Here is a 42,731-nt window from a genome sequence, read left to right as displayed (position 1 = left end):
CCTCTGCGCGCAAGCGCGTGGCGATGTCTGCACGGTCAGCCCAGTCCGTCTTCTCTCGGCGAATCGAATCGAGGCGTTGTTGAAGATTGTGGGCGTGCTCGCTGTCGTGTTGTGCGGCAGCGTTTAGGCGCTTGTCCCATTCTTCTGTGTCGTCGGCGCGGTAGCAGATTTCATCCCACAGACCTGTCTCCGGCAAGCTACATCCGGCCTCTTCAATAGCTTGCTGAGCTAGGCTGCGGCGCTGTTGCGCCTGTTCAAGACGCTTATGTGCATGGTCTATGCGCTGTTGGTACGTGCCATAGCCTGCAGCGTCATGGTCGTAAGCCCGCTCGGCTACCGGGCGGGTGTAGTCCTCTTTAAGCAGGCGTTGGTGCTCAATGTCTGCCATGGCCTGCTCGTAGGCGCGAATGCGCCCAGCATCAAGGCATATCTGCTGGTAGTCGGCCTGTACCTCGTTGAGGGCTGCGTCTTTGTCCTCGTGTAGGCGAGTAGTAATACTTGCCTCCTGCCAAGTCAGCGACTCGACCTTCGAGCGGGCAAAGCGTGCGTGCTCTGCCAGCACAGTTTGGTTGAGCTGGTTGAGGTTTCCTTCCTTTCCAGTAAGGCGAGCAGTTTCCGCGCGGTCGTAAGGGTTGTGGGTGCGCAGCCACGTATCGAGTTCTATATCTGTCTGACCAGATACAGGAGGCAATTGGTTGCGCTTTCCGGTATCGCGCAGGCGGAGCTGTTCATCTAGACGGTAGCGGATAAGACGTGCCGGATCGTGGGCGTTGTCAATATTGCGGGTAGCAGCGTCCATGACGGTGCGCGGATCAATGCCCGCGTCAATGAGTTTCGCCCAACCGTGGCGGATTGGTTCTGCGCCGTCGTTACTGGTTTCAATCTTTCGGGCAAGGTCGCCGGGTAGGGTGTCGATCCAGTCGGGGAGGTAGGAGTCGATGAAGTCGTTGGTGGCTTCGTCTTTGCCCATAAGCCACAGGCCCATCATGCGATCGGGTGAGGTTTGCTCGTCTACAACTTCGGCGATGACCTCACGTGCGGCCTTCGGGGTGGTATCGCGCGAAATTGCCTTATTAAAGACGTCCCTAGTACTTGGGGTGTGGTCTATGCCTTGGTAGTGGTAGTAGCCTTCCTCAGCAAGTTCATCTAGCTGATGTTCGGTGACAGCATAGATGTGGTTGGCGATTTTACCGCGTGTCAGCGCCACATACAGCCCGGCCCCATCGACGTGGTGGTCGATAACGGCGCGGGTACAGTCCACGGTGCTGCGCTGGGCGCGGTGGACGGTAGCAGCGTAACCCCATTAAGAAATTAACAATATCGGACAGTTAAGATATTCCTTCCAGCGCTCGACATGCGAGGCTGCGAGAGTTGTGTCTAATTTTTCCCAAAACGCTACGGTTGAGCAGTGCCGCCCCCGAGGAGCATGGACAGATTGGTTGCCAGCTCTCGCAGCACTCCCTCGTAGAAGCGCTTCACAGACAGCTACTGTAGCCAGGTGATCTTCACACGGTACGGGTCGAATTTCTTAGCGCCAGGCTTGCCAGGCAGGATGTGAATTTCCATTAGCAGCCGAGTCAGCCGTCGCTTATCCTCAACAGAGGCACCGCCCCACCATTTGGCAAAGTCCGGCACGTCGGCAAGTTCTACAGCAAGGGGGTCAGCAGCATGACTGGTCGTTAGTTCACGCATTTTTCCATCAAGACCTGCAATCTGAGCTTCAATTTTCTTTGACATTCGCACGAATGTTGGCATGTCAATCTCTTCATCGATAGCAGAATTTTCAATCTGCTCACGCTTGGCCAACAACGCGTTTCGCCGTCCTGAAAGTTCTAGGAGTCGTTCGGTAAGGGTGTTGTTCTCTGGCGCCAAGGCCTTACGCAAGGCATCCACGGCGTCAGGTTGCTCCATGCGTTTAAGAATGACAGCTTCGATAAGATCATCAACCTCAGCACCGATAGAGACATGGGTACCGCCCGGCTCAGAGCGCTTGCAGGTATAGAAACGACGAGGTTTACCATCCTTGTTCCGCCGACTACGCGAATACATCGGTTCTCCGCAGGTGCAGGTCAGGACAGAAGCGAGGAAATAGCGCGGTGCGTTACCGCTATGTGAGAGCCGCCGCGACGGGTCGCGCAAGATTGCATCGAGCTTTTCACCTGTAACCTCGTCGATAATCGCAGACCAGTTGCCTTTACCAATGATTTTGCGATCTTTAACAAGACGTTTCCCCGTATCCGGGTCAGTTGGGTTGAACGTACTCAAGCCGCGCACGCGTGGGTTGAGTAAAATGTCTCGCAGCGTTGGCGCCGACATAGGCCTGCCTGAAGTCGCAGTAAGACTGCGTGCATGAAAGACCTCGCGCACGGTTTCGCGCAGAGTCTTTCCAGCAATGACCATCGCGGCGGCGTCGAGAATAGCCTTGGCCTCTTCGTCGATGATGGTCTCAGCGTCAGCCTCGTAGCCGAACATACGCCGCCCGCCTGTCTTAGGCCGCCCTGTCCGGGCCCGGTCTTCGTAGGCAGCTCGGATACGTGCAGCACGATCAATAGACTCCTGCTCAGCAATCAGACCAAGAATCACGATAGTGAGCCGCGATGCAGGGTCTGAAGGGTCAATGTTGTAGCCACGGTTCGCTTTGACGGTGACGTTGTGCTTCTCGCACAACTCAAAGAGCGCCAGTGTGTCTTTGGTGCGACGGGTCAGCCTGTCGAGTGCGTAGACGTAAACAACGTCAATCTCGCGGTTCTCGATGGCGTGAATAAGCTTGTTGTAATCAGGGCGAGGGTCGCCAGAGAAGGCGGAGATGTTGTTGTCCACGTAGGTGGCGACCACCTTAGCCTCGTCAGCCTCAGCGTGCTTAGTGGCGAGGTGAATTTGCCGCTTCACACCGGCTTCTTCCTGCTTATCCAACGAAATACGTGCGTAAATCGCCGCACGCTGTGCTGTAGTCGCTGTCATACGCCCTATCGTACCCCAAACCCACATTCCCTATTGCCGCTGCCAGTGGCGCCGATACATAGCCCGTGTGGGCCCATTCCGCCCTGGGCGGATTCTTTCAAATCGAGAAAGACCGGCTGCCCAGCCTCGTCCAAGCCAATCGGCACTTTCAGCCGCTGCTCCCCGGCGCGGCCATGCCACATCCCGCTGGCAGCAAGCTCATCCACATCACGCACCCCGACCAGATCCAGAAGGTCATTTTTGTGCTTGCGAGTCTTAATCCCGCGATAAGAATCTGGCCTGCGAAAGCGCGCTAAATTTCGGGCAAGCAATAAAACATCGGGCGCCGAAACCGTGTCCGGCACACCGAGAACTTCCTCCCCGGCGGCGGTTACTACCTGTAGCTTTTCATCGGCCACCAAGAAGATGCCGTCTTCTTCGGCCCTTTGACCAAGCGGCGTAAAGCGTTGCACTCCTACACAGATATAGGCCGTTATTTCCTCTTTTGCCCAAAGGTCCTCATGCGGTGGGATTGCGGTGGCGTCGACAAGCACGATGCGAAAGCGCGCCTTTTTCGGTGCACGTGCATGGGGCAACCACTTCACCCATTCCCACTGCCCACTGGCTTGCGGATAAACCTCAATTCCCAGCGTTTCCGGGCCATGTGCCACAGCCAAATGCGTCACCATAGCGCGCGCTACCCCAGCGGCATTTTCTCCGCTAAGCCCCAGGTAATTGAAAGCCTGAATCTGTATGACCACCGGCATCTGCGCCAACGTGCGCAAAGCATTGACCGTATGGCGCACGCTGACCGCACAGACTGGGTCAAGGTCTTCCGTAGCTCCTGAGTCCGGCACGTTGATAAGCACGCACAACGACATCGGGCCAGTTCCTACCCGCACCTCCAATGCATCCGGGGCATCGGCATTGCGCTCCCACATCCGGTAGCTTCCCACCAACGCCGCGACCTGAGCCGGCGCTGGGTTGCGATGTTCCTCATGCGCGCGCTGCGCGGCAGAGACCTCAAGAACCTTCTCCCGCAGCGCTTTCAAATGCCGCAAGTAAGTCCGCCGCGTCTCATCCGGATCCTGGGAGCCACCCTGCGGATTTATCATCATGAACACAGAGGCCAGCATCATGAGCGGGAACATCAAGCTCATCGGGCTAATGCGGCGGCTAGGCCCTGCTCCCAACACCATGAGAGCGACCATGCCCAGCATTGCGGCCACCATGACAATCGGCATGAGCAGCCTAAGCAGCGGCATAGGCTGCGGACGTACGGCCTCCGGAACTGGCTCTGCATCAATGCCTGCCTGCGGAAGCGGCGGAGCCGGCTCGCGAAGTGCGCTGTCTAAAGGTTCGACAATTTTCTCGCGCGAAAGCCCAAGAATGAACATCATTCCCCCAATAAAATCCCTCCGATTTTTGTGCCGCGCCCACACGCTTTTCCTGCCTATCTAAACCACGAGGCAGCACCCCAGCTACCTTCGTGGCCAAACACGCAGACACCAAAATGCTGACTGCGGTGGACACGTTGCCACTAGTAAGCCACAATGTGTGCCTATAGGCAAGGGGGAGAAGGCAAAAGCCAATAATTTTGGCGCCTTCAGGATTCTCGGGGGAGGATTTTTGCACATGAGGCATGCGCCAAGCATCGCGCCCACACAATCTGTGCGGCTTACGGTTCGATTCAACATCGGTGAATTCCGCAAAGAGGCTGACGTTTGTTTGCCCTTAAACGTCAGTATCGGGGAGGCATTGGGCGAGCTTTTGCTGCTTGTCGACGCCCCTATCTTCACCGTCCCGCTCCAAGCCAGCACCGCTGGTGGAAAGGCCATTGCGCTGAGCACGGCTCTGGAGCGCACGCCACTGCACGATGGCAGTCTGCTTCTCATCGAGCAAGTCACTGACAAGCCTGCGCCCATCGTGCGCGATGCGGCAGAAGCACTTGCACACGATGCCGCCGATGCTAAACCCGCGCGCACTGCCACGCTGTGGGCAAGTTGTGGTTTGCTCGGCGCCAGCTGCATCATCGCGGCACTCGCAGGTCTCGCAGCGGCGGCAGCTGCGTGTGCCCTTGGCGCATTCGCCCTCGCGCTATGGACGCGTTCGACGCTTATAACGAGCCTTTTCATCCTCGCTGCTAGTACAGCGGGCTGGCTTTTTGTTGCGCCTGCTCAAGATGAAATGCCGTGGGGAATATGGGCCGCCTGCGCCGGCGCACTTCTAGCTTTATGCGCCTGCCATATGGCGCGACTCGGCGGAACCCGACTGGCCATGTTGACGATCTCCGCCACGATGCTTTTCGCAATTGGCGCGGCCGGCAGCTATCTACCCGGCGCGCAGTCCGCCGGACTCGCTGGTCCCACAGCCCCCGAAGTTGTACCTGCTGCCGGTGCTGCGTGTTTGTTGCTGGCCATGGTCTTTGCCTTGGCGAACGCCGCCTCACTGTCCACCCATTTAGCAGGGCTCAAGGTCCCGCAACTTCCCACCGCTGGGCAAAGCCTCAACGTCTCCGACTCGGTACAAAGCGACGTCGATGCGCGGGCACAGCGCGCCGGGCTTGCATATGAGGGCATCTGCATCGGCGCAGCTATCGCCGGCATTCCCAGCCTCATGGTTGTAGCAGGAATGCCGTTGAGCCGTTCGGACGCCATAGCCGCATTATTCGCACAGCTTTTATGCCTGGCCTTAGCCGGTGCTACGGTATTGCATTCTGTGCGGCACGCCCGGGTGGTCTCCAGTTGGGCGCTTTCCACGTGTGCGCTGACGGCTGCTACCGCCGCTGTGGTGCTAGTGGGCCGGGGTTGGCAAGAGCTTGCTCACCCAGCTCCGTGGAGCCTGTGGGTGATGAGTGTGCTTGGGTTCATCATTGTGGCGGCGATGGCCTCTACCCCACTGTGGTCGCACAAGGTTGCAGCGGCTGAGCCCACCACGATTGCCTGGTACGAACGCGCCGAAACCATCGCGGTGGCCGCGTGCTTGCCGCTCGCCGCGCATGTGGCAGGCTTGTTCTTCCTCATCCGCGGACTGGGATAGGTCCAGCATGGTGAAGTCAAAAAACGTCCAGAAAAAGCTCGCCGCACTACTGCTAGCGGGATTTCCCTCGGCAGCAGCAATTTCTGCATTTACCGCGCCGACCCTAGCGTCGGCGCGTGAACCCGACGTCGCCTGTGCACAGCCGATTGCCGCAGCGCAGTCACCGGATACCTCAGCGGAGCAAAGCGCATATCGGGCGCGGTTGCATTCCTTTGCCACGGGCGAGGGAATCAAAGTTGCCGTCATCGATACTGGTGTCAGCCCACACCCGCAGCTGCGTGCTTTGCGCGGCGTGGATGACTTTGTCACGCCCGAAGAACCAGATCCTTTGCGGGACTGCGATGTACATGGCACCGCGGTTGCGGGCGTCATCGCAGGCTATGACATCGGCATTGCGCCGCGGGCGGAGATTTTATCCATCCGGCAAACCAGCGCGCACTATCGGCACCGCGCTGCCGACTCAGAAAGTACCTCCGGCACGCTGGAGACTTTGGCCGCCGCATTAAACCGCGCCTTGGATGAACAGGCCAAGGTCATCAACATCTCGGTGGTTTCCTGCATTCCAAGCGACGCCGCGGACCGCGTCGACACTCGCGATCTCGACGCCGCGCTCCAACGCGCAGAGCACGAAGGAACGGTCATCGTTGCGGCATCGGGCAATGCTTCTTCCGATGGATGCACCAAAGAAGACACCGTCTATCCAGCACATGCGGATACCGTTCTCGCAGTGGGCGCGCTTTCTACCGCGCACGAGGTCGCGGACTATTCCATCCCTGCCCGCAATGGAGCACCAGAGCTAAGCGCCGAAGGCCACGTCCCGCTCGCCCTTGCACCGGGTAATCAGTGGGCAGAAGCCAAAAGCACCGATGGCAAGCAGACTGCCGCGTTCCACGGCACTTCTTTTGCAGCGCCAGTGGTCACGGGAACCGTGGCACTACTCGCCCAACGCTATCCGCACGATTCAGCGGCGCAGCTGCGCGAGCGTATCTATGCCGCCGCCGAGCCAGGCCACGGCTTCATCGATCCGCTGCAAGCCCTCACCATTCACCGGTCACAAGACGATGACAAAAACGCTGAGGCAGAAGACGAAGAAAAGACAGTCACCGTCTACCCAGCTGCCGTGCATCGCAGCCAGGCACCAACCCGGCTTATGACTTTGCTTGGCCTGCTCGGCCTTGCTGGCGTTATCGCCGCAACGCTGCGGCGCGCCAAGCAGCACTAGAAATTAGAAGCTGGCGCTCTACTCGGTTCCCTCATCGCCGCCCTGGCTCGCCAAGGCGCTTTCGCGGTCTAGAGGCGAGCCCTCCGGCAGCAACCGCAAGATTTCCCACGGGACTTTTGCCTGCGTGGTCGTGCCCAGTGCTTCGACCAGTGCACCTTGTGCCACGGAGTGCCTGATACCCGTCGCCGAAACCACATGGAAACCGTGGCCGCTGTCTATGCCTACACCGCCAGCTTCCAAGCCAGCGAACCGATCAGCAGTGGCCTTGCCGGCAATAGACACAGTAGCCTCAACCGCGGGGCTAAAGACCGTTCCGCCCCGCTCATCCGCGCAGAGCCAACCACGACCTGGAGACAGGAAATCATATGAATTGGCGGGCAGGTTGAAGGGTAACGCGGCGTCGGAAAGCGCGGCGACTTCGGCGCCATCGACCGATTCGCGCGAGGCGCCCATGCCTGCCAGCATCTCTGCCTGCGTGGGAGTAATCGAGGCAACACCCTGCTCATCGCCTGCGCCTACGCGCACCCACAGATCATCGCCGGTGTCTAAAATCTGCGGGGTTTGCTCAGGAAAGCGCAGCGGCGGAAGCTCCGCGTAGGCATTCAGCAGATCCTCCGGGATCTGCCACACATAGGAATCATCGCGCACGCCAATGCCGCGGCGCAGCACGCGGCCCTGTGTCGAGGCAGCAGAAGGCAGCTCTACGCGCCCTGCCGAAGTCAATAGCCATTCCTTGCCACCTGTGGAAACCAACGCCGCCTCCGCACTGCGGAGGTGCTCAACCTTGGCGTTGGCCAGTACCACAGTCTCCCCGGGCCGGCTGCCTTCCCCGTCAATCGTGGTGGGATTTTCTTTGTCCTCGTCAGCTGCGGCCGCATAACAGGCCGCCCAGCCTTGTGCCGGGGTTGCAGGATCAGCCAAGTAATCTGGGGCATCGGCAATTCCTAGCGGAGTGCCAAGCCGCGCATTGCTCAAGAACTCATTGCCCATGGCCTGGGGCGCCGCCGGCTCTCCCGCGATAAGGCGCGCGGAGGCCAAATTGCTCACCGGATGATAGGACTCATTAACCAGAACGAAAAGCTGGCCTTGCTGCGAGCGAACGATGGGTGCATCGCCCGGATTGGGATTGGGCTGGAGCCACGCGAGCATTCCCGAACCAATAGCCAGAAACGACACTGCGATGATCCCAAAGATGAGGGCGCGGCGCCGGCTCGCTAAAGGATCATGAATCATGCGAATATCGCCGAGTACCAGGCCATGCTCCACGCGGCGCTGCAAAAATTTATGCCCGGATACCTGTGCTTTCGTCGTCGGCATTGGACGTGACATGCAGAATTCCCCCTCAAACAAGGCAGCACCCCTACTGCCCTAGTTTTGTCATTCCACGCGTTAGCTTAACCCAGCGAAAGCTCATCCGCAGTGCGACGGTCACGGGTCTGCGCAGCGCGCGCCGCCAAATCAGCATCTGCCGGATAGTCCACCTGGACCAGGCTCAGCCCCTTTGCCGGCGCTAGCGGAATGTGGGAAGAACGAGAGTTCAAAGCGAGCATCTCCGCGGCAAAGTCGATTCCCCGGGAGCCCTCGCCTACCCGCAAGCAGCAACCCACGAGTGAGCGAACCATCGACCAGCAAAAGGCGTCGGCGCCCACGCGGGCTTCATAAAGCTGCGGCTCGCTCGGGGTAGATACATCGACCCACTCAAAAGACAAAAGGTCGCGAATTGTCGTGGCATGCGGCTTTGCCTTACAAAAGGCGGCGAAGTCATGCAAGCCAACCAACTGCTCCGCGGCTTGCTGCATTGCCTCGATGTCCACCGGCTTCGGCCAGACGGCGGTGTCGCGGGCGCGCGTCGGCAATGCCCCGCGCGGATGCGTGGTGATGCGGTAAACGTAGTGGCGCTCAAGGGCCGAAAAGCGCGCGTCAAAGCCCTCTGGTGCTTGCTGGCAGTCATGTACGCGAACGTCTTCCGGAAGGAGCTTCGCTAGGCGACGCACGAGCTTTACCGGGTCCCCATCAATCGATCGCTGTTCGAGTGCACTAGCTGAAATATCGAAGTGCGCGACCTGGCCTGCCGCATGCACACCGGCATCCGTGCGCCCTGCCACGGTCAGTTCGACCTCATGGCGCAGGATCATCGAAAGATTGTCTTCGAGAACCTGCTGCACCGTACGCAGCTCGCCCTTCTGGCGGGCCCAGCCATGAAAATCCGTGCCGTCGTAGGCCAGGTCTAGGCGAAGGCGAACGTTAGTCATGGATGCTGATCCTACCTAGTCGTTGGCATTCCACTCGCGATTGAGTTCCCAATCCTGGGACGCGCGCTGGCCCTTCGCGCTCTTGCTCACGCCGAGCTTGCTCAAAGCGGCATAGCCAGCCCGCTTGGGGTGCTTTAGATTCTCCTTGGCCTGGCCCGCTTTGCGCTTGGCCTTGCGGGCGCCATCCCGAACAATGCGGGCAGACAAGCGCAGGCGCGGGTCCATGGGTTGTTCGGCTCCCCGGTATTCAAACACCGGCAGCGACCATCCGAAGTAAATCGCGGCCACGCGCAGCGCCAGCGCCAGGCATACCGTCACGACGCCAGCGACCTCGGCGCTGAGCCCCAGCTCCATCAATCCCGCATAAGAAAAGGCTGCAAGAACAGAAATGGAGGCGTACAGCTCCGCGGACAAGACCAGCGGGATACGGTCAGACAACAAGTCACGCAAAATACCGCCAAAGACACCGGTCAGCACCGCAGCCACGGCAGCGATAACCAACCCATGGCCATGTTCCAAGGCCTTCTGAGCGCCAAGGACGCTGAATACCGCAAGACCTAGGGCGTCGAGAGCCAAGAATACATGCCGGAAATAGTGCATGAGGAAGGACATGTAAACCGTGGCGACGGCGGCGGCCACCACGGCCAAGAGGAACCGCGGTTCCGCCACCCACGTCAACGGGTAGGCGCCCAGCACCATGTCGCGGATCGTGCCGCCGCCCAATGCGGTGACAGCGCCCAACATGATGACGCCAAACAGATCCATCTTTTGCCGGCCAGCGGACAGCGCAGCGGTCATCGCCTCGGAGACGATGCCGATTACGTACAGCACAGTAAACAGCGGGGTCATAGAGTATACGTTCAGGTCGGGGTCATATAGCCCAGAAAGCATAACAAAAGGCCGCAGCCCCACCTAAGGTGGTACTGCGGCCTAGTTAAGGCGAGAGAAGTTTACTTCTCCTCGGACTCCTCAGCAGCGGTCTCCTCGACCTCTGCCTCGGTTGCCTCTGCCTTTGCTTCCTCAGCCTCTTCAGCCTTGGTCTCCTCGACCTTAGCCTCTTCAGCCTGCTTGGAAGCAGCTGCGCGGGTAGCGCGGGTTGCCTCGGAGGTCACCGTCTCCTCGAGAACGAGGGAGATCTGGGACATCGGGGCGTTGTCGCCGGTACGGTTCTCCAGCTTGATGGTGCGGGTGTAGCCACCCTCACGGCCTTCGAACTTCGGGCCCAGCTCGTCGAACAGGTGCGCAACAACATCCTTGTGCGGGATGAGCTTCAGCACTGCGCGGCGGTCAGCAAGGGTGCCGGACTTAGCCTTGGTGATGATCTTCTCAGCGTAAGGGCGAAGCATCTTCGCCTTCGCATCGGTGGTCTTGATTGCGCCGTGCTCGAACAGGCTAGCAGCCAGGTTGCTCAGCAGGTGAGCCTGCTGGGTAGCGGAGCCGCCGAGACGGGCACCCTTCTTAGGGGTTGGCATTATGTACTCCTCGTGTGCGGATAAAGTGAGCGCGCGGCGAGCATAAGCTCGGGCCGCAGGTCAGTGTGGTGCTTTACTCGGAATCGTCCGCAGACGGATCCTTGAAGTCACCGGTTTCTGCGTCGTAACCCTCAAGCTGGGTTGGGTCGAAGTCCTCAGGGGTGTCCTTGAGAGCCAGGCCCAGGTTAGCCAGCTTGATCTTTACCTCGTTAATCGACTTCTGACCGAAGTTGCGGATATCCAGCAGGTCCGACTCGGTGCACTCTGCGAGCTCACCAACGGTGTGGATCTCCTGACGCTTCAGGCAGTTGTAGGAACGAACGGAGAAGCTCAGGTCCTCGATAGGCATGCTGTAGGCCGCGATGTACTCCGTCTCCTGCGGGGACGGGCCAATCTCGATGCCTTCAGCAGCATTGTTCAGCTCGCGAGCCAGGCCGAAGAGCTCGACCAGGGTGCCGCCGGCGGAAGCCAGGGCGTCGCGGGCAGAAATCGAGTTCTTGGTTTCGACGTCGATGATCAGCTTGTCAAAGTCGGTGCGCTGCTCAACACGAGTTGCCTCGACCTTGTAAGAGACCTGCAGAACCGGGGAGTAAATCTGGTCAACCGGAATGCGTCCGATTTCACCAGAGGTCGGTGCTGCTGGAACGTAGCCGCGGCCACGCTCGACGACGAGCTCCATGTCCAGCTTGGCGGTGTCGTTCAGGGATGCGATGTGCAGATCCGGGTTGTGGATCTCCACGCCAGCCGGCGGCTGGATATCGCCCGCGGTAACAACACCTGGGCCTTCCTTGCTCAGGTACATAACAACCGGCTCGTCAGAGTCGGAGGACAGAACCAAGCCCTTGATGTTGAGGATGATCTCAGAGACGTCTTCCTTCACACCGTTGATGGTGGTGAACTCGTGGAGAACACCATCGATCTTGATGGAAGTTACTGCTGCACCCGGGATGGAGGACAGCAGGGTACGACGAAGGGAGTTACCGAGGGTGTAACCAAAGCCCGGCTCGAGCGGTTCGATGACGAACTTGGAACGAGACGGCTCGATGAATTCCTCGGTGAGCTGAGGACGCTGGGAAATGAGCATTGAATATCTCCTTGTCGACGCCCGCTATTTGACGTCGGTAGAAGGGGTAAAGATTGAGGTTTCGAAGATTCACTCTTCTCCGAATGCCACAAACGGGGCACTCGGTTACTAAGTTTACTTCGAGTAAAGCTCGACGATGAGCTGCTCCTGCAGCGGAACGTCGATCTGAGCGCGCTCGGGCAGCTGGTGCACGAGGATGCGCAGGGTCTCAGGAACAACCTGCAGCCATGCCGGTACGTTGGCATCGACCAGGCGGTCCTGAGCGTCTTCGAACCATTCCATCTTCTGGGAACGCTCACGAACATCGATGATGTCGTACTGCGAAACCTGGAAGGAAGGAACGTTGATCTTCTTGCCGTTCACGGTGAAGTGACCGTGGGAGACAAGCTGGCGAGCCTGGCGACGGGTGTTTGCCAGGCCAGCGCGGTAGACGACGTTGTCGAGGCGGGACTCGAGCAGAACGACCAGGTTGTCACCGGTCTTGCCCGGGCGGCGGTTAGCCTCGGCGTAGTAACGACGGAACTGACGCTCAAGAACACCGTAGGTGTACTTAGCCTTCTGCTTCTCCTGCAGCTGCAGCAAGTACTCGGATTCCTTGATGCGGTTGCGGCCAGCCTGTCCCGGTGGGTACGGGCGGCGCTCGAATGCCATGTCGCCGCCGACCAAGTCGACGCGCAGACGGCGGGATACGCGGGTAGCGGGGCCAGTGTAACGAGCCATTTTCTTACCTCTTCCTTTCCCTTAAACCTTGCGGCGCTTGGTTGGACGGCAGCCGTTGTGCGGCTGTGGGGTTGCATCCGTGATCGAGGAAACCTCGAGGCCTGCAGCCTGCAGGGAACGGATGGCGGTCTCGCGGCCGGAGCCCGGACCCTTAACGAATACGTCGACCTTCTTCATGCCGTGCTCCATTGCCTTACGAGCAGCGTTCTCAGCAGCCATCTGTGCAGCGAACGGAGTGGACTTACGGGAACCCTTGAAGCCGACGTGGCCGGAGGATGCCCAGGAGATAACAGCACCGGACGGGTCAGTGATAGACACGATGGTGTTGTTGAAGGTGGACTTGATGTACGCGTGGCCTGCGGCCACATTCTTCTTTACGACGCGACGGCCAGTACGACGCGCGCCGGAGCGAGTCTTTGGAGGCATGAATTACTTCTTCTTTCCTGCGATCGTCTTCTTCGGGCCCTTGCGGGTACGAGCGTTGGTCTTGGTGCGCTGACCACGAACCGGCAGGCCACGGCGGTGGCGAATGCCCTGGTAGCAACCAATTTCAATCTTGCGACGGATGTCAGCCTGAACCTGGCGGCGGAGGTCACCCTCGACCTTCCAGGTAGCTTCGATTACGTCACGCAGCGCCGACAGCTGATCATCGTCGAGATTGTCGGTGCGCAGGTCAGGAGAAATGCCAGTCTTTTCCAGCAATTCCTTGGCACGGGTTGGACCGATGCCGTAGATGTAGGTGAGAGCGACCTCCATACGCTTGTTGCGTGGAAGGTCAACACCAGCTAGACGTGCCATGTGGCGTGTCCTTTCGGGTTGTTACGATGGTTTTCTCCCTATCCGCCCCGCTCCATGCAGCACTTCGCCCGGACCGATGCCGGATCTGTGGGCTACTTACCAGTGCGGGCTCAGGCCATCGCAGCCTGAGGTGGGCTAGACATAGCGCCGCTATGTCAGAGGGTAAGGAGGCTTACAGTGTTTACTTGTAGCGGTAGACGATGCGTCCGCGGGTTAGGTCATAAGGGGACAGCTCTACAACCACGCGATCCTCTGGGAGGATGCGAATGTAGTGCTGACGCATCTTGCCAGAAATGTGTGCAAGAACCTTGTGTCCGTTGTCGAGCTCGACGCGGAACATTGCGTTTGGCAAAGGCTCGATAATACGACCCTCGACCTCGATTGCGCCTTCCTTAGCCATAACCTCTACTTTTCTAGGTGACTTCAAGTGAGTGTCACCTGCATGTTTGGTGTCTACTGCTTGGCGACGTCGCGGTAAATAAGACCGCAAACATACACCAGCGCTCTAGCATACGCTGCGTGCGAGCAATAAACAAACTCCTCTACCTGCGCACTCTTAGCGACACGCGCCAAGGCGGCAATAAAGCAAAAAATTCTCCCCGGGGAACTATCTTCCACGGGGAGAATTCTCTTTGAAAAGATTAAAAGCGTCTGCGCTTTGGATGCTTAGTAGATGAAAACCTTGGAGCCGACTGGCACATCATTCCAGAAGCGAACAGCATCCTGATGCGACAGGTGGATGCAGCCGTTGGACTCGTAAGCCGGGGAACCCTCGTGGAAGGCGTGGCCGGAGTTGGTGAAGTACATGGAGTAAGGCATCGGCGCGTTACCGAACTCGCGGGAGATCTCGTCTTTGATCTTGCGGTTGATGTAGAAAGTGCCGCGCGGGGTTTCCTGACCTGCCATGCCAGCAGACATCGCAGATGCTACGTAAGAAACGTTGCCGTTGTCCTGCAGCCAGGTGCGCTTGCCGTTCAGGTCAACGCAGACGCGTGCATCCGCCGGGCAAGGGCCGCGGTCAAACTCGTTGCGCTTGCGCTGTGCTTCGGCCTCACGTGCAGCCGCCTCAGCCGCAGCATGTTCGCGTGCAACCTGCTCTGCGTGCGCACGCTCCTGTGCCTCACGTGCCGCACGTGCTTCCGCGTTCTTCTGGTCAATCAGTCCTGGGAAGATAGCGTTGACTGCAGCGTCAACTGCCGGCTGAATAGCGTCTGCCGCAGCAGGGTTTAAAACCTTGACCTGATCCAGAATCTGATTACGGGTGTTCCAAGCCTGCTCGCGGGACTGACCGACGAAGTTATCGATCTGTGCGCGGGCGTCCGCGGTCAGGGCATCAATCTGTGCCTGCGCATCGGAGCTCATGGACTCAATGGAAGGAACGGTCTGTGCGGAAGCAGCTGGGGCGCCTGCCAGAACGGAGACGGTCATGACGCCGGCGGTCATAGGGGCAACTAGGGCACGACGTGCCTTAGAGGACACGTTGCGGGGGCGAATTTTAGACATGGCAACGAGTATAGACCCTCACATGGAATCCGCATACTCGACGTGACCCTAGTCCTCCCCCGGCGATTTCAACCTTCCAGCTGCAGGCTCTCGCAATGGGACAGGTTAATAGGAAGGATTAAGGCTAATAGCGAGGAGTAAGGATTCGCGGGCCGTTAGCGGTCGCGGCTACGGTGTGTTCCCAGTGAGCGGCGAGGCTGCCGTCAAGGGTGACCACAGTCCAATCGTCGTCAAGCACGGCGTTATCTTCCGTACCCAGGGTAAGCATCGGCTCAATCGCGAGAACGGAACCTTCTTGAATGAGCGGACCGCGGCCCGGCTTTCCTTCGTTCGCGAGATAAGGTTCTTCGTGCATGGTGTGGCCAATGCCGTGGCCGCCGTAGCCATCCACAATGAAAAGATCAACGCCGAACTTATCTTCAGCGCGGTAGGTTGCTTGCTCAAGAGCGTGCGAAACATCCGTCAAGCGGTTGCCCGGGACCATCGCCTTGAGCCCTTCAGCCAAAACCCATGCCGTGGCGTCGTTAAGCGCGGTTGCTTCGGGGGCCAGCTTGCCCACGCCGAAGGTCCACGCGCTGTCTCCTACCCAACCGTCGAGCGTTGCGCCGCAGTCGATGGAGACCAAGTCACCTTCCGCCAACACGATGTCTTTGCCCGGAATGCCGTGCACGATGACATCGTTGACGGAGGCACATATGGAACCCGGGAAGCCCTCGTATCCCTTGAAGGTAGGGGTAGCGCCCAAGTCCCTGATTGTTTGCTCGGCTACTTCATCGAGCTCGAGCGTAGATACGCCAGACGCCGCAGCGGCGCGCACGGCTTGCAATGCTTTGCCGACGATTTCTCCGGCGGCCTGCATCGCGTCCAGTTCACCTGGGGTGCGTGCGGGAATGGTTTTGCTGCGGCGTCTAAATCCCATGGCGTATTACTTGCCCATAGCCTTCAGGGTACGCTCGTTGATTTCCTCAACGGTGCCCTCAGCCTTGACGTTGATGATTTCATCGCCGTAGTGCTGGATGAGCGGGAAAGTCTCGTCGCGGTAGACGCCGAGTCGGGTGCGGATGGTCTCCTCGTTGTCATCAGCGCGGCCACGGGCCAGCATGCGCTCGACGACGACGTCCTCGGAAACCTCGAAGTTGATAACTCCGTCGAGCTTGACGCCCTTCTTCTCGAGCAGCTCGGCCAGAATGCCAGCCTGCTCCACGGTGCGTGGGAAGCCGTCCAGCAGGAAGCCGTTTGCAGCGTCGTCCTGGTTAAGGCGATCTTCAACCATGCGCGCGGTGACGTCGGTTGGAACGAGCTTGCCGGCATCAATGTAGGACTTTGCCTCAACGCCCAGCGGGGTGCCCTCACCAATGTTGGCGCGGAACAGGTCACCGGTGGAGATGTGCGGAACAGACAGCTTCTCGCTCAGGATTGCTGCTTGGGTGCCTTTGCCGGCACCGGGAGGGCCGAGGAGTACGTAACGCATTACTTGAGAAGTCCTTCGTAGTTGGATTGTAGGAGCTGGGACTCAATCTGCTTGACGGTAGTCAGAGCAACCGAGACCATAATCAGAATAGCGGTACCGCCGAAAGCGGAGGTGCCGTTTGCGGAAGAATGGCCAACGCCGAGATCCAGCAGGATATTCGGCAGAATAGCGATCAACGCAAGGTATAGGGAGCCTACGAACAGCAGACGGTTCATTACGAAGCCGAGGTACTGTGCGGTTGGGCGGCCCGGACGAATACCCGGGATGAAACCACCATACTTCTTCATGTTGTCTGCCTGCTCGGCAGGGTCATACTGCACCGAGACATAGAAGTAAGAGAAGAAGATGGTCAGCACGAAGTACAAGACGATGTACTGCCAGGAGCTCGGGGACTGCAGGTGCGCAATCACGTTACGCTGCCACCAGTTATCCGGCACGTTACCGGAACCAGAGTTAACGATCTGGGTGATAAGCACCGGCATATAGATAAGCGAGGACGCAAAGATAACCGGGATAACGCCGGCCTGGTTGACCTTCAGCGGCAGGTAGGTGGAGGAGCCACCGTACTGGCGGCGACCAACCATGCGCTTTGCGTACTGTACTGGGATGCGGCGCTGGCCCTGCTCGATAAAGGTAATGCCAACGACCAACACGATAAGACCCGCGGCGACCATGGCGAAGACCAGACCGCCGTTGTTCTGCATGATGCCCACGCCGTCGGTAGGCAAGCGCGTTGCAATGCCGGCGAAGATCATCAGGGACATGCCGTTGCCGATGCCCTTTTCAGTAATGAGCTCGCCCATCCACATAACGAGGATGGCGCCCGCGGTCATGGTGATGACCAGAACGATAAGGGTAAAGAAGTTACGGTCTTCAGCCAGAACCGGAACGCCCTGGCCCAGCAGCTGCTCGCGGTCCGCCAGGGCCACGATGCCGGAAGACTGCAGCAACGCCAGCGCGAGCGTGAGGTAACGCGTGTACTGCGTCATCTTGGCCTGACCGGACTGGCCTTCCTTCTTCAGCTGCTCAAAGTGCGGGATGACAACGGTCAGCAGCTGGACGATGATCGAAGCCGTAATATACGGCATGATGCCGATGGCGAAGATAGACAACTGCAAAAGCGCGCCACCTGAAAACAGGTTAATCACGGAATACAGATTGCCGGACTCCTCCGTCAGAGAACGCAAACGACCGGAGATCGAAGCGTAATCAACGCCCGGGGATGGAATCTGGGCGCCAATGCGGTAAGCAATAATCATCAAGATAGTGAAGATGATCTTCTTACGCAGGTCGGCGTCCTTAAAAGCCTGCAAAATGGCGGACACTACAAAATCCTCCTGGCCTTCCGGCGCTATCAACATTTAAGGGAAAATAGGTGACAACGCTCGGAGGTGGAACTCATCTGTCCCCTAACATGGGGAAGGTTGAACACTTATGACCATGCAAGCCTACCAGCCACGCGCTATTTAGCCACATTTAAGGTAAGGATTGCCAGCCAACTAATAAGGAAAGCGCCCGCCTCCCGATCACTCGGGAAAGCGGGCGCTTTAATGCTTTAAGTAACGCAGTTGATTACTTGGTTGCGGTGGCGGTGCCGCCAGCAGCCTCAATCTTCTCAACAGCGGACTTAGAGAACTTGTCAGCGGTGACATTCAGCTTGACGTTGATGTCGCCGTTGCCCAGAACCTTGACCGGCTGGTTCTTACGAACCAGGCCTGCGGAGACGAGATCTGCAACGGTGACGTCGCCACCGTTAGCGAATGCCTCTGCGAGGTCTGCAACGTTGACTACTTGGTACTCAACGTGGTTCGGGTTCTTGAAGCCCTTCAGCTTCGGCAGACGCATGTGGATCGGCATCTGGCCACCCTCGAAAGCAGCGGAAACCTGCTTACGAGCCTTGGTGCCCTTGGTACCGCGACCAGCGGTCTTACCCTTGGAAGCCTCACCGCGGCCGACGCGGGTCTTAGGCTTGTTTGCTCCTGCGGATGGGCGCAGGTCGTGCAGCTTGATGATATCAGCCATGGTTTACTCCCCTGCCACTTCTTCGACGGTGACCAGGTGGCGTACCTTCTGAACCATGCCGCGGATGATCGGGGTGTCCTGCTTTACAACAGACTGGCCGATCTTCTTGAGGCCGAGAGCCTCAATGTTCTTGCGGTGATTCGGCTTGGTACCCACCAGGCCCTTTACCTGAGTAATCTTCAGAGCCATTGCTTATGCCTCCTGACCTGCGCGCTTACGCAGCATCTGGGCCGGAGCAACCTCTTCGAGGGACTTGCCACGACGTGCGGCAACCTCTTCAGGGCGAACCAGCTGCTTGAGGCCGTCCACGGTAGCGCGGACGACGTTGAGGGCGTTGTCGGAGCCGAGGGACTTCGACAGAATGTCCTGCACACCAGCGCACTCGAGCACCGGACGTGCAGCACCACCGGCAATAACACCGGTACCAGGTGCGGCAGGCTTCATCATGACGATGCCAGCTGCGTCGCGACCCTCGACCGGGTGGGTGATGGTGCCGGCGATCATCGGGACGCGGAAGAAGTTCTTGCGAGCCTCTTCTGCACCCTTCTGAATTGCGGCAGGGACTTCCTTAGCCTTGCCGTAGCCAACGCCAACCATGCCTTGGCCATCGCCAACGACGACGAGAGCGGTAAAGGACATGTTGCGGCCACCCTTAACGGTCTTGGAGACGCGGTTGATGGTGACTACGCGCTCGATGTACTTATCGCGCTCGTTGTCCTGCTGATTACGACGATCGTTGCGACGACCGCCATTGTTGCGGTCGTTATTACGACCGTTCTCGGCGGAGCGTCCGCCGTCACGCTTTTCACGGTCCGACATTAGGCGTTCCTTCCGTTGATGTTTCCGTTTGCCATGATCATTAGAACTTCAGACCACCTTCACGAGCTGCCTCTGCGAGAGCGGCAACGCGACCGTGGTACTTGTAGCCAGCACGGTCGAAGACAACTGCCTCGATGCCAGCAGCCTTGGCGCGCTCAGCGATCAAGGCGCCAACCTTTGCGGCCTTTGCCTTCTTGTCGCCCTCGAGTGCACGAACGTCAGCTTCCATGGAGGAAGCTGCGACCAAGGTGTGGCCAGCCAGGTCGTCGATGACCTGGACGTGCATGTGGCGGGAAGAGCGGTGAACGACCAGACGCGGTGCCTCAGGGGTGCCGCGCAGGGTCTTACGGATGCGGAAGTGACGGCGTGCGCGTGCTTCGCGACGGCGGGAGGAGATGTCCTTGCCGATTGGGGTGCGCTTTGCGTTTTCAGTGTTAGCCATTGCTTACTTACCCGTCTTTCCGACCTTGCGGCGGACCTGCTCGCCTTCGTAACGAATGCCCTTGCCCTTGTAAGGATCGTCCTTACGCAGGCGGCGAATGTTAGCGGCGACCTGTCCGACCTTTTGCTTGTCAATACCAGATACGGAGAGCTTGGTTGCGCCATCCACAGCGAAGGTGATGCCCTCCGGAGCCTTGATGAGGATCGGGTGGGAGTAACCCAGAGAAAACTCGAGGTCGCTACCCTTCTGCTGAACACGGTAGCCGACACCGAAGATTTCCATCTTGATGGTGTAGCCCTCGGTCACGCCAATAACTGCGTTGTTGACGAGAGAGCGAGACAGGCCGTGCAGAGCGCGGTTCTTGCGGTCATCATCTGGACGGGAAACCGTGATTACGGAATCCTCGACTGCGATGGTGATTGGCTCTGGCAGAACGACGGTCTGGGTACCCTTGGAACCCTTAACCTCGACCTCCTGGCCGTTTACCTTGATTTCAACGCCGGATGGTACGGCGATTGGTGCTAGACCGATACGAGACATGTGTCAATCCTCCCTTACCAGACGTAGGCGAGAACTTCTCCGCCTACGCCCTTCTCCTGAGCCTGACGGTCGGTCAGCAGACCCTGAGACGTGGAGATGATAGCCACGCCCAGGCCGCCAAGGACCTTCGGCAGATTGGTGGACTTTGCGTACACACGCAGACCCGGCTTAGACACGCGACGCAGACCAGAGATGGAGCGCTCACGGTTGTTGTACTTGAGGGTGAGCTCGAGCTCGCGGCCCTCAACGGAGTAGTCAGCGATGTAGCCTTCCTGCTTCAAGATGTCGGCGATGTTTGCCTTGATCTTGGAGGTCGGCATCGACACGGTGTCGTGGTGCGCATGGCTTGCGTTGCGCACGCGCGACAGCATGTCGGCGATAGGATCAGTCATGGTCATGTGAGTGACCGTTACCTTTCTCGTTGCGGTTCCCGTACCCACCAAAGCGTTTTCCGTGTGATTTCGGGCTACTCACGCTCCTCACGGTCAATACCGCAAGGCGCTCGCCACCCTTTGATACATACAACGGGCCGCCGAAAACGGCGGGGGGCCTACAACAAAGTTGATGATGTTCAGTTCTTGATTCAGGCTCTACGTTTCTGCAGCTTGTAGGGCTAGATTTCATTTGCCATCTGGTCACACTACAGCCTCGACGTGAGTCTGAACTGCAACACTACCCGCTAACCTGCAGTTTTCCAAATCTTTTTTAGCGTCGAAGCTGCATGTCACCCTCGAGGACTAGAGTGGCCGTCATGACTGCAGAAAATGACCCTATCCACTCCGCCCACCAGTGGTTGGAGGAAGCGGCAGAACTAATCGGCGTCGACAAGCAAGATGCCACTGCCTTGACCCGTGAGCTGCTCGATCTTACCCGCGACGTCGCACACAGCACCTCGCGCCCGGCCGCTCCCCTGACGGCATATTTGGTTGGTTTGGCCTCGCGGGACTCGGACGAGGCGCGCGCGAACATCGCCAAACTGCGGACGGAGCTGAACTAGTGGCGGGCCGGGCAACAAAGTCCTTTGCTGTTACCAAGGTTCACTTGGATGGCACGGAGGTAACCCAGGTGGATACCCGCGCCGACATCGTCACTGGCGAGGAGCCGCTGGAGATTCGCGTCGGCGGGCAGACCTTGACCACCACCATGCGCACTCCGGGCCATGATATTGAGCTAGCTCATGGCTTTTTGCATTCTGAGGGCCATATTGCCGCGCTTGCCGACGTCTCCGAAGCCCGCTACTGCGCTGGCTCCACCGTGGACGGTATGAACACCTATAACCTGCTGGATATCGATCTGGCCCAGAAGAATGTCATTGGGCTAAAGGATCTGCGTCTTACGCTCACCAACTCCGCGTGTGGTGTGTGCGGAACGAGCTCGATTGACGAGTTACAAAAACGCTCGCGCTACGACATCCCGGAAATTCCCGTGGACCCGGCTGTGATTGCGAAGCTGCCCGATGCATTGCGCACTGAGCAAAAGCTCTTCCGCAAGACCGGCGGCATTCATGCGGCCGGCGCCTTTACCTTGGACGGCCAGCCGGTAGTGGTGCGCGAAGACATCGGCAGGCATAACGCGGCCGACAAAGTAATAGGCCACCTCTTAATGGAAAATCGCCTGCCCGCTGATGACCTTATTTTGGTCATGAGCTCCCGCGCTAGCTTTGAGCTAGTGCAGAAGGCGGCCATGGCCGGGTTCGGTATGCTCGTTGCTGTTAGCGCGGCATCCTCCCTCGCTGTGGAGACCGCCCGCGAGACAGGCATGACGCTGGTGGGCTTTGCCCGTCCTGACCGTTTCAACCTCTATTCGGGAACTCTAAAGCGTTAGTCGCGGTAGGCTTCCGGGCCCTTGTTGAGCCAGGCGTAAACGCCGCCGATGAGGAAGCCGCCGCCGATGACGTTGCCCACCCAAACCAGCGACCAGTTGGTGAGAACAGCGCCCAGGGTAAAGCCATCCGGCAATGGGTTAGAGCAGAAGAAGGTCAGCGTCATCAAGCAGAAGTTTGCGATGACGTGCTCGAGGCTAAGGCCCACGAAGCAGGCGATGATCGGCACGATGACGAAGAACTTCGAGACGATGTCCTTGGCAAAGACAGCACCGACGATGGCCATGTTGACCACGAAGTTTGCGAGGATGCCCTCAACCAGCAGGCCGCCTGGGCCCTTTTCCAGTTTGCCCATGGACAGCGTTGCGATGAGGTGCGATGGGTCGATGTGCCCCAGCTTCGCGGAAACACCCATGGCAGCGGCAAAGAGTACGGCACCAACAAAGTTGAAGAACGTGGTGACAACGAGCAGCCAAAAGCCCTTGCCCCAGCCCACCTGTTTATTGATGGCACCGTAGACCGCGTACATCATGCTGCCGGTAGCAAGCTCCGCGCCGAGGATTACGATGGCGAAAAGTCCAAGGCCGAAAAGCATGGCGAAGACGGGTGCACCCAGGCCCTTTGCATGCTTGTCGACGGCCTGGCCTACGACGGCCGCGAAACCGGTACCGATTGCAAGATAGACGCCGGCCAAGATCGCACGTACCGCAAAGCGGGCGGAGGACTCGTCGAGCAGAGTCACCTTCTTCTTGATTGCTGCTGCAGCAGATTCGTTGAGAGACACGAAGCTTCCTTTACCTAGAGTTATAACTGCGATAACACTACAGCGAAGTTCCAGGCTGCGCCAACAACTTTGTAACCACACGTGGGTATTTTCCGCGGTTATTGTTGCCAACGCCTGCCAAGGATTAAAGTTAGTTAGAAAATTCACTTACTTTTAAAACCCACCTCCCTCACCCCCCTTGGAGCCGCCGCCTATGCCCCCGCGTTATCCTCACGATCTGCCAGGTCGCAGCGCAGATCACACGCGCCCCCGGGCAGCCAGCGCCAGCAGCAGCACCAGCGCCAGCGCACAGCGCCGCACCATCAATAGCAAACCCATCGATCCCCGCCGCGCCGGCAACGGCAACCCCGACGGCGAGCGCACCTACGTGCGGCGCACTCCCCCAACGCCAACGACGCCGAAGACACCAACATCAACAACAGGAGCGCCGAAGCCACTACCTAACCGCCAAAAGCGCAGCCCCCGACCAAAGCCGCGAAGCACGGGTGGCCGCCACCGCGCGCCAGAAACGACCACGCCGGCGCTCCATACTCGCGCGCTGCACTTGTGGTCCACCTCGGGCAAGTTCCGTATTGCGATTGGTGTCCTTGCAAGTGCGGTCCTTGCAAGTGTGGCTCTTGCCGCCACGATGCATCGCGTGGTCGATCCTCCTGAAGGACTAGAAAGCAACCAAGTCCCTGTGGCAGCTGCTCCAGTCATTGAGCCCTCCGCCGCAGTTGAGATGTTCATCCCTGCAATCGAGGTCCATGCCGAATTTGAAGATGGCTCCTGCCGCGTCAAAGACGGCGCGCTTAACCCGGATACGATGACGGAGGCCTGCACTTATACCGCTGCGGACCGTCCGTATTCGCTGCCTGGCACTAATGCGCCAGACATCACCGTCATCGCCGGACACACCGGCGCCGGCGTTCCCGGTGTCTTCAACAACCTCTACGACGGCGGCGCAAACAAGCACACGGTCGCCCTCGGCGACAAGCTCTACCTGCGCACTGCAAACTCCGGCGACAACTGGCTGGTCTACAGCGCCACCGACATGCACGACCCAGTAAAAGAAGGCCTCGCCGAAGACACCACAATCTGGGGCGAAGGCCCCATGCCAGGCCGCCTTCTCACCATCAGCTGCATTCAGCCGCTCAACCTCCTTGAAGCCTCCGTGCGCAATGCAGTAGTGGGCTGGCAATTTGAAGGTATAACTACTTCAGACGCTACCGGAGTAGAAGCACCATTAGATGTCTCCAACGGTCAATCAATGGGTTAGGACTCGCCTGCACTTCTTGGATACGTGGGCGGCGCGATCGCCCCCATATAAAGCGAAACGCCCCCACCAAAAGGTGAGGGCGAAAAGCTTAAGCCGCTTTACTTGAACGGGAAGCCGAGCTCCTTGAGGAGGCGGCGGCCTTCTTCGTCGTTGGTAGCGGTGGTGACAACGGTGATGTCCATACCACGTGGGCGGTCAACCTTGTCGATGTCGATCTCGTAGAACATAGTCTGCTCGGTGAGACCGAAGGTGTAGTTGCCGTGGCCGTCGAACTGCTGATCGGACAGACCGCGGAAGTCGCGAATACGCGGCAGCGCGATGGTCAGCAGGCGGTCCAGGAACTCCCACATGCGGTCGCCACGCAGGGTGACGCGGGCGCCGATTGGCATACCCTCACGCAGCTTGAAGTTAGCGATGGACTTCTTTGCGCGACGCAGCTGCGGCTTCTGGCCGGTGATCGCGGTGAGGTCCTCGAGAGCGCCGTTGATCAGCTTGGAGTCACGTGCAGCGTCGCCAACACCCATGTTGACAACAACCTTGGTGACACCTGGGATCTGCATGACGTTGTCATACTTGAACTCGTCGTTCAGGGTCTTCTTGATTTCCTCGCGGTAGCGGGTCTTCAGACGCGGAGTGTAGTTCTCGCTCATGATTAGATGTCCTTCCCGTTGCTACGTGCGATGCGGACCTTCTTGCCGTTTTCATCGAAACGGTAGCCCACGCGGGTCGGATTGCCCTCGGAGTCAACGATTGCAACGTTAGAAACGTGAATCGGAGCTTCCTGGGTAACGATTCCGCCGGACTCGGCGCCACGCTCGGTAGCGGAGTTAGCAACGTGCTTCTTCACGCGGTTGACGCCCTCGACGAGGACCTTGTCGCGCTTCGGGTATGCTTCGATGACCTTGCCCTTCGCGCCCTTGTCAGGACCCGAAATAACAATCACCATATCGCCCTTATGAATCTTCATAAGACTAGATCACCTCCGGTGCGAGAGAAACGATCTTCATGAACTTCTTGTCACGAAGCTCGCGAGCAACTGGGCCGAAGATACGGGTACCGCGTGGCTCGTTGTCGCCCTTGAGAATGACTGCAGCATTCTCATCGAAGCGGATGTAAGAACCGTCCGGACGACGGGTCTCCTTCTTTGCACGGACGACGACAGCCTTAACGACGTCGCCTTCCTTTACGTTGCCGCCTGGGACAGCATCCTTGACAGTGGCGACGATTACGTCACCGATGCCAGCGAAGCGTCGAACGGAGCCACCGAGAACGCGGATGCACAGAATCTCACGTGCACCAGAGTTGTCGGCGACGCGCAGACGGGATTCTTGCTGAATCACTATGGGTCTCCTGACCTGGATTGATGTGCGGTAAGATTTCCGTCCTTACCGCACGCGGTCTACAAACTTGCGATGCTAAAGCCTTGACAACGGACTATGCCGAAGGGGCTCGGACCGGCGGTTCGGAAACGCACCACTACGGGCCGACCAGCTTTTGCAACCTATACATTCAACCACACGCCAGCATCCTTACCAAAACGCTGCTCGACGCCTGTCGACGCCCCCTACCTCCACATTTATTTTCGCCAGTACACCCGCCTACCCCTTAGCTCCTTATTTCGAATGCACCGACACACACACGATCCCCAAAATTATCGGCACGCTCTGCATATATAAATCTCAATTTAACGCCCCTCAGTGCAAATTAGGTCGCACATCCATTCCAATAGGCCCCTTTTTCACAGCTGTAACGCATGAAAATTACAGTTAACTTCTGATTTTCGCGTGACAAGTGAGAATTATGTGACTACTGTTATTTGCGTCGCGAAAGACATTTTTGCGCTTTCCCATATTTCCCGAAGGAGAAACACATGAAGCGTTTACCACAGACCCTGACCGCTGCTGCCCTGACCGGCGCACTCGCCTTTGGTGGCGCTGCTGTTGCTCAGGCCCAAGTTCCGGGTTCGGTAGAGAACCAGCCCTCGGCCGAGCCGCCTGCTCCGTCTGCGGGTGAAGATACCGCCACCGTAGACACCCCAGCTGAAGAAGGCACCCCAGCTGAAGAGGGCACCAGCGATATTGAACGCCATGATGTTGCTGCCGATCCGATTACCGTCGATGGTGTCGAGTACTTCAAGCAGGAAGACGGTTCTTGGCTGTCCAAGCCAGTTGCAGGCAACCCAGTACGCCTGACCGCAGAGCAGGCAGAAAAGTACGTGAAGGAGCAGCAGGACACCTCCGCAATTCCTGCTCCTGCCACCAAGGTAGACTCCGAGGGCAACACTTGGTACCAGAGCATGAAGGACCCGAACGTTTACGTCAACGATCCAGCCCTGGTCAACGTGGAAGTTACCGCCGAGATGCGTGACGCTTACGCAAAGGCATTCCCTTCTGAAGCTGCGAAGCCTGAATTCGACAAGAAGAAGCTCGCATGGTTGGCTCTTCCGGCAGCCCTGGTGATTGGTGGTATCACCTGGTACCTGTCCCAGGACGGCAAGACCTACGTCAAGGACGAGGCACGCAAGAACCAGGAACCGACCGCCGAGGAAAGGGCTGCTTCCGAGCAGATGCTGAACGCTAACAAGGATGCGGTTATCGCCCAGGGCGGTAAGCTCGCTGAGGGCAACGCTGCCCCGGCAGCCGCACGTGGTATGTCCGCTGAGACCGGCTCCAACTCCGTTGCACAGGCTTTGGCTGCTCTGGCCGTAGCTGCAATGGTTGCCGCTGGCGCTTTCGCTGCACGCCGCAAGTTCTTCGCTTAAGCAAGAGCCTTCCTACCAACTAGGAAACTGAATTGAGACTGGCTGCGCCGGTCGGGCTTCGGTCCGGCCGGCGCAGCTTTTTGCTATAGGCACCCTGGTGCGTCACAGTTTGCTTGGACTCAAGGTGAGCCTTCGCCCCAGAGAGCGCCGCTATTGCTAAACCGTTAAAGGCCGAACTGGGAAGGAGTTTTCCTCAGTTCGGCCTTTGTTCTTTCAAGCTAACGGGTTGTGCCTGCAGGCTCGTCAGTGGATGCAGGAGTAGCTGCATGGCCAGTGGTTGGTGCGGATGCTGGAACGGGCTTGGGATCCACAGTAAAGATATCGGTACCGAAGCCAGTGAGTTCACCCGGGCGGAAAGCCGCGGTAGGAAGAACAGGGCCGGTCTTCTTCGAATTCGAGACGACCACCGGGGTAGTTACGGGAAGGCCGGCGGCCTTGATGGCGTCGATATCAAATTCGGCGAGGACATCGCCCCGCCCGACCTCATCGCCCTTGGTGACGTGGGAGGTGAAGTGCTTGCCTTTAAGGTTTACCGTATCGAAGCCAATATGCATGAGGATATCGATATTGCCCACCACTGGGTCCTTGGTGCGAATGGCGTAGGCATGGTGGGAAGGGAAGGTAACGGTGATTTTGCCGTCGGCAGGCGCAACCAGTTTGCCCACGGTCGGCTCGATAGCCACGCCCTGGCCTAGCTTGCCGCCGGCAAACATAGGATCGCTGACCTGAGACAGTGGCACGGCGGTGCCCTCCAATGGGGAGAAGATAGTGCAGGCATCCTCGGCTGCTACCGCAGCTGGGGTGGCAGCGGCGGCTTGAGCCTCGGCCGCCGGAGGATTCACCTCATCCGGATCAATGGAGCCGTTCTTGCGGGCTAGGTAGCGGCCATACAGGTAGGCGCCGATGAAGGAACCCGCGAGTGCGATTGCAGCACAGATAAAGAACTGACTGTAATCCTCCGGGCGCATCGAAACGAAACCGATGATGCCGGCCGCGCCGAGTGCCGTTGCCTTCACGTCGAAGATGGCAATGAGAGTCGAGGCCACTGCAGAGGCAGCCATGCCGATGTAGAAAGGCCAGCGCAAGCGCAGATTCACACCGAAGATGGCAGGCTCAGTGATACCGAATAGTGCCGAGGTACCGGAAGCACCAGCCAAGCCCTTGAGCTTTTCGCTACGCGCCAGGAAGTAGACCGCGAGGGCTGCGCCACCTTGGGCAATATTCGCCATCGCTGCCGTGGCGAAGATGAAAGATCCGCCTTGATCCCACAGCATGTATTCGATTGGTGGGAAGGATTGGTGCAGGCCGGTGATGACGATTGGCGAGTAAACCAAGCCAAAAAGGAAGCCGCCGACAGGGCCTGCAAAGTCATACAAATTGGCCAAGCCAACGCCCAACCACTCACCGGCAGTGCGCAGGAACGGGCCAATGGCAGCGAAAGTGATAAAGCCGGTGACCAGCAGGGTAATCAACGGCGTGAGCATGAAGTCCACCGTGCCCTTTAGGTGGCGGTGGAGGAACTTCTCAATCGTGGCCAGGATCCACGCAATAACCAGAATCGGCAGGATGGAACCCTGGTAACCGGCCTGTGCGACATCGAGGCCAAAGATGTTCCAATACTCCATGTCGCCGGCCTCGATGGTCTCAGCCACGTTGTAGCCGTTGACTAGGTCCGGCATAACCATTGCCATGGCCATACCCGCGCCCAAAAACTCATTGCCGCCAAAGCGCTTGGTGGCAGTAAAGCCCACCAAAATGGGCAGGAAGGCAAAGGGGGCAGAAGCCAGCAGGTTGATAAGTCCAGCGACATCTTTGAGTGCCGGCACCATTTCAATGGCCGCTTTCTCACCGAACAGCCCTTCAGCCGACAAGACGTTGTTCAGTGCCATGAGCAAACCGCCGCCGACCAGAATCGGGATGAGCGGCACGAAGATATCCGCGAGCACCTTGACGGCGCGGGAGAACCAGTTGCCGGAATTAGCGGCAATGTCTTTGAGCTCTTCGGTGGAAACGGCAACGTCCTTGTGGATCATGCCGTTCAATTCCCTATAAACAACGTTGACGTCACCTGGACCAACGATGACCTGGAACATTCCACCGGCTTCAAAGATTCCCTTGAGGTCAGGGTCAGCCTCTAAGGCCTTGGTATCGACCTTCTTCGTATCCTTCAGCACCATGCGCAGGCGCGTTGCGCAGTGCGCCAAGCCGATGATGTTTTCTTCGCCGCCAAGTGCACGCAGGGTCCGTGCAGCAACTTCCTTGTGGTCCATAGGCAAAGCTCCCTTTCCTTTTCACGAGCTAATCAACCTAGAACCATTAGATACAGCTTCCAGACAAAAAGCCAAGAGCTCGGACATATTTGAGGGAAAATTCACCAAGTTTTACTGTTTGAACGGTCACTTAGTTCTTAACCCAGCCGCTCCATCGCGCTTCGCCTTCGCCAAATACGCTTGCCGACGCCGCGATTCGCCCACCGCCAGCAAAAATTTCCACGGCGCAGCCATCGGCAATGGCCATGACCTCGCCCTCTGGGCAGGCAATCACGCGCTCGTCATCGCCCACACTCACGCGCAGCAGCCCTTCGCCTGCGCTAAAGCGCAGGTGTTCCCTACCTTCAACATCAACCAGGCTATAGCTGCCGCCACGCGAAGAGCTCAGACTCACCGTGCTGCCGAAGCCCTCCCTACCAGCAGCATCGGGAATCGTCTCCCACACCGGCCATTGATAAAGCACGCCGTCTTCCAGCCATACCCGGCGCGGCAAGGTCAGGGTGTGCACCCAGCCCTCCTCCACGGTGGGCTTGTCATCTTGAGCAGGAAGGCCCATCCAGCCGAGCAGCAGCGCTTGGCCATCGCTCATGCCAACCAGCTGCGGGGCATAGAACTCGTGTCCATAGTCCAGCTCGCTGAAACCACGCTCGACGTGGAAGGTGGTGCCGTCCAGCTTGCCCACCAGGTAGCCGCACTGGTCGGAAGAAGCGTAGTGCGTTTGCCCATCCACTTTGACGGGTTCAAGCCCCTGCGGGCAAAAGACCAGGACGTCCTTAGACTCACCGGTTGCCTTATCAGTCAAGGTCACAAGGTTTGGGCACTCCCACATATATCCGCCCGGTAGGAGTTCGGGGCTAAGCCCCGGCGCGGCGTCGTCAAGCGCGAAATCCAGTGCTCCCTCAAAGTCCCAGTTCTTAAGGTCCTGCGAGCGGTAGAGCACCACCGCAGCGTTCTCGTCCTCACGTTGCGCACCGATGACCATGCGCCAGCCTTGCTCATCCCGGGAAATCTGCGGATCGCGGAAGTGCCCGGTAAAGCCTTCCTCACTATCGGGAATCAGCGGGTTCGCGGCGTCGCGGTAATAAATGCCACCCTCAGGGCCAGAAGGATCGAGAACGCGCACGCGGTTCTGGGAAGGAATGCGCTTGCCATCCACCTTGAGGTTGCCCGTATAAAACAGCCACACGTCGGTGCCATCGACCACGGCACCGCCGGAGTAACAGCCGTCCTTGTCATAGGGCAGGTCAGGCGAAAGCACGTCCGGATGATGCCGCCAGGGGCCTGCCACTGAGTACTTCGCCGAGGCATGCGCCCACCCCGTTCGCTTCGGCGCGTGCGGGAAGCAGGGGTCGTGTTGGTAATAGACGTGCATGGTGTCGCCATCTAGAAAGACACCATTTGGATCGTTGAGACGGCCATACGGGGGCGCGATGTGGAAGTTCGGACGGTAGTTCATAGCACCGATACTATGGAATCCATGAGAATCCATGTGTGTGGCGAAGGACTCGTCGACCTTGTCCCCGTCAGCCCAGGTAGCTTGCAAGACCTCACGCCGGCTTTGGGCGGCGGGCCTTTCAATGTGGCCATCGCGGCGGCGCGTCTGGGCGGCGAGGTCAGCTTCCAGTCGCGCCTTTCCACCGACGGTTTCGGTAACGCGCTGGTGGAAAGGCTGGAGCAGGAAGGCGTGGACACGTCTATGGTCCAGCGCGGTCCAGAGCCCACCACTTTGGCCGTGACCAGCATCGGTGATGATGGTTCGGCGTCCTATACCTTCTACACGGAGGGCACGGCAGATAGGTTGGTTGAGCCCACGCTTTCCGACGCCGAGATTGCCTGCTTCGGCACTGTTTCCCTCGCGTTGGAGCCAGGTGCTTCGCGCTATGGCGAACTGCTCAAGCAATTCGCAGCTAAGGGCAGCATCGTGGCGCTCGATCCGAATATCCGCCCGTTCTATACCAACGATGAGCACAAGGCCTTCCTCAACGAGCTACTTGCCCACGTCACCGTGCTGAAGCTTTCTGAGGAAGAAGTGGAATTCCTGGGCAAGCAGGCCCTCAAGCAGGTTCCCGTCGTGGTGGTTACCCGCAGCAGCGAGGGCCTCACGTTGCGCGCTGGCACGACCCGGTTCGATGTGCCTTCCGCCAAGGTCGACGTCGCCGACACCATCGGCGCGGGCGATACCATCATGGGCGCGCTGCTCACAGAGATCGCCCGCCGCAACCTCACGGCCGAAGAGCTCACTCACTTGAGCGAATACGACTGGAAAAAGATTTTGGAATTCGCCGCGGCAGCCGCTGCGATTACCGTCTCTCGCAAGGGCGCACAGCCACCGCACCGCGCAGAAGTGCTTGCCATGCAAGCAGATGTTCAGAAGAAAGAGGCCTAAATGTTTTCTTCCTACCAGGGCCGTAGCGCCATACTTCACACCGTGGCGTTCATCTTCGTGGCGTTGTCTTTCATCTTCCCGGTAGTCCTGGGCACTTCTGCCCTGCTGCCCACGTGGCTATCCGGCATCGTGAGTATCCTCGTTGCGCTCGCCATTCTTGTCGACGCCGCGCACAAAGCCTTCGCCCCACCTGAACGCCCCGCACGTGGCCTGCGCGCACTTTCCGCCCTCGCTGCGTTGACCGCGCTCATCGGCTGGATCTGCTGGCTTATCATCTTCAACAACTTCGACGCCGCCGGCACCACCATGTACAAGGTAGGTACCTTCACCCTGGGCACCAGCGCCGTGCTCAACATCTTCTGCGCCGCCATGGCCTTCCTGGATTGGCGGGCTGGCCGCGTTACTCCGGTCAAGCATTAATCGGCAAAATTGCCTTTGGCTCCCCGAAAGACATCAAGAACTCCTTGTAGTAGCTCTGCGCAGCCACAAGGAGTTCTTGTTATTCAGCAGCTTCGATTTCAAAGCTGGTGCCCAGACGAAGCGGGCCGTTCGGCAAAGAGGCATCATTTTGCCAACCAACTTTGTCAGCAGCGATCGACACTGTCACATGCTTGCCCACCCACGGCTCTGCCTTTTCGCGGCTTTCCTCGTGCGTGCTGTAGTGCGATGCAAGCAAGCCGCTATCGATCCAACGGGTTTCCTTGTAATTTGCCCTGTTCCCGGTGACCTCCCCCGGAGCATCAAATTCGAGGATCCAATAGTCGCCGTTGAGCTCGCTTTCAGGGAATCCGGATTCAGGCTGCGAGCCTAGGGTCTCACGACCTTTCTTCTTTACAACCTTGCCCGTCATCTTCAAGATGCCGTCTTCAATGACCACCGCTGGTTTCTTCGATTCTTCTGACGCCTTGGATTCTTGGGAATCCGCCTCTGCTGAACTTTGTGGCGCCATCGTATTGAACATCTTCTCTGTTTCTTTAGCGGAGTCGTTTTTCCGGAATTACTGCAGCCAGAAAGCGCTAGGGCTGCAACACAGAGTAAGGAAACATAGCGGCGCATGATTGGACCTCAAAACACATAAGGAAATAGGAGACAGCGTTTTAGCTTAACGCCCTGGGGCGGTGAGGATTGTGGAAATCGGCGAATCTGCCGCGGCGGTCTCCCACACCGTCTACGAAGCGGCGAAGGTCTCCGGTGCCAAGGGGCACCAGACCTTCTTCCGGATCACGCTGCCTTTGCTTACACCGGGTATCGCAGCAGGCTGGATTCTGGCTTTCTTCGCAGGATTCCGTGAACTCGTGATTCTTCGCTGGTGCGCCGGAACAACATCAACCTGCTCGCGTCCTGGATCATGAACCAATTCGATCAAGGCCACCGCGCCGAGGCCATGGCAATGACCCTTATGGGGGTTGGAACTTCAATTATCGTCCTCGTACTCGTCACTTCCTGGCAACAAAAGGAACGCGCATGATCACCATGACTATAAATGGCCCGAAGGAATCATCGCGCACGGGACCGAACCGCACTTCTTCGAAATCGACGGTGTGCAGGCGTGGACCTGCGGCGTGGCCACCGACCCTGACCCACGAGAGATCGAAATCCCCAGCTTCAATGGCCTGGGACTGCTTCACACCTCTGTGCACGGTGAATTCAGCCGTAAGCCTTGCCTGCCGTGCAAGCTAGAGGATCTGCAAGAAAGCGGTGCGACGTGGGTGCTTGGGCACGTGCACAAGCCCATCACGCTAAGCGCAGAACCGTTCATTGGTTGGACGGGAATGCGTGCCGGCGTGCACTACGACCCGACGACTTCCGCGGTGAGCAGGTTTTCTTAAAGACTATTTCAAAGGTTGTCTTTGCGAGCAGAGACCGCTCGGGGGTCGTTAACTCGGATGCGGCGCGAGAGTTGCTGGGATGGTCTGAATTAAAAGCTCTTTGAGGCCGGCTTTCTTTGGAAAATCCCTGCGCTCGGACCAACCTGCGATGCATTCGATGAAGATGCCGATCAGACTGCGGGCACGGGTGCGGTCGATAATGCTGGTGCCCGTCTCAGCTAGGACGCAGTCCACCCACTGGTCCGAGTGCTGCCAGATATGGCCCAGCAACGAAGGATTTTCACGCAACAGAAGGACTCGATCTGCGAGCTGTCCTCCCCACGCATCGGCATCGCTGAAGAGTTCGCGGAGCGCTGCCTCCAAGTTCTTATAATCAGTCATCTGCGCGATGTCCACCAGAACCTTTGTTGCTTCGGGGCTGATGATGACACTGGTGATAACGGCTTCTTTCGTGCCAAAGTGGCGGTAGAAGGTCATCGCTGAGACATCAGCGGCTTCGGTAATTTCAGCCACGGTGACGTCGTCATATCCACGCTCTGCAAAAAGCTCGAGCGCCGCACTTCGGATCGCGCGCCGCGTCATAAGTTTCTTTCGGTCGCGACGATTAAGCCCAAGATTGTCCGAAGACGAAGATTCTAAAGGACGTGACACCATGCCTTAACTCTATAATTTCTGCTGCCTCGTGTGCATGAATAACAACGCAAATCCCGTTAAAACACAAGCAGCGCTACACAGGACAAAGACGCTATCCATCGCATGGATATAGGAGGCGTCGCTAGCCGGCTCGCCTGCCAAGTTAATTACGAGTGAGGCGATGAAAGCAACGCCTAGGAGCGAGCCAAGCTGCCGAATTGTATTAACCAACGAGGCACCACTTCCCCGGCGCTCCGGGTGAACCTGCGCCATCGCCTCCTGCAAAGCCAAGGATTGACCCGCCCCCACACCAAAGCCGGCAAGGCTTAACCCCGCGGCCAAATATCCATATCCGCTGGATGGACTCGTCAACGCACCAACCAGCAGCCCCCCGGCGACGAGGAAAATCGAGCTAGGCAGAAGCCACCGCCCAATCTTGCTTCGCCGCACCAACAGCCCGGCTGCCAAGGCGCCAACGATGGCAGTGCCGGCCAAAGGCATAAGCATCAAGCCACCCCGGGCAGGCGAGTTGCCCAAGATATTCTGCAGGTAGTGCGGAGTGACATAAAGCAGCCCGAAAAGCACCAAGTTGATAAAGAACAGGGTCACAGTATTCACGAGGAAGCGCGGATTGTTCAAAAGCCCCAAGTCCACGAGCGCTTGATCGCTCCTTCCACCGAAGACCAGGGCCAGTGCCAAAGCAGCCAACCCAATCAGAATTGGTAACCAAACCGCACTAAATGAGACCTTGCCGCCGACGTTAATCATGCCAACCGTGAGAACAAGGAAACCAAAGGCAGAGAGCAAGATCTGTACCCAAGGCAGCACCGGATGGGAAGGAACAGCCCTTGCCTTCGGCAGTCGGCTACAGCCGAAAAAGACAAGGGCGATGACAACGACGTCAAGCCAGAAGATGCCACGCCAGCCTAAAGCATGAATAATCCAGCCACCCAGGAGCGGACCTAAAGGAGCGCCAACACCACCGGCGGCGGTCCACAAACTATTGGCCAGTGCCATGTCGGAAGGCTCTATCACCGTGGGCAAAAGGGCCAGCGACATCGGCGTAAACACCGAGGCCGCAAGTCCCATGCCCGCACGTCCGACAATGAGCCAGATGGCCGACGGAGCAAGCGCGCACACGAGCGCTGATACAAGAAAGACCATGCTTCCTAAGAGGAGTAGACGTTTATGTCCGAGCCTGTCGCCGAAGAGCCCGCACGGCAGCAATACCGCAAGGAAGGCGACATTGTATGCGGAGACAACCCATGCGGCTTCCGCGGGGCTCGCACCTAGTGAGTTCGTCAATGCTGGCAGGGCAACCGCAACCATGGTCGTATTCATATACAACGTCATAATTCCGGCACACAGTGTTAATAGATGCGACCAATGCGTTTTAGCGATAGTCTCTACCATGCGTTACAAACTACCACTTTTAAAGAGATTGGAGACTACGCTAATGGGCCACTACAAACCAGGACAGATTCCCGTCGGCGAAGCAAAAGAACTCTTCGAACTTCTAACTCGTTGCGACAAGGACTTCACTCCCCCGCTCTCGCAGCGCGCGGCCGTTGGACAGACCGACTGGGACAGCCAGGGAGCGAATACGGGAATCAAAGACTATTACGAGTCGTTGATCGAAAAGGCCACCATCATCACGGTCACCCGCAACAACAAGTTGGCAGGGTTCTGCGCTTATTACTATCCCTATCAATGGCAGGGCCAAAGCTACCTATACGTGAGCACCGCGGTCACCGCGCCCGAATGGCGCAAGCACGGACTCACTAACGCGTATGTGCGCCATATCTGCACCGCCGCAATGCGGTTGAAATGCCCCATCCTGGCCAAGACTTGGTCTACCAACAAGCAGAGTATGACGGCACTATCCCGCTATGCCGATAGAGCAGACACGCTTTGCGACGACCGCGGTGTCGGCATCGACACTGTCTACTGGGAGACCACGCTAGATACGTTGCTATACCGGGCAGCGCGACGAACGCTTAAAAAATACGCGCATATGAAAAGCCGGCCGAGCCTTCTTCCTAAAGGAGGAAAAGCTCGGCCGGCTTAAGTGTTGAAAAGCTAGGTTTTACTTAGCCTTCTCAACGACCTCGACGAGACGGAAGTGCTTGTCCTTAGACAGCGGGCGGGTCTCGGCGATCAGAACGCGGTCGCCGACGCCGGCGGTCTCGTTCTCGTCATGTGCCTTAACCTTCTTGTTAGAGCGCATGATCTTGCCGTAAAGCGCGTGCTGCTTGCGATCCTCGAGCTCGACGACGATGGTCTTATCCATCTTGTCGGAAACTACGATACCGATGCGGGTCTTGCGCGCACCGCGCTCCTTCTTTACTTCGTTCACGTTTGCCTCACTCATGATTAAGCCTCAGCTCCCGGAACTACGGACAGGCCCAGCTCGCGCTCGCGAAGAACGGTGTAGATGCGGGCAATGTCGCGCTTAACCGTGCCGATGCGGCGGTTGTTGGTCAGCTGGCCGGTAGCCTTCTGGAAACGAAGGTTGAACAGCTCTTCCTTCGCATCCTGCAGACGCTTTTCCAGCTCAGCGTTGTCGAGCTCACGGAACTCGTGGGCGGGGGTACCGGTTGCCATTAGAACTGGTCCTCCTTCTTGATGATGCGGACCTTGCAAGGAAGCTTCTGGCCTGCGCGGCGCAGTGCCTCAATTGCGGTGGCCTCGTTCGGGTAGGACATCTCGAAGAGGACGCGGCCCGGCTTAACGTTGGCGACCCACTTCTCAACCGGGCCCTTACCGGAACCCATACGAACGCCGAGCGGCTTCTGGGTCAACGGACGGTCCGGGAAGATGTTGATCCACACCTTGCCACCACGCTTGACGTGGCGGTTGATGGCAATACGTGCGGCCTCAATCTGACGGTTGGTGATGTAAGCCGGCTCGAGAGCCTGGATTGCGTAATCACCAAAGTTGATGCGGTTACCGCCCTTGGAAACACCGGTACGGGTAGGACGGTGCTGGCGGCGGTACTTAACGCGCTTAGGAATCAGCATGGATTAGCCCTCCTGCTTCTGCTGTGCGCGCTGACGACGCTGGCCACCACGGCGCGGACGACCGTTACGGTCACCGCGGCCACGGCCCTGCGCCGGAGCGTTCAGTTCGGATTCGCGTACGCCACCGACGACGTCACCCTTGTAGATCCACACCTTGATGCCAATGCGGCCGAAGGTGGTGTGAGCCTCTGCGGTGCCGTAGTCGATCTCGGCGCGAAGAGTGTGCAGCGGAACGCGACCCTCGTGGTAGCGCTCGGTACGGGACATCTCGGCGCCGCCCAGACGACCGTTCAAGAGGATCTTAATACCCTTGACCTGCGGCTGGCGCATAGCGGACTGGATAGCCTTGCGCATTGCACGACGGAATGCAACACGGTTAACCAGCTGCTCGGCGACGGACTGAGCAACGAGGGTTGCGTTTGCGTCGACCTGCTTGACCTCGAGAATGTTGAGGGCGACCATCTTGCCGGTGAGCTTCTCGAGCTCGCGGCGGATGCGGTCTGCCTCAGCACCGCGGCGGCCGATCACGATGCCTGGGCGGGCGGTGTGAATGTCGACGCGTACGCGGTCACGGGTGCGCTCGATAACGACGTCGGCAATGCCGGCGCGGTCGAGGCCCTTCTCGAGGTACTGACGGATCTTGATGTCTTCGGCTACGTAGTTCGCGTAGTCCTTATCGGCGAACCAGTGGGTCTTCCAGTCGGAAGTGATGCCCAAACGTAGGCCGTGAGGATGGATTTTCTGGCCCATTACTTGGCCCCTTCCTTCTGGCTCTCGACCACCACGGTGATGTGGCTGGTGCGCTTACGAATCATGAATGCACGGCCCTGTGCGCGTGGCTGGAAACGACGCATGGTCGGGCCCTCGTTGGCGTATGCCTCGGAGACGACCAGGGTGCGTGGGTCCAGACCGAAGTTGTTCTCAGCGTTAGCAGCTGCAGAAGCAACAACCTTAGCGACTGGCTTAGCAGCGCCCTGCGGAGCGTACTTCAGGATTGCAAGTGCCTCGGCTACGGACTTGCCGCGAACCAGATCGATGACACGGCGTGCCTTCATCGGAGTAACGCGGACGTAGCGGGCCGTTGCGGATGCGGAGGTGATGGTTTCACTCATCGCTTATCGACGTCCCTTCTTATCGTCCTTGATGTGACCCTTGAAAGTCTTGGTTGGTGCGAACTCACCGAGCTTGTGGCCGACCATGGAGTCCTCTACGAACACCGGCACGTGCTTACGTCCGTCATGGACGGCGAAGGTGTGACCGATGAAGTCAGGCAGAATGGTCGAGCGGCGAGACCAGGTCTTGATGACCTGCTTGGTGCCAGCCTCGTTCTGAGCATCCACCTTGTTGAGGAGGTGCTCATCGACGAACGGGCCTTTCTTAAGGCTGCGTGGCATTGTTTACCTCCTCTTAGCGCTTCTTGTTCGGGCGACGACGGCGCACGATCATGTTGTTCGAGTAACGGTTCGGGTTGCGGGTGCGACCCTCCTTCTTGCCCCATGGGGACACAGGGTGGCGACCACCGGAGGTCTTACCCTCACCACCACCGTGTGGGTGGTCAACCGGGTTCATGACGACACCACGGACGGTCGGGCGAACGCCCTTCCAGCGCATACGGCCGGCCTTACCCCAACGGATGTTCATCTGGTCAGCGTTACCGACCTCACCCACGGTTGCGCGGCAACGGATGTCGACGCGGCGGATCTCGGAGGACGGCATACGCAGGATTGCGTACTTGCCTTCCTTACCCAGCAGCTGGATGGAAGCACCAGCGGAGCGAGCAAGCTTAGCGCCTGCGCCCGGCTTGAGCTCCACAGCGTGGATGGTGGTACCGGTTGGGATGTTGCGCAGCGGCAGGTTGTTACCAACCTTGATGTCGGCGTTAGCGCCGGCCTCAACGATGGTGCCCTGCTTCAGGCCCTTAGGGGCGATGATGTAGCGCTTCTCGCCATCTGCGTAGTGCAGAAGAGCGATGTTTGCGGTGCGGTTCGGGTCGTACTCGATGTGAGCAACCTTTGCCGGGATACCGTCCTTGTCCGTACGACGGAAGTCGATCAGACGGTAACGACGTTTGTGGCCACCGCCGATGTGGCGGGTGGTGATGCGGCCGTAGTTGTTACGACCACCAGTCTTGGTCAGCGGGCGCAGCAGGGACTTCTCCGGAGTGGAACGAGTGATCTCCTCGAACTCGGACACGGAGGATGCGCGGCGACCCGGAGTTGTCGGCTTGTACTTACGAATAGCCATAATTCTTCCTTTTCCTTTCGGCTCTCCGGTGGCGCTTAAGCGCCGCCGCCGAAGATGTCGATGGAGTCGCTGCCTTCGCGAAGCGTCACATAAGCGCGCTTGGTGGACTTACGCTGACCGAAACCGGTGCGGGTGCGCTTACGCTTACCTGCACGGTTGACGGTGTTCACGGAGTCAACCTTTACGCCGAAGATCTGCTCGATGGCATCTTTGATCTGGGTCTTGTTGGAGTCCGTGGAGACGTAGAACGTGTAGACGTTCTGCTCCATCAGGCCGTAGGACTTCTCGGAAACGACCGGTGCGATGACAATGTCACGCGGGTTAGCGAGCTTAGCCATTACTTCTCCTCCTTAACTTCCTCGTTCGCACCCTGAGCGCGAGCGACGAAGGTGTGCAGAGCCTCAACGGAGAACACAACGTCGTCAGAGTAAAGGACGTCGTAGGTGTTCAGCTGGCCTGCGTCCAGGATCTGGACGTTAGGCAGGTTGTTGGCGCTGCGGCGAGCGTTGATGTCCTCGCGGCCGACAACGAGCAGCACGTTCTTGCGCTCGGTCAGACGCTCGATGAAAGCCTTAGCCGCCTTGGTGGACGGGGTCTGGCCCGGGACGAGCTCTTCGATTACGTGGATACGCTCGTTGCGAGCGCGGTCGGACAGTGCACCAAAGAGAGCAGCCTTGATCATCTTCTTAGGGGTGCGCTGTGCGTAGTCGCGCGGAACCGGGCCGTGGGAGATGCCGCCACCTGCGTAGTGCGGTGCGCGGATCGAGCCCTGGCGTGCACGACCGGTGCCCTTCTGGCGGAAAGGCTTACGGCCACCGCCGGAAACCTCGCCACGGGTCTTTGCCTTGTGGGTGCCCTGGCGCGCAGCAGCAAGCTGAGCGTTGACAACCTGGTGCATCAAAGCGATGGATGCCTCGGTGTCAAAGATCTCTGCTGGCAGCTCGACAGAGCCGTTGGTCTTACCCTCAGCGGTCTGGACGTCTAGCTTGAGGTTGCTCATGCGTGTGCACCGCCCTTCACTGCGGTCTTAACGGTGACGAGGCCACCGCGTGCACCAGGGATAGCACCCTTGATGAGCAGCAGGTTGGACTCGGCATCGATCTTCTGAATCTTCAGGTTCTGGGTGGTCACACGGTCGTGGCCCATGCGGCCAGCCATGCGGGTGCCCTTGAAGACGCGAGCCGGGGTAGCGCAGGCGCCGATGCCGCCGACGCGGCGGTGAGCAGCCTGGTTACCGTGGGCAGCACCCTGACCTGCGAAGCCGTGGCGCTTCATGGCGCCAGCGTAGCCGTGGCCCTTGGTCGTGCCGGTGACGTCAACGAAGGTGATGCCCTCGAAGATGTCAGCGGTAACTTCCTGGCCAACCTCGTAAGCAGAGGTGTCATCCATGCGGATTTCGGCAACGTGGCGACGTGGGGTTACGCCAGCCTTCTTGAAGTGACCTGCGGCAGGCTTGTTTGCCTTGCGTGGGTCGATTTCGCCAAATGCGATCTGGATGGCGTTGTAGCCATCGGTTTCTGCGGTGCGAATCTGGGTAACAACGCACGGCCCAGCTTCAACGACGGTAACCGGTACAACGCGGTTTTCCTCGTCGAAGATCTGGGTCATGCCGAGCTTCTTGCCCAGAATGCCCTTGATCTCGTTTTCACTCATTGTTAGTTCTCCACCAAATATCTATTCGTCGATCGCTTTACACTACTGAATGTTTACGTCGACGCTGGCCGGAAGGTCGATGCGCATCAAAGCGTCAACGGTCTTCGGGGTCGGGTCGAGAATGTCGATGAGGCGCTTGTGAGTGCGCATCTCGAAGTGCTCGCGAGAGTCCTTGTACTTGTGCGGAGAACGAATAACGGCGTATACGTTCTTCTCGGTTGGGAGCGGCACTGGGCCAACAACACGAGCACCCGTACGGGTAACGGTCTCGACGATCTTCTTTGCAGAAGCGTCGATAGCCTCGTGATCATAGGCCTTCAGCCGAATGCGGATTTTTTGTCCCGCCACGCTTATCCTCTTCCTCGCTACCCCACATTCACATTCCCGGCGTATCCGGGGCGTGAAGCGGTGGGAATTGCTTCTCGATTTCTCTATAACGTTGTCCGGACTCTAGGGCCTGGGCGCAACGCCAGTTGTCTGACTGTCATGACGACCAAAAGTTGCGACCTGGCAATAAACCTGGTTGCAGTGCTTTCGACGGGGTACAAGACCCGTAAGTCAAAGTTCTATAGAAAGAGGACGGTTCCTCACGCATTACACGTGGAGGCACAAATCCAATTCATATACTGCCGCTGTTTATTTGCCATGCCCCTTCTCCGGTCCATTCGCTCGGGATGTCTCTACTAAACGCGGACCTAGCCCGATTGAATGACCTTCTCGGCACACACTTAAAAAGTGCCCACCTGCGAAGGTGTCATGTTCGCTTTACCAGCAACTTTGTTGAATATCGGGGGTGTTTCACCCACGATTTCCAAACGCCGTTGTGTTAAAGCAACCCTTGTATTTAAGCATGTAATCGCGCGTTTTCCAAACTTTTTTCCAAACCGTGTGCAAAGTCACGTTTTCCAAAAGATTGCACCTCAGCACCCCACAATGTCCGCATTCAGATATAGGCTCGGAAAGGTAGCTTTCTTGTTAAGGCGAAACTTCCCGCAATCAAGTCCCTATAGATAAGGAATAAGCACAATGACCGCTAATACCCCAGCGAATACTGATCAGAACGCTGCCCAGAACACCGCACAGAACGCAGCAACTTCCACCGAGCAGGCAAACACCGCCGCTGCTGCCCCGGAGGTCAACAAGAACCTGGAAACCGAGTACGGCACCACCACTATCGACGACGCCGTGGTTTCCAAGATCGCTGGCATCGCCGCCCGCGAGGTTTCCGGCGTTGCCGCACTGGGCGGTGGCGGCGCACGCATGATGGGATCCATCCGTGAGTCCTTCGGCGCATCCGAGGATGTACGCCAGGGCGTAACGGTTCAGGTCAACAACGCTGTTGCCACCATCGAAGTTGCCATCATCGCCGAGTACGGTGTTGCTATCCACGAGCTGGCTGAGGCTATCCGCCGCAACATCATGAATGCTGTCGAGCGCATGACCGGCCTGGGCGTTGAGCGCGTTGACGTTGTGGTCCACGACGTCAAACTGCCAAAGGAAGACACTGCCAGCGAGCAGGCCTCCAACAACGCTTTGGCACAGGGCCAGGAATAGGCCTTTCAAAGACTAAGGCAGTTATTTAAATGATGGAGTCCACTCCGGAGCGCTTTGAACTAGATGCCGCTGCTGCACATCGCATCGTCGACTCAGTAGCAGGCATCCAGGGCGTCGCCAAGCTGCATCCCGGTTCTTTCGGCGAAGTTGCGTTGCTTTACCCCGGCAAGCGCATCGGCGGCATAAAGCGCCC

Annotated in this window: 54 protein-coding genes and 1 pseudogene (1 of these 55 cut by a window edge); 13 read left to right on the top strand and 42 right to left on the bottom strand. The window is 58.4% G+C overall.

What is annotated here, in order from left to right:
• From HMPREF3155_RS03360 to HMPREF3155_RS03350, 3 genes and pseudogenes are all read right to left on the bottom strand, one after another.
• Positions 1-1,261: pseudogene (locus HMPREF3155_RS03360) on the bottom strand (conjugal transfer protein TraA); the annotation flags it as partial.
• Between the two features lie 224 nt (positions 1,262-1,485).
• The gene (locus HMPREF3155_RS03355) at positions 1,486-2,988 is read right to left on the bottom strand and encodes a recombinase family protein (protein ID WP_070432559.1); all 1,503 of its coding nucleotides are present in this window, start codon (positions 2,986-2,988) and stop codon (positions 1,486-1,488) included.
• Positions 2,967-4,340 (bottom strand): cell division protein FtsK, encoded by a 1,374-nt coding sequence (locus HMPREF3155_RS03350; protein ID WP_246817652.1) that lies wholly within the window; start codon positions 4,338-4,340, stop codon positions 2,967-2,969. Before HMPREF3155_RS03350 ends, HMPREF3155_RS03355 begins: the two co-directional genes overlap by 22 nt.
• 235 nt (positions 4,341-4,575) lie before the next feature.
• Here HMPREF3155_RS03350 and eccD point away from each other — a divergent pair, with 235 nt between their 5' ends.
• Together eccD and HMPREF3155_RS03340 are read left to right on the top strand one after the other, a co-directional pair.
• Positions 4,576-5,979 carry a type VII secretion integral membrane protein EccD gene (gene eccD, locus HMPREF3155_RS03345; protein ID WP_070432571.1) on the top strand — a complete coding sequence of 468 codons (1,404 nt, stop codon included), beginning with the start codon at positions 4,576-4,578 and terminating at the stop codon, positions 5,977-5,979.
• A 7-nt stretch (positions 5,980-5,986) separates the two neighbouring features.
• Positions 5,987-7,201, top strand: a complete 1,215-nt coding sequence (locus tag HMPREF3155_RS03340; RefSeq protein ID WP_062035851.1) for a S8 family serine peptidase — start codon at positions 5,987-5,989, stop codon at positions 7,199-7,201.
• Positions 7,202-7,219: 18 nt separating this feature from the next.
• On the opposite strand, the gene eccB is transcribed toward HMPREF3155_RS03340, so the two are convergent.
• The 19 genes from eccB to rpsH all read right to left on the bottom strand — a co-directional run bounded on the left by eccB (position 7,220) and on the right by rpsH (position 20,722).
• Complete coding sequence (eccB, locus tag HMPREF3155_RS03335) at positions 7,220-8,530, bottom strand: type VII secretion protein EccB (RefSeq protein ID WP_070432557.1); 1,311 nt, start codon at positions 8,528-8,530, stop codon at positions 7,220-7,222.
• Positions 8,531-8,595: 65 nt separating this feature from the next.
• Positions 8,596-9,453: a tRNA pseudouridine(38-40) synthase TruA gene (gene truA, locus HMPREF3155_RS03330; RefSeq protein WP_070432556.1), complete on the bottom strand. Its 858-nt coding sequence runs from the start codon at positions 9,451-9,453 to the stop codon at positions 8,596-8,598.
• A 15-nt stretch (positions 9,454-9,468) separates the two neighbouring features.
• Positions 9,469-10,302 (bottom strand): trimeric intracellular cation channel family protein, encoded by an 834-nt coding sequence (locus tag HMPREF3155_RS03325; protein ID WP_070432570.1) that lies wholly within the window; start codon positions 10,300-10,302, stop codon positions 9,469-9,471.
• 101 nt (positions 10,303-10,403) lie between these two features.
• Positions 10,404-10,925 carry a 50S ribosomal protein L17 gene (gene rplQ, locus HMPREF3155_RS03320; RefSeq protein ID WP_062035859.1) on the bottom strand — a complete coding sequence of 174 codons (522 nt, stop codon included), beginning with the start codon at positions 10,923-10,925 and terminating at the stop codon, positions 10,404-10,406.
• Positions 10,926-10,998: 73 nt separating this feature from the next.
• Entirely contained in the window at positions 10,999-12,009 is a 1,011-nt protein-coding gene (locus HMPREF3155_RS03315; RefSeq protein ID WP_070432555.1) for a DNA-directed RNA polymerase subunit alpha, read from the bottom strand.
• Positions 12,010-12,123: 114 nt separating this feature from the next.
• Positions 12,124-12,729: a 30S ribosomal protein S4 gene (rpsD, locus tag HMPREF3155_RS03310; protein WP_061920567.1), complete on the bottom strand. Its 606-nt coding sequence runs from the start codon at positions 12,727-12,729 to the stop codon at positions 12,124-12,126.
• A gap of 21 nt (positions 12,730-12,750) precedes the next feature.
• Positions 12,751-13,155, bottom strand: coding sequence for a 30S ribosomal protein S11 (rpsK, locus tag HMPREF3155_RS03305; RefSeq protein WP_034656521.1), 405 nt, complete (start codon positions 13,153-13,155; stop codon positions 12,751-12,753).
• A gap of 3 nt (positions 13,156-13,158) precedes the next feature.
• Positions 13,159-13,527 carry a 30S ribosomal protein S13 gene (gene rpsM / locus HMPREF3155_RS03300; RefSeq protein ID WP_034656519.1) on the bottom strand — a complete coding sequence of 123 codons (369 nt, stop codon included), beginning with the start codon at positions 13,525-13,527 and terminating at the stop codon, positions 13,159-13,161.
• Positions 13,528-13,708: 181 nt separating this feature from the next.
• Positions 13,709-13,927: a translation initiation factor IF-1 gene (gene infA, locus HMPREF3155_RS03295; protein ID WP_004566852.1), complete on the bottom strand. Its 219-nt coding sequence runs from the start codon at positions 13,925-13,927 to the stop codon at positions 13,709-13,711.
• A 266-nt stretch (positions 13,928-14,193) separates the two neighbouring features.
• Entirely contained in the window at positions 14,194-15,030 is an 837-nt protein-coding gene (locus tag HMPREF3155_RS03290; protein WP_070432554.1) for a L,D-transpeptidase, read from the bottom strand.
• A gap of 124 nt (positions 15,031-15,154) precedes the next feature.
• Positions 15,155-15,949, bottom strand: coding sequence for a type I methionyl aminopeptidase (map, locus tag HMPREF3155_RS03285; RefSeq protein WP_070432553.1), 795 nt, complete (start codon positions 15,947-15,949; stop codon positions 15,155-15,157).
• 6 nt (positions 15,950-15,955) lie between these two features.
• The gene (locus HMPREF3155_RS03280) at positions 15,956-16,501 is read right to left on the bottom strand and encodes an adenylate kinase (RefSeq protein ID WP_061920557.1); all 546 of its coding nucleotides are present in this window, start codon (positions 16,499-16,501) and stop codon (positions 15,956-15,958) included.
• Positions 16,501-17,826: a preprotein translocase subunit SecY gene (gene secY, locus HMPREF3155_RS03275; protein ID WP_061920555.1), complete on the bottom strand. Its 1,326-nt coding sequence runs from the start codon at positions 17,824-17,826 to the stop codon at positions 16,501-16,503. Before secY ends, HMPREF3155_RS03280 begins: the two co-directional genes overlap by 1 nt.
• A gap of 247 nt (positions 17,827-18,073) precedes the next feature.
• Positions 18,074-18,523, bottom strand: coding sequence for a 50S ribosomal protein L15 (gene rplO, locus HMPREF3155_RS03270; RefSeq protein ID WP_061920553.1), 450 nt, complete (start codon positions 18,521-18,523; stop codon positions 18,074-18,076).
• A gap of 3 nt (positions 18,524-18,526) precedes the next feature.
• Positions 18,527-18,712, bottom strand: a complete 186-nt coding sequence (rpmD, locus tag HMPREF3155_RS03265) for a 50S ribosomal protein L30 (protein ID WP_061920551.1) — start codon at positions 18,710-18,712, stop codon at positions 18,527-18,529.
• A gap of 3 nt (positions 18,713-18,715) precedes the next feature.
• Positions 18,716-19,342: a 30S ribosomal protein S5 gene (gene rpsE / locus HMPREF3155_RS03260; protein ID WP_005527787.1), complete on the bottom strand. Its 627-nt coding sequence runs from the start codon at positions 19,340-19,342 to the stop codon at positions 18,716-18,718.
• A 40-nt stretch (positions 19,343-19,382) separates the two neighbouring features.
• Complete coding sequence (gene rplR / locus HMPREF3155_RS03255) at positions 19,383-19,784, bottom strand: 50S ribosomal protein L18 (RefSeq protein ID WP_061920549.1); 402 nt, start codon at positions 19,782-19,784, stop codon at positions 19,383-19,385.
• 3 nt (positions 19,785-19,787) lie between these two features.
• Positions 19,788-20,324, bottom strand: a complete 537-nt coding sequence (gene rplF / locus HMPREF3155_RS03250; RefSeq protein ID WP_061920547.1) for a 50S ribosomal protein L6 — start codon at positions 20,322-20,324, stop codon at positions 19,788-19,790.
• 14 nt (positions 20,325-20,338) lie between these two features.
• Positions 20,339-20,722 carry a 30S ribosomal protein S8 gene (rpsH, locus tag HMPREF3155_RS03245; RefSeq protein WP_061920544.1) on the bottom strand — a complete coding sequence of 128 codons (384 nt, stop codon included), beginning with the start codon at positions 20,720-20,722 and terminating at the stop codon, positions 20,339-20,341.
• Between the two features lie 353 nt (positions 20,723-21,075).
• Here rpsH and HMPREF3155_RS03240 point away from each other — a divergent pair, with 353 nt between their 5' ends.
• Complete coding sequence (locus HMPREF3155_RS03240; protein WP_061920542.1) at positions 21,076-21,321, top strand: DUF6457 domain-containing protein; 246 nt, start codon at positions 21,076-21,078, stop codon at positions 21,319-21,321.
• Positions 21,321-22,148 (top strand): formate dehydrogenase accessory sulfurtransferase FdhD, encoded by an 828-nt coding sequence (gene fdhD / locus HMPREF3155_RS03235; RefSeq protein ID WP_070432552.1) that lies wholly within the window; start codon positions 21,321-21,323, stop codon positions 22,146-22,148. Before HMPREF3155_RS03240 ends, fdhD begins: the two co-directional genes overlap by 1 nt.
• Here the strand turns inward: fdhD and HMPREF3155_RS03230 are convergent.
• Positions 22,145-22,930 carry a formate/nitrite transporter family protein gene (locus HMPREF3155_RS03230; protein WP_070432551.1) on the bottom strand — a complete coding sequence of 262 codons (786 nt, stop codon included), beginning with the start codon at positions 22,928-22,930 and terminating at the stop codon, positions 22,145-22,147. The two genes, fdhD and HMPREF3155_RS03230, sit on opposite strands and share 4 nt — an antisense overlap.
• A gap of 193 nt (positions 22,931-23,123) precedes the next feature.
• Between HMPREF3155_RS03230 and HMPREF3155_RS13230 the strand changes: the two genes are divergently transcribed.
• Positions 23,124-24,188, top strand: a complete 1,065-nt coding sequence (locus tag HMPREF3155_RS13230) for a sortase family protein (protein ID WP_246817650.1) — start codon at positions 23,124-23,126, stop codon at positions 24,186-24,188.
• A gap of 98 nt (positions 24,189-24,286) precedes the next feature.
• Here HMPREF3155_RS13230 and rplE read toward each other — a convergent pair whose 3' ends face one another.
• From rplE to rplN, 3 genes are read right to left on the bottom strand one after another with little or no spacing between them, the layout of a single operon-like run.
• Complete coding sequence (gene rplE, locus HMPREF3155_RS03220; RefSeq protein ID WP_070432550.1) at positions 24,287-24,838, bottom strand: 50S ribosomal protein L5; 552 nt, start codon at positions 24,836-24,838, stop codon at positions 24,287-24,289.
• 2 nt (positions 24,839-24,840) lie between these two features.
• Positions 24,841-25,155, bottom strand: coding sequence for a 50S ribosomal protein L24 (rplX, locus tag HMPREF3155_RS03215; protein ID WP_005527724.1), 315 nt, complete (start codon positions 25,153-25,155; stop codon positions 24,841-24,843).
• A gap of 4 nt (positions 25,156-25,159) precedes the next feature.
• A complete protein-coding gene (gene rplN / locus HMPREF3155_RS03210) occupies positions 25,160-25,528 on the bottom strand; it encodes a 50S ribosomal protein L14 (protein ID WP_061920530.1) in 369 nt (122 codons plus the stop codon).
• Positions 25,529-26,058: 530 nt separating this feature from the next.
• On the opposite strand from rplN, the gene HMPREF3155_RS03205 reads away from it, so the two are divergent.
• A complete protein-coding gene (locus HMPREF3155_RS03205) occupies positions 26,059-26,949 on the top strand; it encodes a hypothetical protein (protein WP_070432549.1) in 891 nt (296 codons plus the stop codon).
• Positions 26,950-27,167: 218 nt separating this feature from the next.
• Here the strand turns inward: HMPREF3155_RS03205 and HMPREF3155_RS03200 are convergent, their stop codons facing one another.
• Together HMPREF3155_RS03200 and HMPREF3155_RS03195 are read right to left on the bottom strand one after the other, a co-directional pair.
• Entirely contained in the window at positions 27,168-29,219 is a 2,052-nt protein-coding gene (locus HMPREF3155_RS03200) for a sucrose-specific PTS transporter subunit IIBC (protein ID WP_070432548.1), read from the bottom strand.
• A gap of 130 nt (positions 29,220-29,349) precedes the next feature.
• A complete protein-coding gene (locus HMPREF3155_RS03195) occupies positions 29,350-30,675 on the bottom strand; it encodes a glycoside hydrolase family 32 protein (RefSeq protein ID WP_061920522.1) in 1,326 nt (441 codons plus the stop codon).
• A 21-nt stretch (positions 30,676-30,696) separates the two neighbouring features.
• On the opposite strand from HMPREF3155_RS03195, the gene HMPREF3155_RS03190 reads away from it, so the two are divergent.
• A complete protein-coding gene (locus tag HMPREF3155_RS03190) occupies positions 30,697-31,605 on the top strand; it encodes a carbohydrate kinase family protein (protein WP_061920520.1) in 909 nt (302 codons plus the stop codon).
• Positions 31,606-32,025 carry a hypothetical protein gene (locus tag HMPREF3155_RS03185; protein WP_061920519.1) on the top strand — a complete coding sequence of 140 codons (420 nt, stop codon included), beginning with the start codon at positions 31,606-31,608 and terminating at the stop codon, positions 32,023-32,025. It begins immediately after the preceding gene.
• A gap of 79 nt (positions 32,026-32,104) precedes the next feature.
• On the opposite strand, the gene HMPREF3155_RS03180 is transcribed toward HMPREF3155_RS03185, so the two are convergent.
• On the bottom strand, positions 32,105-32,566 hold the full coding sequence (locus HMPREF3155_RS03180; RefSeq protein WP_061920517.1) for a hypothetical protein: 462 nt from the start codon (positions 32,564-32,566) through the stop codon (positions 32,105-32,107).
• Positions 32,567-32,732: 166 nt separating this feature from the next.
• Here HMPREF3155_RS03180 and HMPREF3155_RS13225 point away from each other — a divergent pair, with 166 nt between their 5' ends.
• Together HMPREF3155_RS13225 and HMPREF3155_RS03175 are read left to right on the top strand one after the other, a co-directional pair.
• Positions 32,733-32,957, top strand: a complete 225-nt coding sequence (locus HMPREF3155_RS13225) for an ABC transporter permease subunit (protein ID WP_235590997.1) — start codon at positions 32,733-32,735, stop codon at positions 32,955-32,957.
• A 54-nt stretch (positions 32,958-33,011) separates the two neighbouring features.
• Positions 33,012-33,434 carry a metallophosphoesterase family protein gene (locus tag HMPREF3155_RS03175; protein WP_162492721.1) on the top strand — a complete coding sequence of 141 codons (423 nt, stop codon included), beginning with the start codon at positions 33,012-33,014 and terminating at the stop codon, positions 33,432-33,434.
• Positions 33,435-33,482: 48 nt separating this feature from the next.
• On the opposite strand, the gene HMPREF3155_RS03170 is transcribed toward HMPREF3155_RS03175, so the two are convergent.
• A complete protein-coding gene (locus tag HMPREF3155_RS03170; RefSeq protein WP_235590996.1) occupies positions 33,483-34,016 on the bottom strand; it encodes a TetR/AcrR family transcriptional regulator in 534 nt (177 codons plus the stop codon).
• An 81-nt stretch (positions 34,017-34,097) separates the two neighbouring features.
• Complete coding sequence (locus tag HMPREF3155_RS03165; RefSeq protein WP_246815647.1) at positions 34,098-35,396, bottom strand: MFS transporter; 1,299 nt, start codon at positions 35,394-35,396, stop codon at positions 34,098-34,100.
• A 127-nt stretch (positions 35,397-35,523) separates the two neighbouring features.
• Between HMPREF3155_RS03165 and HMPREF3155_RS03160 the strand changes: the two genes are divergently transcribed.
• Positions 35,524-36,135: a GNAT family N-acetyltransferase gene (locus HMPREF3155_RS03160; RefSeq protein ID WP_061920509.1), complete on the top strand. Its 612-nt coding sequence runs from the start codon at positions 35,524-35,526 to the stop codon at positions 36,133-36,135.
• 18 nt (positions 36,136-36,153) lie between these two features.
• Here HMPREF3155_RS03160 and rpsQ read toward each other — a convergent pair whose 3' ends face one another.
• The 11 genes from rpsQ to rpsJ are packed head-to-tail and all read right to left on the bottom strand — an operon-like array spanning position 36,154 to position 41,332.
• Entirely contained in the window at positions 36,154-36,438 is a 285-nt protein-coding gene (gene rpsQ / locus HMPREF3155_RS03155; protein ID WP_061920507.1) for a 30S ribosomal protein S17, read from the bottom strand.
• Positions 36,439-36,440: 2 nt separating this feature from the next.
• The gene (gene rpmC, locus HMPREF3155_RS03150) at positions 36,441-36,671 is read right to left on the bottom strand and encodes a 50S ribosomal protein L29 (RefSeq protein ID WP_061920505.1); all 231 of its coding nucleotides are present in this window, start codon (positions 36,669-36,671) and stop codon (positions 36,441-36,443) included.
• On the bottom strand, positions 36,671-37,087 hold the full coding sequence (gene rplP / locus HMPREF3155_RS03145; RefSeq protein ID WP_061920502.1) for a 50S ribosomal protein L16: 417 nt from the start codon (positions 37,085-37,087) through the stop codon (positions 36,671-36,673). The genes rpmC and rplP overlap by 1 nt, the downstream gene beginning before the upstream one ends.
• 3 nt (positions 37,088-37,090) lie before the next feature.
• Positions 37,091-37,837, bottom strand: coding sequence for a 30S ribosomal protein S3 (rpsC, locus tag HMPREF3155_RS03140; RefSeq protein ID WP_061920500.1), 747 nt, complete (start codon positions 37,835-37,837; stop codon positions 37,091-37,093).
• Positions 37,837-38,199 (bottom strand): 50S ribosomal protein L22, encoded by a 363-nt coding sequence (rplV, locus tag HMPREF3155_RS03135; RefSeq protein ID WP_061920498.1) that lies wholly within the window; start codon positions 38,197-38,199, stop codon positions 37,837-37,839. Before rplV ends, rpsC begins: the two co-directional genes overlap by 1 nt.
• A gap of 3 nt (positions 38,200-38,202) precedes the next feature.
• Positions 38,203-38,481, bottom strand: coding sequence for a 30S ribosomal protein S19 (gene rpsS, locus HMPREF3155_RS03130; RefSeq protein WP_005527741.1), 279 nt, complete (start codon positions 38,479-38,481; stop codon positions 38,203-38,205).
• Between the two features lie 13 nt (positions 38,482-38,494).
• Positions 38,495-39,331, bottom strand: coding sequence for a 50S ribosomal protein L2 (rplB, locus tag HMPREF3155_RS03125; RefSeq protein ID WP_061920496.1), 837 nt, complete (start codon positions 39,329-39,331; stop codon positions 38,495-38,497).
• 35 nt (positions 39,332-39,366) lie between these two features.
• Complete coding sequence (rplW, locus tag HMPREF3155_RS03120; protein ID WP_061920494.1) at positions 39,367-39,669, bottom strand: 50S ribosomal protein L23; 303 nt, start codon at positions 39,667-39,669, stop codon at positions 39,367-39,369.
• The gene (rplD, locus tag HMPREF3155_RS03115; RefSeq protein WP_061920492.1) at positions 39,669-40,331 is read right to left on the bottom strand and encodes a 50S ribosomal protein L4; all 663 of its coding nucleotides are present in this window, start codon (positions 40,329-40,331) and stop codon (positions 39,669-39,671) included. The genes rplW and rplD overlap by 1 nt, the downstream gene beginning before the upstream one ends.
• On the bottom strand, positions 40,328-40,984 hold the full coding sequence (gene rplC / locus HMPREF3155_RS03110; protein WP_061920490.1) for a 50S ribosomal protein L3: 657 nt from the start codon (positions 40,982-40,984) through the stop codon (positions 40,328-40,330). Before rplC ends, rplD begins: the two co-directional genes overlap by 4 nt.
• Positions 40,985-41,026: 42 nt before the next feature.
• Positions 41,027-41,332, bottom strand: a complete 306-nt coding sequence (gene rpsJ / locus HMPREF3155_RS03105; RefSeq protein WP_003848085.1) for a 30S ribosomal protein S10 — start codon at positions 41,330-41,332, stop codon at positions 41,027-41,029.
• Between the two features lie 678 nt (positions 41,333-42,010).
• Here rpsJ and HMPREF3155_RS03100 point away from each other — a divergent pair.
• Positions 42,011-42,538 carry an Asp23/Gls24 family envelope stress response protein gene (locus HMPREF3155_RS03100; RefSeq protein WP_061920488.1) on the top strand — a complete coding sequence of 176 codons (528 nt, stop codon included), beginning with the start codon at positions 42,011-42,013 and terminating at the stop codon, positions 42,536-42,538.
• A gap of 29 nt (positions 42,539-42,567) precedes the next feature.
• A protein-coding gene (locus HMPREF3155_RS03095) for a hypothetical protein (protein WP_235590995.1) crosses the window boundary here: on the top strand, positions 42,568-42,731 show its 5' end (the start). Its footprint extends 175 nt past the window's final position; only the first 164 of its 339 coding nucleotides appear in the window; the start codon lies at positions 42,568-42,570; the stop codon falls past the right edge of the window.

Source organism: Corynebacterium sp. HMSC06D04 (genome assembly GCF_001807315.1).
GTDB classification, from domain to species: domain Bacteria; phylum Actinomycetota; class Actinomycetes; order Mycobacteriales; family Mycobacteriaceae; genus Corynebacterium; species Corynebacterium simulans.
The sequence above is the reverse complement of the archived record's forward strand: the minus strand, read 5'-3'. Positions and strand labels throughout refer to the sequence as shown.

Excerpts from the sequence above, each read along its gene's own strand:
- HMPREF3155_RS03355 (WP_070432559.1), bottom strand. The coding sequence starts at position 2,988 with ATGTGGGTTTGGGGTACGATAGGGCGTATGACAGCGACTACAGCACAG.
- HMPREF3155_RS03350 (WP_246817652.1), bottom strand. The coding sequence starts at position 4,340 with ATGATGTTCATTCTTGGGCTTTCGCGCGAGAAAATTGTCGAACCTTTA.
- eccD (WP_070432571.1), top strand. The coding sequence starts at position 4,576 with ATGAGGCATGCGCCAAGCATCGCGCCCACACAATCTGTGCGGCTTACG.
- HMPREF3155_RS03340 (WP_062035851.1), top strand. The coding sequence starts at position 5,987 with ATGGTGAAGTCAAAAAACGTCCAGAAAAAGCTCGCCGCACTACTGCTA.
- eccB (WP_070432557.1), bottom strand. The coding sequence starts at position 8,530 with ATGTCACGTCCAATGCCGACGACGAAAGCACAGGTATCCGGGCATAAA.
- truA (WP_070432556.1), bottom strand. The coding sequence starts at position 9,453 with ATGACTAACGTTCGCCTTCGCCTAGACCTGGCCTACGACGGCACGGAT.
- HMPREF3155_RS03325 (WP_070432570.1), bottom strand. The coding sequence starts at position 10,302 with ATGACCCCGCTGTTTACTGTGCTGTACGTAATCGGCATCGTCTCCGAG.
- rplQ (WP_062035859.1), bottom strand. The coding sequence starts at position 10,925 with ATGCCAACCCCTAAGAAGGGTGCCCGTCTCGGCGGCTCCGCTACCCAG.
- HMPREF3155_RS03315 (WP_070432555.1), bottom strand. The coding sequence starts at position 12,009 with ATGCTCATTTCCCAGCGTCCTCAGCTCACCGAGGAATTCATCGAGCCG.
- rpsD (WP_061920567.1), bottom strand. The coding sequence starts at position 12,729 with ATGGCTCGTTACACTGGCCCCGCTACCCGCGTATCCCGCCGTCTGCGC.
- rpsK (WP_034656521.1), bottom strand. The coding sequence starts at position 13,155 with ATGCCTCCAAAGACTCGCTCCGGCGCGCGTCGTACTGGCCGTCGCGTC.
- rpsM (WP_034656519.1), bottom strand. The coding sequence starts at position 13,527 with ATGGCACGTCTAGCTGGTGTTGACCTTCCACGCAACAAGCGTATGGAG.
- infA (WP_004566852.1), bottom strand. The coding sequence starts at position 13,927 with ATGGCTAAGGAAGGCGCAATCGAGGTCGAGGGTCGTATTATCGAGCCT.
- HMPREF3155_RS03290 (WP_070432554.1), bottom strand. The coding sequence starts at position 15,030 with ATGTCTAAAATTCGCCCCCGCAACGTGTCCTCTAAGGCACGTCGTGCC.
- map (WP_070432553.1), bottom strand. The coding sequence starts at position 15,949 with ATGGGATTTAGACGCCGCAGCAAAACCATTCCCGCACGCACCCCAGGT.
- HMPREF3155_RS03280 (WP_061920557.1), bottom strand. The coding sequence starts at position 16,501 with ATGCGTTACGTACTCCTCGGCCCTCCCGGTGCCGGCAAAGGCACCCAA.
- rplO (WP_061920553.1), bottom strand. The coding sequence starts at position 18,523 with ATGGCTGATATCATCAAGCTGCACGACCTGCGCCCATCCGCAGGAGCA.
- rpmD (WP_061920551.1), bottom strand. The coding sequence starts at position 18,712 with ATGGCTCTGAAGATTACTCAGGTAAAGGGCCTGGTGGGTACCAAGCCG.
- rpsE (WP_005527787.1), bottom strand. The coding sequence starts at position 19,342 with ATGTCGGACCGTGAAAAGCGTGACGGCGGACGCTCCGCCGAGAACGGT.
- rplR (WP_061920549.1), bottom strand. The coding sequence starts at position 19,784 with ATGGCTAACACTGAAAACGCAAAGCGCACCCCAATCGGCAAGGACATC.
- rplF (WP_061920547.1), bottom strand. The coding sequence starts at position 20,324 with ATGTCTCGTATCGGTCTAGCACCAATCGCCGTACCATCCGGCGTTGAA.
- rpsH (WP_061920544.1), bottom strand. The coding sequence starts at position 20,722 with ATGACCATGACTGATCCTATCGCCGACATGCTGTCGCGCGTGCGCAAC.
- HMPREF3155_RS03240 (WP_061920542.1), top strand. The coding sequence starts at position 21,076 with ATGACTGCAGAAAATGACCCTATCCACTCCGCCCACCAGTGGTTGGAG.
- HMPREF3155_RS13230 (WP_246817650.1), top strand. The coding sequence starts at position 23,124 with ATGCCCCCGCGTTATCCTCACGATCTGCCAGGTCGCAGCGCAGATCAC.
- rplE (WP_070432550.1), bottom strand. The coding sequence starts at position 24,838 with ATGAGCGAGAACTACACTCCGCGTCTGAAGACCCGCTACCGCGAGGAA.
- rplX (WP_005527724.1), bottom strand. The coding sequence starts at position 25,155 with ATGAAGATTCATAAGGGCGATATGGTGATTGTTATTTCGGGTCCTGAC.
- HMPREF3155_RS03205 (WP_070432549.1), top strand. The coding sequence starts at position 26,059 with ATGAAGCGTTTACCACAGACCCTGACCGCTGCTGCCCTGACCGGCGCA.
- HMPREF3155_RS03200 (WP_070432548.1), bottom strand. The coding sequence starts at position 29,219 with ATGGACCACAAGGAAGTTGCTGCACGGACCCTGCGTGCACTTGGCGGC.
- HMPREF3155_RS03195 (WP_061920522.1), bottom strand. The coding sequence starts at position 30,675 with ATGAACTACCGTCCGAACTTCCACATCGCGCCCCCGTATGGCCGTCTC.
- HMPREF3155_RS03190 (WP_061920520.1), top strand. The coding sequence starts at position 30,697 with ATGAGAATCCATGTGTGTGGCGAAGGACTCGTCGACCTTGTCCCCGTC.
- HMPREF3155_RS03185 (WP_061920519.1), top strand. The coding sequence starts at position 31,606 with ATGTTTTCTTCCTACCAGGGCCGTAGCGCCATACTTCACACCGTGGCG.
- HMPREF3155_RS03180 (WP_061920517.1), bottom strand. The coding sequence starts at position 32,566 with ATGTTCAATACGATGGCGCCACAAAGTTCAGCAGAGGCGGATTCCCAA.
- HMPREF3155_RS03170 (WP_235590996.1), bottom strand. The coding sequence starts at position 34,016 with ATGACGCGGCGCGCGATCCGAAGTGCGGCGCTCGAGCTTTTTGCAGAG.
- HMPREF3155_RS03165 (WP_246815647.1), bottom strand. The coding sequence starts at position 35,396 with ATGGTTGCGGTTGCCCTGCCAGCATTGACGAACTCACTAGGTGCGAGC.
- HMPREF3155_RS03160 (WP_061920509.1), top strand. The coding sequence starts at position 35,524 with ATGGGCCACTACAAACCAGGACAGATTCCCGTCGGCGAAGCAAAAGAA.
- rpsQ (WP_061920507.1), bottom strand. The coding sequence starts at position 36,438 with ATGAGTGAGGCAAACGTGAACGAAGTAAAGAAGGAGCGCGGTGCGCGC.
- rpmC (WP_061920505.1), bottom strand. The coding sequence starts at position 36,671 with ATGGCAACCGGTACCCCCGCCCACGAGTTCCGTGAGCTCGACAACGCT.
- rplP (WP_061920502.1), bottom strand. The coding sequence starts at position 37,087 with ATGCTGATTCCTAAGCGCGTTAAGTACCGCCGCCAGCACCGTCCTACC.
- rpsC (WP_061920500.1), bottom strand. The coding sequence starts at position 37,837 with ATGGGCCAGAAAATCCATCCTCACGGCCTACGTTTGGGCATCACTTCC.
- rplV (WP_061920498.1), bottom strand. The coding sequence starts at position 38,199 with ATGAGTGAAACCATCACCTCCGCATCCGCAACGGCCCGCTACGTCCGC.
- rpsS (WP_005527741.1), bottom strand. The coding sequence starts at position 38,481 with ATGCCACGCAGCCTTAAGAAAGGCCCGTTCGTCGATGAGCACCTCCTC.
- rplB (WP_061920496.1), bottom strand. The coding sequence starts at position 39,331 with ATGGCTATTCGTAAGTACAAGCCGACAACTCCGGGTCGCCGCGCATCC.
- rplW (WP_061920494.1), bottom strand. The coding sequence starts at position 39,669 with ATGGCTAAGCTCGCTAACCCGCGTGACATTGTCATCGCACCGGTCGTT.
- rplD (WP_061920492.1), bottom strand. The coding sequence starts at position 40,331 with ATGAGCAACCTCAAGCTAGACGTCCAGACCGCTGAGGGTAAGACCAAC.
- rplC (WP_061920490.1), bottom strand. The coding sequence starts at position 40,984 with ATGAGTGAAAACGAGATCAAGGGCATTCTGGGCAAGAAGCTCGGCATG.
- HMPREF3155_RS03100 (WP_061920488.1), top strand. The coding sequence starts at position 42,011 with ATGACCGCTAATACCCCAGCGAATACTGATCAGAACGCTGCCCAGAAC.